Here is a 57,671-nt window from a genome sequence, read left to right as displayed (position 1 = left end):
GCTACTGTAGATTATGTTGCTGATAGATCTGTTAATCTCTACGATAAACCTTTTGGTAAGATATCCGGCACACTTAAACATGGCACCAAGATTAAGATTGAATATTTAGAAACGTCTGACAAAGTTACTTGGTACAGGTTGACCAATAGCCTCTGGCTTCCTAGTCAATATATCTTATTCAGATAGGAAACTTCAAACTAGTTAAATTTTGCACATAACTGCTTGAATAAAGAAGAGAAAATATGACATAGGTCGGCAAAACTTGAATACTAACACGAAATAACAACATAGCTAACACCTTGCTATGAGTAATTTGAGACTAGAAAAAGAGCTTTATCTTATGGAGCACACTTATTCGGAATAAATAGAGGGATCAGGCCAAAAGTTGAATTTTGGTCTGATCCCTCTATTTATTATATCAATTCGAACTAATTCTTTAACTTTTATAGTTTTGCCGATAACTTCACATTGGGATACTTATCAGCAAACCAACGCTCTGAAAATTCATTTTCAAACAGGAACAAAGGTAATCCTTGTCGGTCCTTCACTAAAATATTTCGTGAAGACGACATCTTTTCATCTAATTGTTCCGGATCTATCCACCGGGCAATCTTCTTACCCATTGGTGTCATCACAACTTCGGAATGGTACTCATTAAGCATTCTGAATTGAAATACTTCAAACTGAAGTTGACCAACTGCGCCCAGAATATAATCATTTGTACTATAACTTGTATATAGCTGGATGGCACCTTCTTGAACAAGTTGTGTGATTCCTTTATGGAATGATTTTTGCTTCATCACATTTTTAGCAGTTACCCTCACAAAGATTTCAGGGGTAAACTGTGGCAATTTTTCATACTGTACCTTATGCTTACCAGCGAAAATAGTATCTCCAATTTGAAAATTACCAGTATCATAGAGCCCAATGATATCACCAGCAACTGCTGTCTCCAACGTTTCTCTGGAATCCGCCATAAACTGTGTCGAATTCGATAATCTTAATTTCTTCGAGTCACGTGCTAGTGTGACATCCATTCCTCTTTCAAATTCACCTGCACAAATGCGTACAAAAGCAATTCGATCACGATGATTAGGATTCATATTGGCTTGTATTTTAAAGACAAAACCTGAAAATTCTGGAGAAACTGGACTGACTATTTCTCCCGCTTCATCCTTATGTGCAGCAGGAGCTGGAGCAAATTTCAAATATGCATCCAAAAATGTTTTTACTCCAAAATTAGTTAACGCGGAACCAAAGAAAACTGGGGTAAGATTTCCTGCAGCAATCTTTTCTTCATCCATTTGGTTTCCAGCATCTTCTAGTAATTCAACCTCTTCAAGCACCTGACGGTAAATACTTTCTTCTTTTAACGGATTGTCTTCAGCTAATTTACCATTATCATCTAACTTCAGGTAACTTTCTCCTTGGTCTTCTTTGCGATATAATTCAATTCGATGATTGAAAATATCATATAATCCCTTCAGGCCTTTTCCCATTCCTATTGGCCAGTTCATTGGGAAAGCACCTATTCCTAAAACTTCCTCTAATTCTGCAATCAGTTCCAAGGGTTCCTTCCCATCTCTATCCATTTTATTGATGAATGTAAAAATTGGAATTCCACGCATTTTACATACCTTGAACAACTTCTTTGTCTGGGGCTCAATCCCTTTTGCAGAATCAATTACCATCACGGCTGAATCAACTGCCATCAAGGTACGATATGTGTCTTCAGAAAAATCTTCATGTCCTGGTGTATCTAAAATATTAATACGTTTACCTGCGTAGTCAAATTGCATTACCGAACTTGTAACAGAAATTCCACGCTTTTTTTCAATTTCCATCCAGTCAGATTTCGCAAAACTCCCTGATTTTTTTGCTTTTACAGTTCCTGCCTTACGCAAGACACCTCCAAATAATAACAGTTGTTCAGTTATAGTAGTCTTCCCCGCATCAGGGTGAGAAATAATTGCAAAGGTGCGCCTATTATTAACTGACTCTGTTAAGTCTTGAATATTCATAATTTCCCTCTTTCTTTTACTAATTAAATCTAAACCTTTTTTTCACGTTGAACATGTGCTATCGCTAAAGCAGGGGTAAGCTCGACCTTAATCTCCATAATGCGCGAATCATCGACTTTTTCAGTTATTAATTTGATTCCATCGACATATACGCTCTCATGACTGTCATCTTCTGGTATATACCCTAATTTTGCAATCATAAATCCAGCTATGGTATCCACATCATTCATTTCAAAGTTCGTCATAAACTCGTCATTAAAATCATCTAATGACAATTTACCTTGGACAATGAACTCACTATCGGAAATCTTATGATAGTCTTGTTCTGGTTGATCTGATTCATCATCTATTTCACCTACGATTTCCTCTAAAAGGTCCTCTAGAGTAACTAATCCGACAACCCCACCATATTCATCAAAAAGAATTGCTAATTGATTTTGCGTCTTCTTCATTTCAAACATTACTTCATCAATTGCCATGGTCTCAGGTATAAATAAAGCCGGTTGCATAACTTTTCTAATAGTTATATGGTCAAACCCTTCTTCACGAGCAGTTTTCAATATATTTTTTATGTGTACAATCCCGACAATATCATCTTTTACTTCGTTATAAACTGGAATTCTCGAATATTGCATCTGCAAAATTGCATCGATATTACGATTATTGTCATTTTGGATATCAATCATAAAAGCATCAGTTCGTGGTACCATGACCTCTTTTGCTAATTTTTCATGCATCGAAAGTACACCTTTGATCATATCAAAAGCTTCTGGTTTTAATTCATTTTCCTTATCTTCAGGGGAAATTAACGCACCTAATGCCTCGACTGGAGTAATGTTATCCTGCGAATCAATATCGGTAATATCTTTTTTATTTGAAATCACTGCATTGTGCAATTTCTGAAATGGTATAAAAATATATCCTATCATCGCTGCATACCTTAGAAAGTGCAGAAAAAACCGCAAACCATTCTTCTTATATAATTTTTCCAACACGTCTGCTACAAAAACAGGGAAAGCTGTTAATAATACACTGGCAGCTACGAAAACTATGACATTATTTTCTTCAGACATTTTTAACTTGTTGAATGCAAGTACACTTGACAATACTCCAATAACCAACAAAAAAACAAAGGCAAAAACCGCACCCGTCTTGATTTTCTTAAAGAATGCTATTTTCTCGTTGTTTTGTTCCATTCTATAAAAGAGGTGGTAGTTCCTAATAACGCTTAAAATTATCCCAGCGCTAAAAAGTAAAACTACGGCAATACCCATAAATAACGAACTGACAAGTCCAGGATCTGAATTCATTTTATATTTTCTCTCCAATTGTTAAAAAGTTGATATTAATTCCCGATTATATAACATATCCCTTTTATCTGCAATTAAGGTCATTTTGGAACTCGAACAACGTCTCCTGCTTTTAAATCATTATTTGAAGTAAAATTATTAATTTTCATTATATTATCGACAGTTGTACTGTACTTGCTTGCTAAACCTTCTAAGGTGTCCCCACTTTGAACATTAATAGTTTGTGTATTATCTTTTAACTTTTGCACGCTTTCACTTGAAGCCTTAGCGCTGGATTCACTAGCCGCTTTCGCGCTTGCCGCACTCGATGAACTAGCCAGACTGGCAGCTTTGGCACTCGATGAACTAGCCTTTTCCGCTTTAGTTGATTCTTCTTTCTTAGTTTTAGACTTTTTTGAAGAGTTGTGGCTACCAGATACAGTCGCAGAGTCAGTTCCGGACTTGCTTTTTTGCTGGTTTTTATTCTTCGAACTAGCCGTAGATTTACTGTTCTTTTGTGTAAAGCTGTCTTGTATATAATCCCAAACACTTTCCTTTGCAAAAGCCACATTATATATACCACCGCAAAGTAGCAAGAGAACTATAAAGAATCCGGCAGCCTTCAGGCCTTTACCTCTTTTGTCTTTTTTCTCGATAGCAGCCTTTTCCTGATTCTTTTTATCTGAAAGTAATTTAACAGGATCAGCACCACGTTCATTGTAAAAAGCATTGCGCATCTTGGGTTCATCTTTTCTTGTAAAACCATTTTTAAATTGTTCAACTTTAAATTCTTCATATATGGTACTTACATCAAAAGATTGACGCTCACTTTGCTTCTTTGCTAAATAATCTGTCTTCTCTGAAGCAGTCAATGACTGTAACCAACCGAAGGAATACTCATATTGGACCATGATTTCACGAGTTGATCCGAAATCCTGCACCTCACCGAATTCTAGCCAGAGTGTACGCTCACAAAAACGCTCGATATTAACAACATTAATATCCGAAATAACAAAAGATACCCCAATGTCTTTTAAGTTTTGAATCTTATCGCTTACCTTTTTAAAGAAGGCGAGGTCAAGACTACCAAAAATATTATCTATCAAGATAAGTTCTGGTTTAATAAAAAGCGCGATAGCTATCGATAATCTAGCATAAAGTCCAGTAGAAAAAGTTTTTACGGGACAATATAGCCATTCTCCCAAATCACTAAAATTAATAATTGCATTTATTACATGATTTGCCTTAAATTCATCTAGATTTGCAGAAGAAACAGCATGCTTTATATTTTCTAATCCAGTAATATTCTTATCTAACCCGTATCTCGTTGTTGCTACACTGGTATGTGCATCCATCGTGATAAAACCAGTTGTCTGTTTTTCTTTTCCAGCTAAAATGTCTATTAAGATTGTCTTGCCTGCACCATTATTTCCCAGTAATCCAACTGCTTCACCCGGACTGATGCTCAGATTAACACCTCTTAACTCCCAAAATCTTTTATTTTCGCTCGAAGATAACTTTGACTTAACGATATCTTTTTTTTCAGTAAGTATCGGAGTACTCTTCGTAATGTATTTTAATTCTATTTTTTTCATAATTTCACCTAAGATTTTTCTGTTCTATCTACTGCTATGTTACAAGATACTAAATTCTACGTCAATTTCAATAAGATCATCTTAAACTATTTCTGAGAATCGTTCTCTTTCTTATTATTTAACAAGTAAATATCTCTAAAATACTTGATTACAACTTTTAGAACTGCATAAAAAGGAATTCCCAAAATCATCCCCATAAGTCCGGCAAGATTACCTGCAACCAATAATAATACAATGATTGTTAGTGGATGAATATCAAGTGTTTTTCCAATCACATTTGGATAAATCAGATTCCCATCAACTTGTTGTACAATCACGCATACAATAATAACTAACATAACCATTTTGGACGAAATTGAAACTGCAAGCAACAGCGCCGGCAAGACTCCAATATATGGCCCTAAATAAGGGATAAGATTGGTAACCGCGGCCATTACCCCTAACAAAAGAGCATATGGCATTCCTATCATGAAATAACCTAAAGTGGTAAAAGTTGCTACAAAAGTACATTCAATAAACTGTCCTGCAATATACTTTGAAATTGTTTCACCCATTTTTCCCAATAAAACTTCAACTTGTTTTCCATGCTTATTTGGTATAATCCTTTGAATATTTGGAATTAGTCTATGTCCATCTTTTAACATGTAAAATAACATGAAAGGAACAGTTATAACTGTTACAGTGATACTCGTTACCATCCCAATTATCGAGCCAAGACTCTGGGTAACTGTATTCAAAAAACCCGCAACATTCTTCAATAGATTTTTTTCTACAGTGTTGATATAACTGCTGATGTTTAATTGTTTCACCCACTCTTGTCGTGAAAAGTCGTCATAATAACTATTCGTCATTTTTTGTAACGCTCTAATATAATCGGGTGATTTTGAAATAAGCTGTCCTATCTGTGACACCAATATTGGGATTAAAAAAGCTAGGGAAACCGCAACTATGGCTATTAATAATAAAAATACAATTGTTACAGAAAAGGTCCTGTTCAAATAAAACCTACCTATTTTGATTTTCATCAAGAACTTAACTAATGGTTTGAGCAAATAATATAAAAATCCAGAAATTATAACTGGAGCAAACAAAGTTGAGATGAACGTCCCGACGGGCTCAAATATAAAACTTATTTTAGTACAAATCCATATTAAGGTTGCAATCAAGAGAGCTTCGGTTGTAACATACATTAATTTTGAATTTTTCAATTTTTCAAACATTATCGCTCATCCTCATATATTATCGTTAGTTTTGTTTTCCCTATTGAAGCAGAATGCAATGCTCATTGTGTAATTTTTGAGCACTAATAAATTGTTGCTGTAGCCATTCTTGCCCATGCATCATTTTACTTGTTGGAACATCCATGATCTTTAATCAGCAAAGGAGCTGCTACAAAACAATGTTTTGTCACAGCTCCCTCAGTTATAACTCAACGTCTACATACGCCGTGACAATTCTAAATATCGATTATACCAAATCCTGATGTATTCCTCAGAAAAGGGACCCTTTTGGTTATCAATCCAATCAACAAGTGTAAGTACATTGTGCTTCAGAATTTTATCTGTGTCTCTTGAATAATTCCATTTAGTCCCATGTTCTGCATACTCGTCTACATCAAGCAGTTTCTTTTCCCCATTTGGAAAAACCTTGACATCTAGATCATAATCGATATATTTTAGTGCCTCACGGTCTAAAATTGCTGGTGAAGCAAGATTACAATAATACGAAACCCCATTGTCCCTAATCATCGCAATTATATTAAACCAGTAGTGTTTATGAAAATAAACTAGTGCTGGTTCACGTGTAACCCATCGGCGACCGTCGGATTCAGTTACAAGTGTGTGATCATTACAACCAATTAGGGCATTTTCACTGGTTTTAAGTACCATTGTATCCCGCCACGTTCGATGCAAACTACCGTCGTGTTTATAACTTTTGATGGTGATAAAATCACCTTCCTTTGGTTCTCTTGCCTGATGCATGGTTAAAACCTGCCTTCTATAAACACAAGGTGTAACTTACACCGTTATCACTAATCATTATATCAAACTTCTTCAATAAAGCCCAAAAAATAATTAATTATTATTTTTAATTTGCCATCATTTATCTTAAAAATTATCAAACCTAACTTCTATCACAGTCAAATGCAATTTTTTATTTTCGGGACAACTTTGCGACCACTTCACACCTTGCCGTTTGTGGAAACATATCAATTGATTGGATGTAATCAACATAATAATCTTGAGTAAGTTCCCTTAAATCGCGTGCAAGTGTTGATGGATTGCAAGATACGTACACAAACTTTCGTGGTTTAGCTTTTAGAATCGTTTTAATCAGCTTCGCGTCCAACCCAGTTCTAGGTGGATCAACTACCAGTGCATCAAAAACAAAACCATTTTGTTGCCACTCCGGTATCAAATCTTCTGCTTTTCCAACTGCAAAAGAAAATTTTTTTTGCTTATTCAATTCAGCATTGAGTTTTGCATCTTCAATTGCTTCAGGAGTTATATCCATTCCACGAACTTCATTAGTATCATCCGCAACAAACAGTCCAATAGTTCCGACACCGCAATATGCATCAACCAACTTCTCATTTTTACCCAAAGCAAGAGCTTTTTTTACCTCTTCATACATTTTTTGTGTCTGATAAGGATTCAACTGGAAAAAGGCGCGTGCTGATAGTTTAAATTCAACATCGCCCAATTTTTCTGTTATATATTCGTTGCCGCTGAGTAACTTAGTCGATTTTCCCCATATCAGTGAGGTCTTACCCTTGTTTATATTTTGTAAAATTGAGGTAACTTCGGGTAAATTGTTATTAATCTTTTCGAGCAAAAGTCTTTTTTTAGGCAACTTCTCTGAATTAGTAATAAAAACAACTTGCACCTCTCCTGTTGAAAATGATTCTCGAACAACAATTGTCTTTATAATTCCAGAATTGTTCCTTTCGTCATAAATCGGTGTCTCCAAGTCCTCAAAAAACTTGCAGATTTTCCTAATCACTTTCATTGTTAAGGGCCTTTGCGTAGTGAAAGTTGGTAAATCAACCAGTTCGTGTGTCCCACGTTTATACAACCCTGCAACTACTTTCCCATCGGATGTTTTCCTCACTTGAAACTGCGCCTTATTTCGATATTCAAATGGATGCTCCATCCCAATAGTTGATAAGAGTTTAAATTTCTGATAGCCTTGTGGTTTGAATTTCTCTAATGCTTGCGAAACAACATCTCTCTTAAACTTCAGCTGCTCTTCATATTCCAAGTGTTCAAGTTCTATTCCACCAACATCATAGTCATCCTTCTTTTCAATTCTGTGGGGACTTCTCGTTCTAATCTGGTGAATTTTAGCAGTCGCATATCTGCCGTTATCTTCCAAAACTTCAGCTACAACTACTTCACCAGGCAATGCTCCCTCAACAAAAACAACTTTGTGTTTAAAATACCCGATTCCTTCACCATTAATACCTAGTCGCTTAATTGTCAGTGGAAATCTTTTCCCAAGATTTAACGAATTTTGTTCATTAGCTTGATTTCTTTTTTTATATTGCATTACTAAGCTCCCTTGACTTACATTCTTAATCGTCTAATTATATCATTTAATCTTTTTTACTTACATGTTATAAAATATATAAGGAATAAAAAACAGTGGAAGGAATTTATTATGCCAAAAATCTTAACAAAAATTCAAGCTCAAAAAAGACCGGGCAGATTCAATCTTTTTATAGACGGTAAATACAGTTTTTCAGTTTCAGAAAATGTGCTGGTTGAAAACCATCTTTATAAAGGGCAGGAACTCTCAGATGAATTAATTGAGCACCTGATTAATTCTGAAGAATTTTCCAAAATATATCAAAAAGCCCTGAATTACCTGAGTTATCAACTGAGAAGCGAAAAAGAAATAGATGACCACATGAAAAAGATTTCTGACAATACGCTCCTAATCGAGAAAGTTAAAGATAGACTCCGTGATTACAATCTCTTGAACGATGCCAAGTATGCTTCCAGTTATGTCAGAACAATGGTGAATACCTCAGACAAAGGATTCAATATCATTAGGAACAATTTACGAGCAAAAGGTATTTCAGAAAACGATATCGAGCAGGCAAAAGCTGATTACGACCACTCCAAAGTATCCGAAAAATTAGAAACTTTAATTCCAAAACTCATACATCAATACCGTAACCAGCCTTCAAAGATACGCATTCAGAAAGTCAAACAACGTCTCATCGCAAAAGGTTACACTACTGCCGAATTTGAAGATATACTCTCCGTCGACTATTCTAGTGACCCAGAGCATGAAGATGACCTCTTACTGAGTCAGCTGGAAAAACTTTGGAATAAATACAGCAACAGTAATCTTACAGATTCTCAAAGAAAACTAAAAATAAAGCAAACCCTTTATCGTAAAGGATTTGCTTTAGACAAGATCAATAATAAACTTGATGAGCTGTGAAAAATTGCTGCTAATTTTATAAAAAAAACGATTAAAAGTTGAAATTAGCTTTCGACTTTTTTCTTAATGTATTCCTTTAATTTTGCTTTTTTGACCCTAATCTCTTTATAAAAGTATTTTTCAAGGGATGCGTTCAAAACCGCACCTATCATTATGATCCACCCAGAATAATTAAGCCAAAATAATAGCACAATGAATGTCCCAATTGTCCCGTAACTAAGTACTGACTTAGCAAAGTAGCGCACATAGATAGAAAAGCCTTGTGCCAATGCAATCCAACCCAACGTTGCAATTACAGCTCCCGGTATAATCAAGTGTAGATGTAGCTTAGCATTCGGGAGGAAGTAGTAAATTAGACTTATTATAAAAAACAGTCCCAGCAGGGTAACTGGCCACCTCAAGGTACTGAAAATATTACCTAACTCTCTTGGTAACTGAAAAATTGGAGTCAGATAATCAAGAATAGTTTGCCCAAAACTGAATAACAAAATAATTGCAATCATCAAGAAAATGAAAATTAGCGTTAAAAAAAATGAAATAATCCTAGCAGTGATTGCATTTTGTGACTCCTCAACCCCGTATGCCTCATTAAAAGCAAGTTTAAGGGCATTAACACCTCGACTTGTGGCCCACAATGCTACAAGGGCACTCACAGAGATTAATCCTCCGCTACTTCGCTCTAAAAAAGAAATTATAATTGGATTCAGTGTTTTGTATATCGTTGCTGGCACCGCTGACTCTAAGTACATTAAAACCGTAGCTGCCTTAATATTCAGCAAAGGTAACGTGTTTCCAATCAAGATTATTGACGGAAAAATTGCTAATAAAGAATAGTAAGCAATAACAATTGAAGTATTGTTGATATTGATACTGGAAGATCTTTTTACTGAGTCTTTTACAACCTCTTTAATTGCAGTAGTGTTAAATTCTCTTTTCCTAATTTTTTACTCCCCCTATTCGTGTGCTAATTATAGCACGGTAGGAATTAAAAATTAATTACTATGGACTGAAGGAACTGACGATTATCTTTGTAAAGCCGGGTTCGTGATTATTAATCACTATCGGATGTACTTGAAGATGCAGTGCTTGAAGATGCAGTGCTTGCTGGTATCCGAAGCGTCGTTCCAGCAGAAATGGTTCCTGTACTCAAATCATTAATAGACATCAGCCTTGTAACCGTCGTTCCGTACCTACTAGCAATGCTTGACAATGTATCACCTGACTCAACCACATACCTTTTGTAAGTTGAAGAAGCGGTACTAGCAGTCGAGTCCGTTTCTTCACTACTTGCTGTTACACTACTTTTCTTACTTGATTCTGAACTATTTGACTTATTACTTGCTGAGTCACCCGCTGTTGAACTTTGTTGTTTGCTCTCACTGGTAGTTTCACTAGTCTTTCCATACTTCTCTTGAGCAATACTTTGCTGCTTTTTATATTCAACTTTTTGTGATTTCACATTATCACTGAAGACACTTGTAAGTTTGTTTCGCACAAATTCACTAGTACTGCCTAAGACGCAAATAACAACCACGATGATTATAGTTACAAGACTCCACAATACTTTTTTGTTCGTTTTAGTATGGCTTCTTCTTCTAGCCATTTTTCATACCCCCAAATAAACAATTTCTAAAAAATATCCTAAAATCAATTATCAGATATATCTTAAATAAATTCAATAAAAAAATAAAAAAGATCCGTCTAAAACAAATCTTTTTTATTTCGGGCTTTATTTCAAATTCTTTGATAATTCCTTAATATAAGCAATCAAATCATCCTTGACCTCAGGATGTTCGAGACCAAACTGAATTGAAGTTTTTAGATAACCAAACTTGTATCCAACATCAAAACGCTCACCCTTAAACTCATGTGCAAATACGCGCTGAATCTTGTTCAGTCGATCAATAGCATCTGTCAATTGAATCTCATTACCTGCACCTGGTTTTTGTGTCTCTAACATTCCGAATATCTCAGGCGTCAAAAGATAACGACCAATGATTGCAAGATCACTAGGAGCCTTGTCAACATCAGGTTTTTCGACAAACTGCTTTACATCATATAATCCTTTGCTTGTCTCGGAACCTGGATCGATTACACCATACTTATTAACTTCTTCGTGAGGAACACGCATTACAGCAAGTGTTGAAGCATGTGTTTGAGCATAGCGGTCAATTAACTGTTTAGTCAATGGAACCTTATCTCTCATCAAATCATCGCCAAGCATGACAACAAAGGGCTCATTTCCTACAAAGTCTTTGGCCATTAATACGGCATCCCCAAGTCCTCTAGGGTGTGATTGGCGAATAAAGTATAAGTTGATATCCGTTGTTTGTTCAACCAGTTTCAGTAATTCGGTCTTTCCTTTTTCTTTAAGGTTTTGTTCCAACTCAGGAACCGAATCAAAGTGATCTTCGATTGGTCGTTTACCTTTTCCAGTTACAACTAAGATATCTTCAATCCCAGATTTTTTTGCCTCTTCCACGATATATTGAATCGTTGGTTTATCAATTATTGGCAACATTTCTTTAGCAAGTGCCTTAGTTGCTGGTAAAAAACGAGTGCCTAAACCAGCAGCAGGAATAACAGCTTTTCTAACTTTCATAAGTAATAGCTCCTTTTATACACTTTTTACGATTATAGTATTTATCCTATTTATTAACAGTTATTATCGATTCATATTACAAGCCAAATACCAGAACCTATTTTATATAGAAAATCAATATTAATCAAGCAAATACTTTTTATCAAGTTCTGGGTCTTGTGAAGTTAAAATTTTGGGACCATCTTCAGTGATTACAATTGTATGCTCAAACTGACATGACAGACTTCCATCTGCTGTTCGTGCAGTCCAACCATTTGGATCGTCCATCTCAGCTCTCCACGTACCCATGTTAATCATTGGTTCAATAGTAATAGTCATTCCTGCACGCAGTCTCAAACCTTTACCAGCCTCACCATAATGAGGAACATTTGGGCTTTCATGCATTGTTGGCCCGATTCCATGACCGATAAAATCGCGGACATCACCATAACCATTGACATCCTCAGTATAGTGTTGAATTGCAGCACCAATGTCACCAATTCTTTTTCCAACTTGAGCCTGTTCTATTCCTAGGTAAAGTGCCTCTTTTGTGACCTTCATTAAGTGGTCAATCTCTGGCGTTGATTTTCCTACAACATAGCTCCAGCAAGAATCACTCATTGCACCATGATAATTAACAACCGTGTCAACCTTGATCAGATCCCCATCTTTCAAGATCAATCCCTTTCTTGGAAAGCCGTGGCAAATCTCATCATTCACGCTGACACATGTTGCATATTTATAACCTTCAAAACCAATTTGTTCAGGAATTGCACCGTTATCTTTAAAATACTTACGTGCAAATTTTTCAATCTCCCAACTAGAAATTCCTGGCCTAATGATATTGCGCAATCCTATATGCATCCCTGCTAAAATTGCGCCTGACTTTGCCATTTCTTTAATTTCTCGTGGTGACTTCAATGTAATCATAATTCTTTGCCTCCAATTTAATATACACGACCATTATATCCTAAATTTAGCATAATGTTTCAATTACTTTAAATGAGAATATAAAATTCTGTTATAATAGCTAGTGATAGATTATTGAAAGAAGGCCCATATGAATGACTAAAGCTAAAGTAGTATTTGCTTCAATTACTGGAAACAATGAAGATATTGCTGATATCGTTACAGAAAAATTGGAAGAAAAAGGTGTCACTGTTGACATTGAAGAAATCTCACAGTGCGATCCTTCTGATTTCGAAGATGTTGATTTATGCATTGTTGTACCTTATACATATGATGAAGGTGCACTCCCTGATGAAGGAATTGACTTTTTTGAAGATTTAAATGATCTCGATCTAACTGGAAAGGTCTATGGTGTTGCAGGTTCTGGGGATACTTTCTATGGTGAATATTATTGCGTTGCTGTAGACAAATTTGAAGAAGCTTTTGAAAATACAGGTGCTACCAAGGGCACCAACAGTGTAAAAATAAATCTGGCTCCAGATACAGATGAAGCGTTGCAGCAATTAGATGTTTTTGTAAATGAGCTAGTAGCAAAAATAAGTAAGTGATCTTTTTTAGTGCTTATTAACTAGTTCTTTTAGGAGGAATTTCTTTGATATTCTCATTTACAAAAAAAAATAATTTAAATTTATATTTGCAATATACCGCAATTTTTGCTCTTATTGCTTTTTTTGTGTATGGTACTTATTTTGTTACCGGTCACTCTCTAATTTGGCATATAGATGGGGCTCAACAACATCTTCCTCTATTAGAAGAGTTTCGTAAAACACTGCTTGGTATAATGAAACATCCCTTTTCATCATGGCCCCAATGGTCGTTCAAACTTGGACTTGGCGGAGATATTTTCCAAATTAATGCTTATTATGTAACAGGAGATATTTTTAATTATCTAACTCTATTATTTCCTGTTTCAAAAATTATTTTTGCATATCAATTTTTAATTATGCTGCGCTTGTATTGTGTCGGCCTTATTTTTTGCTATTTTGCATCCCACTTTTCCTTTAAAAATTCCATAATCCTTTCTGGAACTGTCGTCTACTTGTTCAATGCATTCTTGCTTTATGCGAATATTGCGCAGCCTTTCTTCTCCATTCCCTTTATGATTTTCCCCTTGTTAATACTTGGAATTGAGCGTGTGCTGCAGCAAAAATCTATTTGGCCATTAACATTTGCTTTTTGCTGGATGCTCTTTAGCAACTTTTATTTTGCATATATTCTAGGATTCGGTGCCCTACTATACTTAATTCTGCGCTACCTAATAACTTATCGTAAAAAAATAGCATTTATCAAAACATTTTTCAAACTAGGACTAAGTACAGTTATCTCACTTTCCGTAACTGCTATTTTATGGGTACCAGAGATGTTGGCAGTCTTTTCATCCACACGCAGCAACGCTCCCTTTGCAAATGGGTTGCGACTTTATCCGCTCTACTACTATCTTGCGCTGCCTTCGCAATTAATTAATGGCGGTAATCGCAATTTCTATTTTTGGAGTGCTTTGGGATTTGCCAGCATTAGCTTTTTTGCGATTGTCTTTGTCCTTATCAAAATAAAAAAATACCCTCTTCTTGGTACCAGCTTTATTTTGGGATTAATAATGCTCTTATTTCCGCAATTTGGAGCATTATTCAATGGTTTGACTTCTCCATCAAATCGTTGGACACTGATGTTATCACTTCCCATTGCTATTTCAGTCTGCATATTGATTAAACAACTTCACAAATTAACACATAAGACAAAATTAACTTTTACTTATTGCCTTGCAATATATAGTTTCTGGATTTTTTTGACTTACTTCTTTCAAAATGATGAAAAGCTTTTTATTCCAATGGCCTTTTTATTTATTAGTTACGGCTTCTTAGTCTATTATTCTGCTGGAAAAAAGAGCCATGCTAATTATGCTTTTCTAGCATTAGTCGTAGTCAATGTTATCTTTAATGCTATTTATTTTGAGGCTCCCTATAACGGGGGATATTCAAACGAGATGCTGCCTCTTAAGGGCTACGAAAAACTTGTTAAAACAAGATATGCTGGCCTAGATAAAGATTTAAAATCAACTAATTTATACCGTGTTTCAACCATTAGCCAAAATTATAATTTGGGTAGCGGTTTTCATATGTACAACGCGCAGCCTAATAAATTAAACTCGATTACTTCTTACTATTCGCTACAAAACATTAATGTCGGTAACTTTGCCCGAAAAATGCAAAATTCGCAGTATGAGGCAAACATTCCAATTAGTCAATTCAGTGACCGAACAGTCTTAAATAACTTTTTGGGTGTACGTTACATCTTTGCTCAAATAAACCAAAAAAATTCAGCCAAGATCCCAGCTAATTATCTTCCAGAAAAAGCGTCTACCCGATTAGCAAGCAGCAGTGACAATCAATCGGATAGTACAGATAAGCAAACCGTTCGCTATAAAACGGAGCAGGCTTTCCCACTCATCTACTGGCAGAATACTGTTATCGATTCTAAGCAGTTTAAGTCTATGACAACGACTGCTAAAGAACGTGCTCTCGCAACTGGAGTTCATGTAAGCAACTCAATAGCAAAACACTATGCCAAAGCCAAAACTGCAGATGATACGCAAGAACTCGAATACTATATCGTTTCTAGTCGCGGAAATGTTGTCAGCACAGCAAATCTTGAACATCTAGATAGTACGGAAACCTACAAAATCATCTTAAAGAATCCAGCCAATTATAAAAATAGCGAACTGCATGTTGAACTCAGCGATATTAAATATCATCAGTTATCACTGACAAAGCAGATTCAGATTGAACAAAATAAACAGGCCACTCTCACCTCAAGTGGGATTATTTCTAATAGTGACAACTATAATTACTATCGTTATCTTCGCTATCACATTCTAAACGGCTCGCCTGACAACAGCTTTAGTATAAGTGTTTCTTCAAGTTTAGGAACCGAAAGTATTACACAGCCTAAACAGTCAGATCTGTCATTTTACAAGACCGTAAAATCTGGATTGCTAAACTTAGGTTATTTCACTTCGACTCCCAAGTATTTTACTTTAACACCATCCAAGTTGGGAATATATGATTTCAAGCTTAAGATTGTTGCTGAAAAACTTGGTAAGAAGTATAACCAAGAAGTTGCAAAAATTCAAAAAAATCGTTTAAAGTCACTGAAGTTCTCTAAGAACAAGATTACTGGTACAATTAAAACTACTCAAAAAGGAATATTAACCTCATCGATTCCATTTTCTGAGGGTTGGAGCGTCTACGATAATGGTAGGAAATTAAAAGCTATCAAGACCAACACAGGATTTTTAGGAACACAACTTAAATCTGGGTCTCATCATATTAAATTAATTTACTCGACCCCTGGATTGAAGACTGGTAAATTAATAACAATAGGCGGCATCTTTTTGCTAATATTATCAGCATTTTCGCTTATTCTAATAAAAAAACTATTTTTACACAAAACGAAAAAATAGTTCAACAAAGGAGTCTTATCATGAATAAAATACTTTTATTAGGAGACTTAGTTCCACAAGCCAAGCAAAAAATTTCAGATTTGGGTTATGAATTCGATATACTACCAAATGCTCAATCATTCGAACAACTTGACCCACAAGAATTTTCTGCGTACGAAGGAATAATTGCTCGCAATATAGAACCTGTTGATCCTAGATTTATTACCAAGCTACCCAATTTAAAAATTATTGCCCGCAATGGAGCCGGTACTGATAATGTTCCAATTGAGTTAGCAACCGAGAGAAATGTTTGGGTTTCTAATACGCCTGGTGCTAATGCTCAGGCTGTGGCCGAACATGCCTTGTCACTAGCATTCTATTTACTGAAAGACTTTGGTAGTAACCGGATGAGTAAAAAAAATGATCTAGCGACAGCAGTAGGTGCTGAACTACGCGGGAAAACTGTAGGAATTGTCGGTTGGGGATTCATTGGCAAAAGATTTGCGGAACTAATGTCAGTACTAGGTGCTAATGTTATTTTTTATAATCGCTCAAAAAGAGAATCGTCTTTTGCAAAGCAAGTCAACCTCAATGAATTATTTTCAGTAAGTGATATTATCTCACTCCATATTCCAGTAACACCGGATACAAAGTATATGATTACTGATGATTTAATTAAGAACACCAAAAAACAACCTATTTTGATTAATACAAGCCGTGGCGAACTGGTCAAAAATGCAGTTTTACTGAAGGGACTTCAACAAGGATTGTTAAGTTCTGTAGGCTTGGATATCTATGATAACGATGAAGCTTCACTTGAGAAGTTGCTATCTCTTCCAAATGTAATTGTCACAAATCATTCTGCTGCATTGACCGCTGAAAGTCTTGCAGCAATGGCGTTAGGCGCTATCAATAATGTTGATGCAGTAATTAAAAATGGAAAACCTTTAAATCCAATTAATACACTCAATATAAATTAATCTATGAGAGTAACAGCGTAGGCTGAAAATTTTAGTACCACCATTAAATTATGGACTTAGGTTGTTATAATTCAACGTTTGATAAATAGCTTATGGACCATATTTAGAGGAAATAAAAAGAGGAGCCAGATCAAAAAATACCTTTTGACCTGGTCCTCTTTTTACTTTAAAATTCAACTATACTCATTGCAGTCTGATAAATAGGAATTAACCTCTCAAAAACATCGTATATTTCAGTAAGAAATTCTTCACTGCTGTGTTTACTAAAGTATTCTTTTGGAAAGATTTTTCCAATCTGAAACTCACCTTTTTTTACATTCTTCCATCTTTTCAAAGCTTCAATCATATCTGTGTTTTCAATCTTTTCACTCTTAGTTTTGGTGTGATCGAGTGACACATCAAAATCAGTTGGTATAGCAACTATTTTTTCTGGATTTTCAATAAATGCGGCAGCCATTTTTTCTTCTCCTTTGGGATTATCAATGAATGAGAGCCACAATGCAAGGTAGTCTTTGTTAACCGCTACTTGAAAATGCGGTTCCATTTTGTATCCTCTTTGTTGCTGACTAAATGCGCACCACGTTATTTCCGGTGCATATTTTGTTCTCCTTCTGTGTTGTGCCACATGCTCGTAAAACACCTTACAACACTTTGATTCAAAGAAAGGAACTAATTTATCTCCTAATAATTTGAATTCTGGCTGAACAGTTTCTCTGATGGCTTGCATCCTTTCATCAAGACCCTGTACCAAAAATACATCAAATACATCTTCCGATATCATGTATATCCACCTCAAATTTTGCAATTTGCTACTCAAATACCATCTGATTAACATACAGATTATAATAGAAGCCCTTATCTTTCAACAATTTTTGGTGGTTTCCACGTTCTATTACTACTCCATCTTTTAAGACAATAATTTCATCTGCTTCCACAATTGTCTTAAGTCGATGGGCAATAACAAAACTTGTTCTTCCAGCAATAACATTGTCCATTGCTTTTTTTATTTTTTCTTCTGTAACCATATCAACATTTGAAGTTGCTTCATCTAAAATTAAAAAGCTAGGATCAGTCAACAACGTTCTAGCAATACTGAGCAATTGTTTTTGACCAACAGATAGTATCGAATTTTCATCATCGACTTTAGTTTCGTATTTATCTGGCAAGCTTTCAATATAATCATGAATATGTGCCTGCTTTGCAGCAGCAATCATCTGGGCCTCTGTTGCTTCTGGTAATCCAAATTTTATATTATCAGCAATTGTCCCTGAAAATAAAACTGAATCCTGTAGTACAATTCCAACGTTTTTACGTAACGAATGCAGTTCAAAATCTCTTACATCCGTTCCATCAAATAAAACTTCACCATTTGTTACATCATAAAAACGATTTAGCAAATTCATTACTGTTGTTTTACCTGAACCAGTCGGTCCAACTAGTGCAATCATTTTACCTTTCTTCACGCTAATATCAATTCCATGCAGAATCTCTTTTTCGCTATTATATCCAAAGTGAACATTCTTCAACTCAACTCCTTCATTAACCTCCAGAAGTTTTCGTCCATCCTTATTTACTTGTTCTTCAGGCTGTTTCAGCACAGTACTCAATCTTTTAGCACCAGTCAATGCTAATTGCAGCATAGAATACATGGATGTGATCTGCGTAATAGGCTGAAAATATTGTTGTGAATATTGAACAAAGGTAACTACTAACCCTAATCCAACTGCCTTACCTACATCTCCATTGATTACCATCCAAGAACCATATGCTATAACAATCGCCAAATTAAGCAATGACAATCCCTGCATCAGGGGGAAAAGCATGCCTGAATACAACTGTCCTTTGAACGTCGACTTACGAACACGTTCATTTAATACCTTGAAATTTTCTACTGATTTTTTCTGCAGACCATTAGTAATAATGATTTTCTCACCATTGATTTGCTCATTAACATATCCATTTAACTTACTAATTTCATCTTGCTGATTGTCAATATAATACCTTGCCTTTCGGATAATAAAAAAGGCGATTAAAATCACGAAAGGTGTTGAAGCGACTGTAGCTAACGCAAGTTTGACATTCAATGAAAACATCATCCAGATGACTCCTATGTAGAGTACTACCTGTGAAATCAATTCGAAAATTGCTTGGTTCATCGCATTGAAAATGTTATCCAAATCAGATGTAAATAATGATAGTATTTTACCATCTTGGTGTCTATCAAAATAACTGATTGTCATTTTTTGCAACTTGCCAAACAGTCCGCGCTGCATCTTATTAGTTGATAGAGCATTTATTCGCGAAATCAACAAACTTGAGATCAGCATAGTAAATACTGACAAGAGATAAAACCCTAGTATCATCCAAAGTGCATTATGAAAATTAGCTAAAGATGCGCTTTGATGGGTTGCTGGATTCATATAAGCAACTAAATATTTACTAAGACTTGTCATGGCTTTTCCCAAATAAACTGGTGCTTTTATCTGTGCCCACGTAGAAATGATCGTTAAACCTACAACAAAGATCAATCCTTTCCAGTACGGCTTTAAATAATGCTTAAAATATGCAATTGATAATTTAAAATCCTTCACTATGCTTGCCCTCCTATTCGTGAAAGCTGTGCAGCATATATCTCTCGGTAAATTGGCGAGTTCTCTAATAGCTCTTTATGTGTTCCCATTCCAACTAACTCACCGTCATCAAGTACCAAAATCGTGTCCGCCTTTATTACTGAGGATATTTTTTCTGCAATCATAAAGACCGTCGTTGTTTTCATTTCACTTTCAAGCGCCTGCTGAACCAATTTCTCGGATTTTGCATCCAATGCAGAAGTTGAATCATCAAGAATTAATATTTTAGGTTTGCCTATGATTCCTCTAGCAATTGATAATCTTTGTTTTTGACCACCGGAAAAATTAGCAGATCTCTCTTCTACACGATGCTTTACACCATCATCATATTTATCAACAAATTCTTTCGCCTGGGCTACATCTAGTGCCCATTCCATTTCTTCATTCGTTGCATCAGATTTTCCTTGTTTCAAATTGTCCTCAATCGTACCAGAAAAAAGAATTGCCTTTTGCAAAACAAAACTAACTGTTTTGCGCAATGTTGATGCAGCAATTGTCTGTAATTTTTTGCCGCCGATCTTAATGTCCCCTTTTGTTGGGTCATACAACCGCGCAATTAATTGTGCCAACGTTGTTTTCCCAGATCCTGTAGAGCCAACAATTCCGACAAAATTTCCTGCCTCAATCTCAAATGAAATATTCTTCAGAGAGTCTTCACTGGCGTTAGGATATGCAAAGCTAACATTTTCGAACTCAATGTTTGAAGCTAACGTGTCCTCAACTGAACTATCACTAAATTCAATATCAGGCTTAGTTTCTAACACCTCTTTAACACGATTCATTGAGATCATTCCTCTAGAGGCCATCGTCATCGTCATAGCACCTATTATAATAGCGAACATTAATTGCATCAGATAAGAAATAAATGATGCGATTGCTGCCAAATCATTTGGATGGCTTGTAATTTTAGCTCCAATAAGATAAACCGCCAATAGAATCATCAAATTTGAAATTAACATAAAAGCAGGGATTAATAATGAAAATAAATATCCAATCGTTAAATTCAAGTTTTTCAGTTCGCCTGCAGTTGTAGCAAATTTTTTGGCCTCGTTTTCTTCTTGATTAAATGATTTAACGACCCGAATACCTTGCATTGATTCCTTTGCAACTGTATTCATCTTATCCAACCATTTTTGAAATTTCGCAAATAAATTACCCATGTGCGAAAAAACCGCACCTGTTAATAATAATATCAATCCAATCATCAAAATTTCAATCCACCATAATCTAGGAACTGTAATGATTCCCAAGACAAATGCTCCCACAAAAAGTAACGGAATCCGTAGTATTTGCGTTAACATCGTCATTACTAGATTTAAAATCTGATTCATATCATTAATTAACCGTACGACTAAACTACCAGTTGAAAATTTCTCGATATTTCCAAAAGAAAATTCTTGAATTTTATCATATAGTTCCGCCCTTAAATCAGTCGTAACCGCTTGTGCTACCTTTGCAGAGAAAAAGGTACTGGTAATTCCTGCAACGATACCAATTAACGCCAAGACAATCAGCTGAACCCCATAATCATAAACCTCAGTACGATTATTCGCGATTATTGCTTTCATGATTGTTTGTAAGAGCTTAGGCTGCCACAAAGTACTTCCGGCTAACACAATTACCGAAATAACAGCTCCAATTATTGATAGATAATTATTTTTTAAATAGGGTTTTAAAATTCCCATATAGACTTTCACTCCCAAAATAGTTATTAAATATACTTAATTTTTAATTCTGATAAATTCAAATTTCCTTTGATATATACTTTTTTTTCAAAAATATTCCCCTCTTCCTGCGCAGTATCAATCTCGCTCAAAATGCTATTTATATTGACAAAAACTTTCCATTCCTTGGGGAAGAACAACATTATTTCACTTAATGAACCATTAATAAATACATTTGCTTCATCATCTTGAAATTCGACATTGTCAAAATAAATTTTCAAGGATGCAAGCCTTGAGCTGATTGCAACCTGTTCAAGATTATTTGCTTTGACATATCTGACGCTACTAGACATGCTTTCACTAATCTTTACTTTTTTTTCAGAGGTATCAGTCTCAAGTGAACTAACCTTATGCTTCCAATTCCAATCCCATTTTCTACTTCCGCCAAATGATTTAAAGATCATTGATAATCCCACACTCACCAAACATGCGGCTAAAAAAATCGTCCACATGCCTAATCTCTCAATACCCAATTTCTCAGCATAAAGCATTACTAAAAAAGCTATCGAAAAAACACTCTGTGAAATTCTCCTGTATAAAATTCCCTGTATCAATAAAAATATAAACAAGACAGTAAATGCGATTGTCCAAAACTTAAAATGGAAGCTAATAATTTCTAATTTTGTCGAAACAAGCAATGTTGCGAGTAACAGAATTATAATTCCTAAAAAAAAACGTTTTGCTCTCATATTTTATTTTTCCCTGCTTTCTAATCTTTTTTTTACATCTTTAAAATATCTCCGCGAAACGTATACCTGTTTATACGACTCATGAAAAGCAATCAGATTGCCAGTTAAACTGCGTGTTAATGTGTATACTTCATCTAAATTAATAATTGCCGATTTCGAGATTCTCATGAAGTTTTGCGGTAGTAGATTTTCAAGCTCGTATAATCTTAAATGTGTTTCAAATAAATCACTCCTTGTATGTGCATTAACAATTCTTTCATCAGTTTCAAAAAAAAGTATGTTAGAACTGTTTATGTAAAATTCCGTCGCTCCTTGAAACAATTTAATTCTTTTGTTGATGATTTTTCTTAAAATCTCTTCATACAATTTTTTAACGTCATCAGTTTGCTCGGACGCTCGAATAACCACTTCAGTTTCTTTGACCTCTTTATCAATTTCTACTCTAATCTTCATAAGATCTTTCCCTTCCAATTAAGTACACCATATGTTTTTAAAAAGGTAAACAGATTTTACACAAGTGGTCGTTTTTTTGTTTAAAGTGATTAACTTTTTAAACCACTAATTTATTTCTCTCTATTCGTAAGAATTCCATAGAAATAATTGTGATTAAATTAACTTTTAAAAAGTAAGAAACAACGAATTAATTCAGTAAATACATATTATATAGAATACTGATTTAACAGTATATAAAAGAGCTTGTAATTATTATCACATATAGGTACAATATATTTTGTGTCTTATTTTGATATTTTTTTCACAATTAGGAGGTTTTTTTAATGAGTTCCTCACTTACAATTTCTTGGTGGGCAGCATTAATTGGCTTAGCTATTGCCATTATTTTAATTCTAAAAAAGGTTAATCCTGTCTATTCGTTAATTTTAGGTGCTATAGTTGGTGCTTTACTTGGTGGAGCAAACCTAGTCCAAACAATTAATATTTTAATACAAGGTTCACAAAGTGTTATGGGGACAGTTTTACGCGTCCTCGCAGCAGGAATGTTAGCCGGTGTTATGATGGAATCAGGTGCGGCCGATACAATCGCCCGTGCAATCGTCACTAAACTTGGTGATCATTTTGCACTCTTTGCATTATCTTTAGCTACAATGGTCATCACAGCCGTTGGTGTCTTCATTCCTGTCGCTGTTCTAATAGTCGCTCAAATTGCTCTCGAAGTCGGACAACGCATGCATATTTCAAAGTTATCCTTGTTAGTCGCACTTTCTGGTGGTGGAAAAGCTGGTAATATCATTTCACCTAATCCCAATACAATTGCTGCCGCAAAAGGATTTAATCTACAATTAAGTCAGGTTATGCTAGCCGATTTAATTCCCGCACTTTTGGCTCTTGCAATGACCATTTTTTTAGCAAACCTGCTTAAAAGAAATGGTTCTATGATAACAGAACGCGACTTTGAATTACCTAGTAGTTCAAAATCTCCCAAACAATTACCGACTTTAAAAACTGCACTTGTAACACCCTTAGTGGCAGTTGTCTTGCTTTTATTGAATCCAATCGGCTCACTTCTTCACATTACTTTTTTGACCAATTTAAACTTGGATGCACTTTATATTCTGCCATTTGCTGCCATTGTTGGCACGATTGCTATGAAACAAGGTCACAAAATTCGTGAATATGCCGCCTCTGGTATAAATCGTATGACAGATGTTGTTCTAATTTTAATCGGCGCTGGTACTATTGGAGCAACCATTACCTCTTCAAACTTACCAGAACAAATTATTAATTTGATTAAAATCAGTCATATTTCAGGCGTTTTGCTGGCACCATTGTCTGGTATCTTGATGGCAGCGGCTTCTGCCTCGACCTCAACTGGTGTTATCCTAGCAACTGGGTCATTTTCAAAAGCAATCCTAGGATTTGGAGTTACTCCACTTGCTGCGGCTGCTATGGTTCATACAGGAGCGATCGTAATTGATCAATTGCCACATGGAAACTATTTCCATGTCACTGCAAATGCAATGCACATGGACATCAAAGAACGTTCACGTTGTATACTTTATGAATCCCTCATAGGTCTTACAGCTATGATAACTGCAACAATTATTTTTGGTTTTCTAAAATTTTAAGTGAGGTCTTTTATCATGAAATTTGTCATTGCTCCAGATTCATTCAAAGGAAGTCTAACAGCCAAAGAAGTTGCTTTAGCTATAAAAAAAGGAATTTCGAAAATTTTTCCCACAGCAATTTTCGAACTTGTTCCAATGGCTGACGGTGGCGAAGGAACTGTTCAGTCACTCGTTGATGCTACAGATGGTACCATCATTTCAAAGGAAGTAACTGGTCCTCTTGGAAACAAGGTGACCGCAAAATATGGTCTTCTTGGAAATTCCAAAACTGCTGTAATCGAGATGGCGGAAGCAAGTGGAATTGGCTATATTGATAAGCTCACTGCAAATCCTCTGATTACAACTACTTTTGGAACAGGACAGCTAATCATCGATGCTCTTGATCACAACATCGAAGAAATTATTCTTGGCATCGGCGGCAGTGCCACAAATGATGGAGGTGCTGGAATGGCCCAGGCCATCGGAATACATTTGCTGGATGCAAAAGGAAAAGAATTACCGTTTGGTGGTGCAGCCTTAGCGCATCTTGCTAAAATTGATACTTCGAACATTGATGATCGCCTAACCAAAGTCAAGATAGTAATTGCATCAGATGTTACTAACCCATTAACAGGGAAAAATGGAGCATCGGCAGTTTTCGGTCCACAAAAAGGTGCAACTCCTAAAATGGTCCAACAACTTGATAAAAGCCTGATCCATTACTCAGAAATATTGCAAAAGTCTCTGAATAAAGATGTGGCTGCATTACCTGGTGCAGGTGCAGCAGGTGGCTTGGGTGCAGGGCTGCTAGCCTTTACCACAGCACAAATGAAACATGGAATCGACATTGTAGTAAATTACACAAATTTAAAAAATAAAGTATATGGTGCAGATTTCGTCATTACAGGCGAGGGTGGAATTGACTTCCAGACTCAATATGGAAAAACACCATTTGGAGTTGCACAGGCTTCTAAAAGCATTTCTCCTAACATTCCCGTTATTGCTCTTGCTGGATATGTAGGTAAAGACGTTGATGTTTTGTACCAAGATAACGTAATAGAGGCAATCTTCTCTACTGTTTCTGGTGCTAAAAGCCTAGAACGCGCTTTTGAAGATAGTCAAGATGACATTGCTCAAACTTCTGAAAATATTGCACGTCTAATCAAAGTCCTGAGATCTTAGTTGCTTGGATACTGACCTTCTGTGCAAGAATTCTCGCGTCACTATTGGAATTTTGGTAAAATATTACTAATAAGTGATATGAAAGGAGCCATCCATGCCAAAAAATCTCAGAAAAAAACCAATAATTAATTTTTTGATACTCATCGTAGCACTTGAAATAATAGTTATTTCCATTAATTTTTTCTATTCACCAATTGAGGTTGCTGCTGGTGGATCAACCGGTATCGCAATTTTGTTAAACGCTTCTTTTGGTATTAACACTGCAACTTCAGTACTAGTAATAAATGTCATTATGATTATTTTGGCTTTTTTCTTTTTAGAAAGAAAAGTCGTTCAAAAAATTACATTGGGTAGTTTCCTGTTACCTCTATTCATGTATCTAACACCTAGTTTTAAGCTTGTCGATGATTCCTTTCTTGCCGTTACTATTGGCGGAATAATTTTTGCATTTGGTATCGCTATGCTTTATCGTATTGATGCTTCTAGCGGTGGAACGACCGTGCCTCCACTAATCATACGCAAATATTTTCACATTAACACTGCGATCTCACTTCTGGTCATTGATTTTATCGTAACTTTCTTTAATATTTTTACAATGGGCCTGAATGCCTTCTTTTTAGCCGTTTTCTCGTTAATTATTACCTCTGTCGTTATGCGTTACATTGAAACAGGGCTAGATCACAAATTTCAAATTCAAGTCATGAGTCTCCATAAGACAAAGGAAATTCAAGAAATGGCACTTAACGTTGATCATAGCTTGACCGTGTACGATGTTCGTGGTGGCTACAGTGACAATCAAAAAGAAATCCTAATGCTTGTTGTTGACAATCAAAGTTACGGCCCTTTACTGCGTGCAATTCATGCTATTGATCCAGAGGCATTTATTATCACTTCTAATGTTGTTAAAGTCCATGGTGGTCGCTTAGGACTTTAACATATCCATTTTCAGCAAAAAAGGGAGTGTCCGTGACATAAGTTGGTAAAATTGATTATTAACACAAAATCACAAAAAAGAGCCATTTACCATGGTTTTTCAAGGTTAAACTGAAAATTTTGACTTATGAAACACGTTTATCGGGAATAAATAGAGAAGGCTTGGCCAAAAGTTATATTTTGACCAAGCCTCTTTTTAATTTCAAATAACTTCGTCTAACTTACTGAGTAAGAAATCATTTTCTTCTTTCTTCCCTACAGTTATTCTCACATACTCAGGATAGTCCCAAGCATCACACTCACGAATGATGACCCCTTTTGCCATAAGCTGTTCACATATTTCTGCAGAATAAAAGCCATCAGGTAGTTTTGCAAAAATGAAATTTGAACTAGACGGTATAACTGTAAATCCTCTTTCATTTAAGGCTCTACTCATCCGCTCACGTTCATTCAAAATAAACTCTTTTACCCTGTAAGCTTGTGCCTGATCCTCTAACAAAGCAGCCTTTGCAGCAAAAAGCCCAGTCCGATTTACACAAAATGGCTCGGTAATTGTATCAAAGGCACTAATTACAGGAGCTTGTGCCATAATATAACCAACTCGTGCCCCAGCCATACCATAGAACTTAGAGAAAGTTCTAATAACAATTAGTTTCTTATTCTTCAAGAACTCCACTATTTCAGGGCGTTGACCCTCATTAATAAAGTCGGCATACGCTTCATCCAAGACAATCCATACATCATCACCGACACTTTCAATGAATCTTTCAATCTCTCTTCTATCGTTGATTACCCCAGTTGGATTATTAGGATTACACAGCCAAATCAACTTCGTCTTATCTGAAATATTTTCTTTCATTGCCTCAAAGTCATAGGTAAAATCTGATTTCACTGGAACATTCTTGATAACTGCCCCCATTAGAATCGAAACTTCGCGATATAAACGATATGTAGGCTTGGCAACTAGGACCTCATCACCTTCGTCTATTAACAATCTAGCTACTGTCTCAATTACATTACCTGCCCCACTCCCTAATGCAACATTTGTGACGTCTAAGTTATTAACTTTGGCAAGTACCTCAGTCAGTTCTACATAATCATCCTCAGGATAACGATTAATTACTTTTAAACTTTCTTTCATAGCTCTTTTGGCATTTTCATAAGGTCCAAATGGATTTTCATTTGAGCCTAACTTAACGACTTTATCTAACCCATATTTTTTTAACACCGAAGCCTCTGTTTCACCAGCTATATATGGCCTACAGTCATCAACTTGCTTTCTTAAATTCAGACTAATTGTACTTTCTTTCATGACTACCTCCAAACCTTTTTTAGAAAACTACAAACTTAACTCACAACATTTTTCTTCTACGAGTACAGCAGCACTACTAGAAATTAGGGTCTCAATTAAAAGGGGCTGTACCAAAGTAATAATTGGCACCTCCCCGTTGCTGTATCTAATTCAAATTAGTGAAATGAATCAATTAAATACGATTATCTTTTCATTAGCAAATTCATAGAGTCCTAGGTCACTCATTTCTCGACCATATCCTGAATGTTTTACCCCGCCAAATGGTAACTCTGGATGCGCCCCAGAAGGTCGATTAATGAAAACTTGCCCTGTTTCAATCTCAGATGCAACAGCATGCGCTCTTTCTACATTCTGAGAATATACAGCTCCGGCTAATCCAAAGAAAGAATCATTGGCCAACTCAATTACAGCTTCATCGTCCGGGACAACATGAATTTGCGCTACTGGCCCAAAAAACTCTTGGTAATAAGCAGGATTCTCTGGTTTTATATTAGTTAAAACAACTGGCTTGAAGAAATAGCCATCCCCTTCAACAGGCCCACCTTGAACTAGAACATCTGCTCCATTTGCAATAGCCTCTTCAACTTGTTTTTGGAGACCTTCAACTGCCTCTTTTGAGGATAATGGGGCTAACTCAGTATTCTCAATAAGGGGATCTCCTAATTTAATATCTGTAAATTTCTGTTTTATACCTGAAATAAACTTTTCAGCAACCCTTTCTTCTACAACATACCTCTTGGCCGAAGTACATACCTGACCAGCATTCCGCAGACGCGCACCAATTGCATCATTTACTGCCAATTCAAGGTCAGCATCATCAAGTATTACAAACACATCACTGCCACCAAGTTCCATTGTTGACTTAATTAAACTTTTTCCGGCTTGTCCAGCAATTATCCGACCAGCATCTTCAGAACCCGTTAAGGCAACACCCTGAACTCTTTCATCCGCAATAATTTCAGCAATTTGTTTATGTGACACGAAAAGATTTGCGAATGCACCATCACCCAGATCAGCCTCTATTGCCAGATCCTCAAGTAATTTTGCGCACCCTGCAACAATTCCCGCGTGCTTAAGTACAACTGGGTTTCCTAATAAATAGTTGGGCGCCAAAACTCTAATAACCTGTGAATATGGGAAATTCCAAGGTTCAATACTTGCAACTATCCCAATTGAATGATGTTCCAATAGTGCTTTTTTACCATCCGCATATTTATAAGGCTTGGGTTCAAGCAAGCTTGGTCCCTTATTGGCATAATAACGAACAAGGTTCACACATAGTAAAACTTCGCCTCTACCCTCGGCAACTCTCTTTCCCATATTAATTGCGGCTTCTTTTGCCAATTTATCTTGATTTTGTTCAAGTACCTCAGCAAAATTTAACAATTTCTTTGCTCTCTGTGAAACTGGAACTTTTTTTTGAGCTTTATAAAACTGCTCGGCTTGGTCAAGCTTTTCTGCAATTTCATCGTCAGACATCAATTCATATTCCTTAACTAATTTACCAGAATATGGATTAATAACCTTATATGCCATATTACGACCCCTTCCATTATTCAGTGATACTTCTAGCGATACTTCGATCAATAATCTCTAATGCTTCATCAATAATATCAGATGAAACTACCAATGGTGGAATAAAACGAATCACATTATGAAAGACCCCGCAATTCAACAAAATTAGATGTTCATTCAAAGCTTCTTCTCTAATCTTCGCAACTAGTTCCGTATCAGGCTTATTAGTCTGAGGATCTCTAAATTCCATACCAATCATTAACCCTAATCCACGTACACTGCTAATCACATCATATTTATCTGCCAATAATTCTAGTTTTTCTCTGAAATATGCACCTTTCTTACGTACATTTCCTAGGAAATTATCATCCATAATATCTAAAACGGCGTTTCCCGCAGCACAAGCAAGCGGATTTCCACCAAATGTACCGCCATGTGCTCCAGGTTCCCATTGATCCATATATTCTGCTTTTCCAATTACTGCACTTAAAGGAATCCCATTTGCGATTCCTTTTGCAGAAGTCAAGACATCGGGTTGAACCCCATAGTAATCTTTTGCAAACAAGTGGCCAGTCCGTCCATAGCCGCTCTGAATTTCATCAAAAATCAATAGTATTCCATGTTCATCACAAATTGCTCGCAGTTTTTCCAAGAAAATCTTTGGAGCGGGAAGATACCCCCCTTCACCTTGTACAGGCTCAACAACGATACATGCAACTTGAGATGGCGCCAAAACACTATGGAAGAGACTCTCTAGCTGAGCAATACATCTTTCAACTTCAGCATCAACACTCAGCTTAGAATTGTAAACATCTGGAAAATCAACATGATAAACAGGTGGTAATACACCCTCATAGTTTTTACGATATTGTGCGTTCGAAGCTGTCATAGCAGCTGTTAGAAGTGTCCGTCCATGGAAAGAACTTGTAAAAGCAATGATTCCATTTCTCTTTGTAACACTCAGTGCGAGTTTTACAGCCCCTTCATTAGCTTCAGCACCACTGTTAGAAAAATAAACTTTATAATCTTTCCCAACTCTCTTTACTAGTTTTTCAGCCAGTTCAACGTATGACGGATAATAAACAACATTGTGACCGCCATGCACAAGTTCATGTAATTGTTTTTCAACTGCTGCAACAACCTTAGGATTATTATGTCCGCAATTAACAACACCAACACCGGCCGCAAAGTCGAGATACTGTTCGCCATCTTCAGAAGTAAGATAGACTCCTTCACCTTTTGTTACTCCAAGTTTGGTTGCTCTTTTTGCAACAGGAGGCAGTACTTCTAACGAACGCTCATACAAAGACTTAACCACATTATCCACTCCATTCACAGACTACATCACTTTAGATAAAAATGATTGTGTCCGCGTATTTTTAGTTTCTTCAAAAATGTACTTTGGATTGCCACTATCAGCAATCCTTCCTTTATCCATAAACAAGACCTTATCTGCAACATTTTGAGCAAAAGACATCTCATGTGTAACGATAATCATTGTCATTCCATCAGCTGCCAACTTTTCCATTACACCTAGCACCTCTCCAACCACTTCCGGATCAAGTGCTGAAGTTGGCTCATCAAACAACATGACTTCAGGATTCATAGCAAGCGCACGTGCAATCGCCACACGTTGTTGTTGTCCTCCAGATAATGATTGCGGGTAAGCATCTGCTTTTTCAGATAAACCGACTTGCTCCAGTAATGAATGTGCATGCTCAATTGCTTTTTGGGGAGTATCTACTTTCAACTTAACGGGAGCAAATGTAATATTTTCAAGTACCGTCTTATTTGGAAAAAGATTAAATTGCTGAAATACCATGCCCATTCTCTGTCTAAGTATCCGTAATTTATCCTTACTAGCGCTATTTAACTCCTCACCTTCAAAAACAACTTTGCCTGAATAATCACCTTCAAGTCTATTTAAGCATCTTAGCAACGTACTTTTACCGCCACCAGATGGTCCTATCAGAACAACCTTCTCAGATTTTTTTACTGTAAACGAAATATCTTCAAGAACAACATTATCCGCATAAGCTTTTTTCAAGTTCTTTACTTCAATAATATTTTCTTCTGTCATCGGCTGTCCTCCCTAATTACTCTGTGCATATTTGCGTCCCATTTTTTTCTCCATCAGCTGCATCAACTGTGAAAGAACAAATGTGAGTACGAAATAAATAGCTGCTGCAACAATCAAAGGAGGAACAAAATTATACAAGGTTCCACCTACTCCAAGAGCTTGTGCCGTAACCTCTTGAACACCGATGTAGAATAATACTGAAGACTCTTTAACCAATGAGATAAATTCATTACCTAATGCAGGTAAAATATTTCTAACTGCTTGCGGCAATATAATTGAAAACATCGTCGTTTTCTCACTCAGTCCCAATGATATTCCAGCTTCGGTTTGACCCTTTGGAATTGAAATGATACCTGAACGGAAAATTTCGGCAGTATACGCACCAGAATTTATTCCAAGCGCAATTGAACCAGGGATAACTCTATCCAACCCTGAACCTAAAAACTGAATTTGTGGAACAGCTAATACATTTGAAAGTGTGTAATAAATCAGCATAACTTGAATCATTGCAGGAGTTCCACGAACAATCGCAATATAAACGCGTGCGATGTAAGAAAGAGCTTTGTGCTTTGATAGTCGGAACATTACAAAAACCAGACCCAAAAGGATGCCGATAAATATACCGATTATTGAGATTAAAATTGTTTGTGCAGTTCCTTCAAGAAACACCGGATAGTACTGCTTTAAAAAATCGAACATTGTCTTCACCCTTTATTATTGTTTATCTATTTACCATACTTTGACTGCAATTCTTGTGCTTGTTTAAACATCTTTGTCATTTCGCCACTCTTTTGTAACTTTGTAATTACCTTGTTGACACGTTTAACGAGTGCTTTGTCACCCTTTCTTGCTGCAACGTTAACTGATCTTTGTTCCTTTGGAGTATTTAACTTAACCTTTGCAATTGCATACTTGCCAGGGAACTGTTTCAAATAGTTATCGGCAATTTCATTTTCAACAACAACACCATCTAATTTTCCTTGTAAAAGTTCAGTTGTTAAGCTTGTCAAAACACCTTCTGTGATAACATTACTACCCTTTAATTGATTTTTAGCAATTGTTTCTTGAGTTGTTGTCTGCTGAGCCCCTATTTGCTTTCCTTTAACCGAAGCTACTGTATTAAAACTATCTGCATCTTTCTTTTGTACCAATAGAACATTTTTAACTGTGTAGTACGATTTAGAAAATGCAACAACTTTCCTTCGTTCGTTTGTTGAAACCATCCCTGCAAGAACCAAATCTATCTTATTACCCTTCAATTCGGAAATAAGAGATGGGAACTCCGTATTTTCAATCTTCAGTTTTACTCCCAAATTATCTGCAATTTTTTGTGCAATCATCATATCGTACCCAACAATTTGCTTTTTACCATCTTTGACTATGGGAAATTCAAATGGCGCATAATCAGCAGATGTTCCGACAACCAAAGTTCCCTTGTCTTGAATTTTCTTAACACTATTATCAGAACTTGAACTACTACTGCAGCCAGCTAATACCAATCCAAGAGCAATCGTTGCTCCAATAACTCCCAATCCCTTTTTGAATACTTTTTTCATAAAGACCCCTCCAATTTTTATACGCGATCTAACGGAAATGTCATACAATGCGGTCCGCCACCTGCTTTTAAAGTTTCAGTAATATCTAATTCAATTACCTCCATTCCATGTTCACGCAAAGCGTTGTTCACATCTTTGTTTTGTTTTAACGACAAAACTCGATGTCCACCCAAGCTTTCCAAGTTACACCCATGCTGGAATATTGCTTCTTCAGGAACCCTAATGATTTCAATTTCTAATTTATTCAACAACTCCTTGAATTCGGTTGGCAGCCCCTCTTCATACGCTACTGCTAAATTATCATCAACTAGATTGAAACACATATCTAAATGTAAGTATCGTGAATCCGCGGGTACAGGATATAATTGATATCCTAGAGGCTCCAATCCATCTTTCAATTCATTGAAACCTTCCATATTGGTTCTCTCGATTATTCCGACTGCAATTATGTTTTCTCGTAAAAAGGCAAAATCCCCGCCTTCAAAAAGTCCTTTTTTGACTTCTAAGATCTTAGGAATTCCTAACTCAGCCATTTTTGCTTCGTACGCTGCATGCTCCGCATAACGTAATGGTTCCTTAAAACTGCCTAGTATATATCCTTCTTTTACACATCCGCCAAAGTCTCTGGCAAAAACTGAATTAGTCATGCTCTCTTGTGGTGTCAATTGTTCAACTTGGACACCTGCTTTAACGTAAGCGTCCAATAACTGCTGATACTCATCTAACAGTTTTACCTTATCTAAAGGCTGATCTTGATACTTTTTTGAAATTTCATTAATTGGTGCAGCTTCATCCAAAAAAGTAGGAGGACAAGTTAAAACTTTTTTTAGTGTTGATGTTCCATTTCTCACAAACATATCTTTTATCTCCTTAATCTTCCCAAATTTTTTGGGTGTAATTTCTGATTAGTTTGGGCAATACCCCAAATGAATAAGGTTTATAGACTCTCTCCTTCCAAGTATGTGCGCCTTTACCATAAACTCCGATATCAACTGCAGGAATGTTTAATTCCCGCATCTTATCATAAGGTAGAGGATACAGCTGTTCTACAAGTGGAAAATTACTCTTCATTTTTTCTATTTCTTGTGGAGTTTCATCGATCATTAAATAACTGCTATCCGACAAATAAGGGAAAAATTGTTTCATTGTAAAATTAATTTTTCCATTGCTTTTTCTTAATACATCATCTAAGTCCTGATATACCTTTGAGTCTTGTGAAATGCTGTTATGCGGACAAAATGGCGGTGCTAAGAATAGAACAACTTTGGCCTCGTTATCGTTAACTTGCTGATCAAGAAAGTCTATCAACTTAAATCCAGCAGAACGCTTATCTAATTCAGAATTATTATTGATAAAGCTTTCAATAAGTGACCGGTAATCAATCCCTAAATCACCCAAGTGATTAAGATATTCTTCAAAGCTGTATACATTAAGCTTACGTGTATTATCAACTTTAGGAAAATTCAACTTACTGAGAAATTCGTTTTCCCGCCGCTCTGCTTCATCCACTAATTTCTTGCAATCTACCTTAACAGCAATCTTTAACTGCTCAATTATTTCAAAAACCGGTTTTTTATAGGTGAAAGTATTAAAATACATCTCAGTTACTTTTGCAGTTTGAACATTATAAAAGTCTTTTTGATCACGCAGCATCAGACAAGAAGATGGTAAGATTTCTTCACCTGGAATATCTTCAACGAAGTCAGGATTGTTATTAATCAATAAATTAATGCGACTAGCAATTAATGTTGAATCTATTCCAGCGTAGGTATTCCCCACATGGGTCTCAATACCTTTAATATAAAAACAAGTCAACGTTTTACCAGCCGCTCCATAATATATATATTTCTGCGTGTCACCAGCATACTTAGGACTAATAAAATCAGTATTTATAGCCACACTATATTGTAAATTCCATTTCTCTTGTAATCTCTTCAATTCATCCAGAGCGGCGATTACTCCGCTATGATCATTTTCCTCGACACAATTGCCCATAAACAACAAATTACCCTTTTGAAGCTCCGGATGTTCACTGAAATATAATAAATTGGAAATATTGACGGCGTCACCGCTCTTCATATCCAATGCACCTCTACCGAAAAGCCAATCTCCCGTATTTGCATCATTTTGAATTTCACGGTCGCTATCATAACTCGAAAAATATTGTTCAAGATAATCTGGATCCAATGCCTTTTCCTTGATTGATCCAAAATCTTCCAACCCAACAGTATCAAAGTGAGAATGATATAAGACTGTTTTCTGTGTGCCCTCTTTACCCAAAAAAGCAAAAATATTTTTTCTTCCTAGTGCATCACCCTCTATCTTCTGCGTCCAAACCCACTCAGGATGCTTCTTGAAAACTGTAAAAGTTCTCAAAATCCTCTCAAGCTTTTCTACTAAGTCGACTTCGCCATTCGTGCCATTGACACTTTTTGTGGCTACCAGTTCCCGTGTCAACAACTCTATTCTTTGTTTCTCATCTATAACTGTCTCCAAATCAAATGCTGAATCCATCTTATCACTTCATTCTCTTAATTTAATCGAATTATAATTTATATATTTCTTTACGTCAATAAACATCACATCAGATTTATTAATACTTTTCATTCCAAAAAAGTACTTTTTTATGCGTTTTCGCCCTTTGTATCCACTATAAAATACCTTTAAATAGGGATTATTAAAAATGGAACCGCTTACTTATTTATTTATAATAAAAAGTATTATTGGATTTTTATTTTCTTTCAAAATAAATTTTCATTATATACTTATCTTTATCAACCACTTTTTTCTATTATTCATTAGAAAATGAATAGAAAAAATGACACTTGGTGTTTCCTCTACTTCTAACATCTTCATCTCTCAAAATTATTTTTTAACTAATCTCAAGCCAATTATCATTGATGTTCTTGAATTGTTGAGACATCATATATCCAAAAATTTCTTAATTCATTTTCTTATATCAAACCTTGCAAAAAAAGGCCATGACATAAATCCGTCACGGCCTTTTAGATATTCTTGAGCTATTCACATGCATTCAAACTGTAAAAGAATCATAATATAGAAAAAATTAATGAATGGTTTTTTTAAAAATATACCACTTGCTAAAGAAATAATTAGCAACGACAACAATAACATTATCAATTATCTTGACCAAAAGTGAGTTCCATCCTAATAATGAAATCCCCACCCAAGTAATCACAATATCCATTAATAATGTTATTGATCTATAGAAAAAAAACGAACTTGATTCACGTGATACTTCCTTAAAACTTCCAAATGGTGTCTTAAATACCCATAATTTATTGGAAATATATGCAACAAGAACTGAGACAAACCATGCGATCACATTCCCAATTTGATAATTTAAGCCTTGTAAATGCCAGAGCTCAAATATTCCAATGTTGACTACAGTTGTTGTTCCGCCCCAAAAAAGATAAGCAATAACTTGTTTATATTTTTCAAAAAGCTCAATTAACTTATTCATAGTAGACCTCAACTAAAAATTAATAGTGGTACCTGTGTAATTGTACTACAGAAACTTGTACTACCCCAGATTTATTTATAATTTAGAAGGCTCCTCCACCGGATCCTCCGCCAAAGCCACCGGATGAACCTCCACTGAACCCACCAGAGCCACCGCTAGCAGAGCTATTATAATTGGTAATTGCAGAACCTAAACTTGTTGTTAATGCATCGTTAAAGTTCCAATTTCCACCAATCAAAAGCGGATAATAAACTCCCATCGTAGAAAGTTCGGTTGCATCAAAATTAATTCTTAGTGCAGCTATTACTTTACTTGCTAACCCTAATGAGACTGCATATGGTAATATTTGTTCCCACAATACTAAATCTCCAACTTTTTTCATATCAAAATTTCCGATATCATCAAGCATTTTTCTAAAGCACATAATTTGGTATTTTAATTCTTGTCCTTTTTCAGAATATAAAGAATGCGAGCGATAATAGTGAATACAGGAAAATAAAAACACAATATACAGTATCACCAATAATCCACACATAAGGAAGTTGTTTGCAAATAGAAATAATGTACCACCGGCCACTACTGTCACTGCCATCAACCATGCCAAAGCTTTCTTTCTTAAACTTATATTCTGATTATCCTTATATCTCGTTTTATTTGCGGCTTTTACAACCTTTTTCTGCCATAGCGAGTATGCAGTAAAAAGTGCCTTTCCCTCAATTCCTTTTTTCCCAAATTTCTTTAATTCGGACAATGTGAATTGAGTTCCATCTCCCACGGTATTAAACATTTCCTTGAAGATACTATAGTCACGAATGAGCGTAGAATCTTTCAAAATAATATTAAAATCCTTCTTCTTTTCACCTAATTCTTTTACTTCGATTTGATGATTAGCTGCCAGTTCCAATATAAATGCGCTAAAAGCATTAGTATCAGGCTTCTTATTCTTATATATGACTTGAGTAACTTCAGACGAAGGCTCTGGAATTTCATACGAATGAACAATTGGACGCTTCTTTTCACTCTTATTTCCTGGATTCATATAACTCCACAAAAACCATAAAGCAATTACGCTAATCATAAGAATGAACATAATCCCTTTAAAAAATACTTTATTATGTTCTTCACGTTTCCTTTTTTCATTTGCTTCTAAAGCTAATGCACGTTCTTTTCTTTGGATAGACTTTAAAGCATTTTGCTCACTAGTATTTTGATTTAATGCCGTCACATTCACTGGAAAAACAATATGACTCTCAACAAAAGTATTAGCGGGATTCCTTTTCAAGGATATTTCTACAGTTCCTTGCTTTTTGCTTACCGTCGTCTTGCCGCTTAAATCACCGTGTGTCCACGCCTGCAGTCTTGTAATATTTTTTTGAGGCAGTTCAATATTGATTTTGACATTATTGAGTGCAACATCCCACTGGTTTCCGATTATTTTCCAGTTCAATTCAGCTGTATCCTTATAATTTTTAATTACACCATGTAACAAATAACGATAAACAAAGGTCACTTCCTTGTCCTCGACACTGTGATAGACCTTCAATTTTAATTGGTTGGTCGACTTCATCTGAGAAAAAGTATTATTGGTTTTCTCATCAGATAATGGAATTTTTTCTACATTACCATCCTCAATTGTCTCAACACTAACATCAGAAACACCACCAATTCCCTTAATATCCTGATTATAGTAGACACCATGAAAAGAGCCGTCAAAATCATACTTTATCTTTTGTGTTAACCAAACACTGCCATCCTTTTGAACAGCCGCATTCACATCATAGTTTTCAATATCATAACTATCAGCATTAGCATTAATGAACCCCATTATAACTGCTATAGCAAAAACCAAAACCGTTATCAGTACTTTCCCATATATTCTCCCTGTATCTTTTCGTGTATTCAGTAGAATCTCCCCCAAATGTATTTTTTATTGCTGAATTTTATTTATTATTTCGTCACAGATTTTATGACTTAGATAAACATTTCTTTGTCTCAAATCACTTGACGTTGTTATTTTGACCGATGTTATGAAGTTAGATACCATTTGTTCAAAACCTCTAACATAGAGTGGATTATCCCAGTCATCAAAAGAAAGTGTTTTGGTACTATTTTCTTGATATATCTTTAATTTTGCAAGATTTTCCAATACATAAGTTCCAGTTCTACTTGTCACTTCATATAATTCTTGATTGGAGCCACTATTCAAATCCATTGTCAGATTAACAAGTGTTTTCGCGGTCTCCATTGTTACTGTAATCATCTCTAGTTTCCCATCAGTTTGAATCAGCTTACTATCACTCTTGATGATCTTATCATCAAGCATATAAACAGCTGTATCAACAAGATGAATAAAAAGATCGTAAATCACAAACTTTGTATCATTAATTGCATTAACACGATTCTTTTGCAGTGAAATAATTCTTTTATTTTTGATTTTTTTTAGCCTATTGACCATTGGAGCAAAGCGCCTATTAAAACCAATCATTAATATTTTTGATTTGTTCAACGCCAGCAGCTGCAACTCTTTAACTTGTTTCAAGTTTTCGCTGGCTGGTTTATCTATAAACACATGAATTCCATTTTCCAAGCACTTTTTAGCAAGCTCGTAATGAGCAGCCGTTGCACTGTGAATAAAGCAGGCATCAATATTTTGTGCAATAAGCTCATCAATAGATTTAACAGTTTTTTCCAGATTATACTGCTTTATTAGTTTATTTCGAACTTCTTCGTTTCGTGTTGCAAAAATAAAATCGGCTTGATCTCTTATTTTTGAATATGTTGGCAAATAAGCTTTTTGTGCAATATTGCCTAATCCTATTACCCCTATCTTCATTAAGTACACCCTCCTCTTAAATTCCATTCTCTTTTTATACTTAAAGCCTATCATATTTAGCAGTTATATAATATTTTAGTTTTTAAAAAAAGTTTTTGCTGAATCAGACAAGATAAATAAGTTCTCTCAAATTTACTTCCATACAAAAAAAGTGAAGTAAATTGTTCATCTCAAAGATGTATCAACTTGCTTCACTTATACTAACATATTTAAAATGTTAGACTTTCTTCTTCGGTATAAAAATACCTATTAGCAGCCAAATAAAGACAATATAGGGGAATGTATTCATCGGCCATGCTGGGATTGGCCACAAGTTACTATAAATTGGGAAAACCATCACTAGAATTGCGATGATAGGTACAATCAGAAATAAGATATTATTTTTACTTTTCTTCCGAAAAAATGCAATTGTACCAACACTTACCAAAACATACACCAATAACAAGGCAATCACACCGATCGTTCCCAAATAATTATAGTAATCTCCTGCACTAACTCCCATGCCAATTCCAATTACGGCATAAAAAATCAAGGAAAGTACCGTTATCAAATCAAGTGCATGAACCGGTGTTTTCTTCGCTCCTTTTAGCTCACTCATCCAAGGCATCAGATAACCCTCTTTTGATAGTGCTTGAATCATGAAGGCCCCAGCATTCAAAGCACCAAAATAACAGGCAAAATAACTCGTAACAGAAGCAAAATCAATAAAAATAGCCATCCATGTACCTACATATCTTACCGATAAGTAATTCAATGGGGCTGATGAATTCTGCATTTTTGCAATATTAGCAGTTCCAAAACCAATAATCTCTGTGTAACTGACAATAAAATAGAAAATCATTGCGAAAGCAACAGATCCAAAGATTGCAACGGTAATTGCCTTAGCTGGTTTCTTTGCTCTTGGTGCAATTGTTGCTGCACCTTCGAAACCCGCAAATGACATTAGGGCAAAAATCATCCCTGCTCCAATTCCAGAAAATGTCCCATTTGCCGGATTTAGAGGTCTTGCTGTAATTCCAGCATCACCGCCTTGGATTAATATTGCCACCGTCAAAACAATCAGTGCACCCACAGCAAATAATTCCAAAATAATTGCAAATTTTGTAGAGAATTCAATTCCTAGATGACTTAAGGCACCGCCAATTAGCAAAACAGCAATAACATATAGGTAAACCGGAAGATTAATATTAAAATGCTTGAAAAAAACATCCAAAAAATTACCAACTACCGCTGAACTGCTAAATGCAAATGTCACGTATGTTAAGACAAGCAGCCAGCCAGAAATAAATCCAGTTTTTTCTCCTAAGGCTTTAGCATTATATGCATACGCTGATCCCTCACCATTGATGTTTCTTCCTAATGTGACAAAAGAAATACCAACAAATAATATTCCCAAGCCTGCCAGCAGAAATCCAAGTGGTGCAACAACTCCTGAATTTGCTACTGCTCCGGCCGTATTGAATGCCATTGCCCCAGTTGGTGCTAACATAGCTACTGATAATCCCAATACTTCCAGTAGTGATAGTTTTTTATTTTTCATTTTTCCTGTCGTTTCTCGCTTTCAAATATAAATTAGTACTTGTTTGATAGCAGATCATTCTGATCCATTGTTCTTTTTGTTCAACCGGAATATTTCTCAACTTAGCAAAATGTTGACTTAACGCTTCTTTGAATCTTCTAGCTGCAACACCATACATCTCAGGGTAGGTACTTGCATCTGATGCAAATAAGTAACGCGAATAGGGTGCTAACTCAAGTGCCTCATCCAAAACACTTTCGACTGAGGCAGTGCCCAACGGATTAATCAAAGAAGTATCAAAATATAAGTTTGGAAATACACTGGCAAGATAGCCTGCCTCACGATGATATGGATAACAGTGTAACAAAACAACTATTAGTCCTTTCACACTCCATTCATTCAAAAAAGGACGCATCAATAATGGATTTCCTTCAAACATATCTGTATCAGCATCACCGTACCCCACATGAAATTGTAAAGGCATTTTTTGCTCGACTAAAATGGGTGCAAGGTTCCATAAAATAAAACAGATAAGCACTGCATCGGTCAAGCGTGTGCTTCCAGATTCTTTCCAGTTAGTAAAAGCCTCCCTTGCATTTTCTATGGTTACTTTTTTAAGCCTGAGTCCAAAACGATATGCTGCAATCGATTTAAAGCCTACGAAGCCATTTTCCTTAGCACTTGCCACATCGTTTTCCAGTGCTTTCCACCATGTTTCAAAGTCAGCCTCTTTTTGCATCCATGTCTCTGCATGCGTTTCTATTCGATAAATCGTCCGAACTGTGACACCTGTTATTTCCTGTGTTTCCGTGATACTCGTTATGGGATTAGCTGGAACAAAACCTGTATCAATTAAAAGCATTTGATAATTATAACGTTTAAAAATAGAGTGATTATATTCTATATATTCCTGCCGTGTAAAGGGCTGTAAGAAATTCTGATCGTCTTTTTTGTAAAAATTCTTTGCTTCTTCCTTAAATGACCACCAAGCTAACCTATTTTTAGTATCTTCAATGGGATAGTTATTATCAGCTTCAGTCGAAACTTGAGCTAACCTTTCTTCTCTGTCTTTAACATCCGCACTTATTAAATAGTGGCAATGATGGTCTAGAAGCGGCATTGATTGAATAAACTCTGCTAAATCCATTTTTCCTCCTAATATACATCACGATGTGCTGCTGCTATTTCTGCAGCAGTCTTTCCTTCAAAATAAGCAATATCAGTCTCTTTGACTTTGGCATATGTTTCAATCCCAACATTTGAGAAAGTTTTGAGCAATACGGAATCTTCTTTTAGCGCAGCAAGTGCCTCACTTAAAGACTGCGGCAAACGACTGATTTTCTTTTCTTTTCTTTCATCTTCTGTCAATGTTTCTGGAACCACATCAATCGGTGTCAAAGGTGTGTTTTTATTCTTAATTCCATCTAAGCCTGCGCTCAGAATCCCAGCAAGTGCCATATAAGGATTAGCAGTTGCATCACTTGCTTTTAGTTCAATATTCATTGAATTGGACCTGTCGCCCCTAAAAGTTGACGGAATTCTAATTGCTGCTTCTCTATTGTCTTTACCAAATGTTGCATAAGCAGAACTCCAGTGACCCGGCTGCAATCTTTGATAAGAATTAACTGTTGGACAAGTGAGCGCAAGCAGCGCATTAATGTGTCGTAATAGCCCGGCAACAAAATAATAACCAACTTGACTTAATTCCAATTGATCATCCTTATCATAAAGGACATTCGTCCCATCCTTCCATAGTGACATATGAATATGAGCACCATTAGAAGCTGAATTCAAATTCGGCTTGGGAGCAAATGTTGCATACAATTCAGTGGCTGCAAAAAATTCTTTTATAACTCTTTTTAATCTGATCTCATTATCGCCAGCAGTGAGCGGATCGGTTGGAGCAATCGGCAACTCATGCTGCCCTGCCCCCGCCTCTGGATAATACTCAACCGGATTTATTCCAATTTCGCGCAGGTTTTTAATAAGTTTTGGCAGAAAATGATACGCATTGTCCATTGCTTCAGCTGCAAAACAAATCTTAGGGTTGTAAGGCTCCAACGAATTATCTGGCTTTCTTTGATACAAGGTAAATTCACTTTCGTATGTCATTTTTATCTCAAAACCAAGCTCTTTATATTCGGCAACAACTGCTTGTAAGGAAACACGTGGATCAAATTCCATTTTTTGATTGTCTTGATCCCTGTAATCGCACATCATTGTCGCAACAGTTGGCGCATATGGCAATGTCCGAAGTGACTTCAAATCTGGAACTAGTCGATATTCTCCAACTGCATTCATGCCAGCAACAGAAACAATTTCATCACGCATTGTCGAAGCTGGCATTGCCTTTGTAATTCCCATGCCAGCACTCAAATGATTCCCCACTTCAGAAAAAAACATCGTCTTTCCACGAGGAATGCCGGTATAATCTACATAAATAAATTCTAGAAGCTCAATTCCCTGTTCATCTAAACGATCGATTATATTTTTAATATTTTCTTCTAGCATATTCTTGCCTCTATTTTTTGATGACTGACCGCTCTACAAAGTCTGTGAACAACTTGAATTGTTCTTTATCATTTTGCCACAAGTTCTCTGGATGCCACTGGACGGCAAGAATCTGATTACTATTTTCTGATTCAACTGCCTCAACTATCCCATCAGGAGATATTGCAGCTACCGTCAAGCCTTCTGCAACTTGTTTGATTGCTTGATGATGTCTTGAATTAACCAAAGAATTATCCCCTAATAAGCTACTTAGTCGCGAATTTTCCTCAATTTTAACATGATGTGTTTTGAAATGACCTAAGGTTGCTTGAGCATGTTGGATTTTCACATTGGGATTTTGTGCTTCTAAATCCTGATAAAGCGTTCCTCCCAGAGCAACGTTTAAAACCTGAATTCCACGGCAAATTCCCAATATTGGTTTCCCAACTCTTATTGCCTCTTTTATTAATGCAATTTCAAATTTGTCCTCTATTCCAATAGTCATTCCAATTTCTGGAATAGGTTCTTCACCATAAAACAATGGATCAACATCTGGTCCACCCGGAAGCATTAGCCCATCAATCATTGCAACTATATCTTGAATTGAGTCTTCAACATCGTCAAACTTTTCAGGAAATGGCAAGATGATTGGGATACCACCTGCCGCATAAATTGCTTCCTTTACATCATGTGGAGCATATGCCAAATAATCTCCAGGCATTCGTGGGTTTGTTTCAATTAATTGATCGCTGGGCATTCCAATAATTGGTTTCATAAGTGGTATCATCCTTTCTATAAGTGAGCGTTACTTATCATATCATAGTAATAAATTAACTTAATTACAACTATCAATTATTAGCATGACTGCATAAACAGGCTGTTTTTGCCTAAAAGAGCGAAACAAAAAAATTTTGACTTATGCAACAAGTTTTTGGGAGATCAAAATAATGGAGCTGAATCAAAATTTAACTTTTGATCCAACTCCATTTAGTAATTCCAGATAAATATGTTCTGCTGGGCTGATTAATGTCCAGATTTCAAAAAAACTTGTACGCTTTTATTTTAACCCGCAATAAATCAGCCAAGTATATTATAGTGATTAAATAAATCAATAATCGTTGTGCCCTTAAAATCGGTTACAGGCTTTCCATTAAGAGTTACCTTAGCAATTCGATAATAATCTTGTAAATCAGGAACCTCAAGTTGTTGACGGGCAACAAACTGATTCTCTGAGCTATACTTAATTTCTTCTTTAATTCCTTGATTAAAATATTGAATAATTAACAACACAATCGCCTCTTTTTAATGATCTATTTTAGATTTGATTCAAAATAGTTGATAGAGCTGGCTGCAATCCTTCACTAATATTATATTGTTTTCTGTATCCTTCGACTGTATCCTTACCAAAAATATTTTCATCAACTGTTACAAAGCTTGTATCAATTGGATCTACATTCTTAATTTTGGTATCAACTACAATAGGCTTAGTATTGCCACTTGCTTGTAACTCACTAATTTTCTTCATAGCGCTGTTCAACTCGCCAAGATTCTTTACTGTAAAGCCAATTGCCCCCATATCCTCAGCCATGTGTGCCCAATCTGCTCCTAACAAATCAATCCCATAAAGTGCTTGCTTTGCCATCAATTTTTCGTGCTGAATAAATCCAAATGCTTTATTTTCAAGTATTACATTGATAACTGGCAAGTTATATTTAACTTCTGTTAGTAAATCAGGCATTACCATTGCGTATCCACCATCTCCCGAAATTGTCCAAACTTCACGATTCGGGTAGCTGAGTTTACCTGCTAGACCAGCCGGCAAACCAAAACCCATTGTGCCGTACCATGCCGACATTGAGAATCTTTGCTGCTTGTCAAATGGTAACTGGCGAATTGCCCATTCGGTATTATTACCAACATCGAGTCCAAAGACTGCATTATTACGCGAGTTTTCTTTAATCGCACGCATTACACCTTCTGCACTCAAACCTGCTTTGTCATCAGAAGCAAGCTCGTCTAACCAGTTATCCCAATTTTGCTTATTAATTTGTGAGGCCTTGAGAAACGTTCGTTCTTTAACTGAAAAATCTGCTTTCAGTAATTCTGCTAAAAATAATTTAGAATCTGCCAAAACTGTGATATCTGCATCTCTTTGTTTTCCCAAATCAGCTAAATTGTTGTTTACTTGAATAAACTTTATCGTTTCTGGCAAATATCTTACAAATGGGAAGTTAGTCCCAACAAAAAGTACTAGGTCACTCATTAATCCTGCTTCAAAGGCCGGTTTTGTGCCTAAACGCCCCCATGATCCCATGAAATTTTTGTGGCTTGTAGGCATTACTCCTGTCGCTGGGGCAGTGGATAAGACTGGCAAACCGAATTTTTCTGAAACTGCGACTACTTCTTTGCGTGCTCCATAAGCTCCTTTGCCGATCCACAAAATTGGATTTTTTGCTTCTTTTAGAGCATCCAATACAGTTGTAACATCTGCTTGCTTTGGAACTACTTGGGTTGTAGTTACCTTCAATGGTTTCGTCTTGAATCCATTAAATTCAATTTTTTGTCCTGATAAATCATCAGGAATAATCACGACAGAAACAGATTTTGTCGCGTATGCTGAGCGAATGGCTTCATCAACAACATATGGAATCTGTTCCGCGCTAACAACCTGCTTATGAAATTCTGCAACATCCACAAACATTGGATCTTGATTCATTTCCTGGAAAAAGTTTGTATTCATAACTCCTGTTGCGGATTGACCGACAATTGCCAATGTAGGAACACGATCCATCTTTGCATCATACAAGCCATTCAATAAATGAACTGCACCGGGCCCAGCAGACCCAAAGCTAACACCTATTTTTCCAGTTAGCTTAGCATCAGCCGCAGCTGCTAGTGCCCCTACTTCTTCATGTCTGACTTGAATATAATTTATTTTGGCTTTTTCTTTATAAAAACCATCAACTGTATTATTGATCGAATCTGCGGTAATACCATAAATGTGATCGATATCCCAATCAATCAATACTTTTGCTAGTGCCTGTCCGGCTGTTATTTTTGCCATAATAATTTCCCCCAAATACATATTTGCGTTTTTATTGTTACTTTTTTTATTACAGGTTTCACTTTAACACCTTTATGAGTGCTTTGCAATAGTAAGTCTATTTTTTGTGTAATTATAAAAAGAACTATATCAAAAATTTAATTTTAATATAGTCCTTCATCGCTCTTTATGACTGTACTTTCCAACTCAAAGCAACTCAAAATTTCCGTTCAGTTTTAAATTGTTATGACAAAGAAAACGTTATGCTCGTAATTCTATACTAGTAATCAAACACTAATAACTTTCATTACACTCTACATAAAATAGTTTCTTTTAAAAAATGTTACTTTTTTTGTTCTCTCTCATCACAAATTAGTCATTTAATAACTTTTGTGTTGTCTGCAGCTGATACATCTCATAGTATTTACCATGTTTTGCCAAAAGTTCATCATGCGTTCCTCTTTCAGTAATTCTTCCATCATCCAGAACTAAAATCTGATCCGCATCACGAATTGTTGATAGCCTGTGGGCAATCACAATTGTTGTTCTGCCAGCTCTCATCTGTTTAAGCCCTTCTTGAATTAATAATTCTGTTTGCGTATCAATATTAGCGGTTGCTTCGTCTAATATCAAAATCTTGGGATTTCTCACAATTGTCCTCGCAAAGGACAATAATTGCTTTTCACCCGCTGAATATGTTGCGCCGCGTTCTATTACTTTTGCATGATACTTTTTCGGTAATTTTTCTATGAACTGGTCAGCATGGACAAATTCTGCTGCTTTTTTAATCTGTGCATCCGAAACGTTTTGGTCAAACATCCTGATATTTGATGCAATATCCCCATAAAATAGAAATGAATCTTGTAATACCAAACCAATCTTTCGCCGTAACTCTTTTGTACTGAATTCTCTGATGTCTGTTCCATCAATCTCAACTTTGCCCTTAGCGAATTCATAGAATCTCATTAAAATATTAATTGTGGAACTTTTACCGCTGCCAGTATGTCCAACCAACGCAATTGTTTGTCCAGATTCGACTGTAAAGCTGATATCTTTCAGGACATCTTTGCCTCGTTCATAAGCAAATGTAACATTTTTAAACTCAATTCTTCCTTTTGTAATTTGACTGTCTGAGTTCTCATCCTGAACTGGTGCTAAAGTTTGATCGTCCATAATTCGCAAAATGCGGCTTCCTGCTACCATCCCATCTTGAAAAACAGTCAACGAGTTCATTACATCAGACATTGGGTTAAAAAAGCTTTGAAGATAGGACAAGAATGCATATATTACACCCGCCTGTACGAAACTCGTCGTTCCACTTATTCCAAAGACCCCTAATGCAATCACTTCAGATAAGATGAATAAGAGTGTTATAACCGGATTGAGTAATAATGAGTTCACTTTGATCATTGCCAACCTCATCTTGAGATAATCTCCATTTGTTTCTTCGAACTCTCTTAAAATTCTGTTTTCTTGCCTAAATTGCTGAATAATGCTCATTCCTAACAGATTTTCACTCAACTTTGCATTGATTTCACTCAGATACTCTCTCATCTGACGATAAATTTTTGAGCTATATAATTGATAATATATAATTACTACAATAACGATTGGTAAAAATAACAAAATTATTAGTGCTAACTTCATATTTGTAAAATACATAGCTATAAAAGCAGAAACACTTGAAAAGAAAGTCACAATCAAAGTTAAAAAGAGCATCCAAAAATCAAATAGTGTTTTGGTATCATTGGTGACTCTAGACACTATTGAACCGGCAGGTACCTGATCAAAATAATGCATACCTAAGCGATGCAGTTTTGCAAATAGCTTGGTCCTAATCAATTCAAGTGTACGTTCTGAACCCATAGAATAGCAGAAGTTTTGGACAAACTGTGTAAATGCCTTGATAATGGTGCCTAAAAAATAAAGCCCAGCAAAAAAGAGCATGATATTTAAGGTCGCATTCTTATTGGTAAGAAAATGATCCATGTAGTATTGCAATAACTTTGGCAACAGTATATTAACTACACTCAAAATTGCGGCAAAGGCTATGGCGGTAATAAATTGCCATTTGAATTCAATAGCAAACGGCAACAACCTTTTCAAAACTGTGAATTGTTCCTTCAAACTCATGGTCTTTGCCCATGCAGATTTTTTCTCCACTACTTATCTCCTCCTTCCATTTGCTGTTCTAACTGCTGCATCTCATAAGTCTGCTCATACCAACCCTTCTCATTAATCAAACTTTTATGCGTTCCGCGCTGCGCAATTCTACCATCCTTAATTACTATTATCTCTTGCGCACTCATTACACTGCTCAAGCGGCTGGCGACTATTATGGTCGTCTTGTCCGCGCGAAGTCTCTTCACTCTTCTAAGAATATGATTCTCGGTCTTGGCATCGACTGCAGATAATGAATCATCCAGAATTAATATTTCTGGATTTAGTATCAAGGCTCTTGCGATTGCTAGTCGCTGCTTTTGACCTCCTGAAAGAGAAATCCCCTGTTCTCCAACTTGTGTTTGATATCCATCTGGCAATTTCAGGATGTCATCATGCAGATCAGCAATGAAAGCTGCATTTTCAACTTCCGCAGTACTTGCATTCGGTTTTGCAAATCTAATATTCTCAAAAATAGTTGTAGAAAAAAGAATACTATTTTGCGGTACATATCCAATTGAAGGTAAATAAACATCTAACTTGTAGTCTCTAATATCTACGTTATCTACCTTGATACTTCCATCATAACTGTCAAATTGGCGTAAAAGAAGTTTCAAAATTGTTGATTTTCCGGCCCCAGTTTTCCCGACAATTCCAAGAGTCTGCCCATTTTTTATTTTAAATTTAATTTGTTGGAGTGCTATCTCGTCCGAATCAGGATATTTAAATTTGCCAATCTCATAATTCACATTTCCCTGGGGTGCTTTTGTCACAGGATTAAAAGCTTCCGTAATCTTACTTCTTTCAGAGAGTAATAATTGAATTCTGTCATAACTTGCACTACCCAACTCAATAATATTAAATAAACGGCCAATTGCGAACATTGGCCATATTAGGATCCCAATATAGGAAATAAATGAAATTAACTGTCCAATCGAGATAGTATTATTAATTACAAAATATCCACCAAGTACTATTGTTGCAACATATGCCAACCCAATTATTAAACTTGTCACAGGATCAAATAATGAATCCAAAAAATTTGCTCGGCGATTGGCCCTGATCACTTCATCCACATGAGCACCAAAATCATTAATATCTTCTTGTTCTTGTCCAAGTGCTTTTATTACTTTTATTCCTAGAATACTTTCCTGTGTTTTATTGTTAATAGTTGAAAACTCTGACTGCGCTTTATCATAAGCACTGTGAATTATGTTACCTAGAATTCGCGATAGTACCGCTAGTAAGGGCAATGGAATAATTGCTATTAGAGTTAAGCGCCAATTAACGAAAAACATCATTGCAATAATTGTTGAGATACCGGTAATTATTGAATCTGCAAATGTCAAAATTCCCACACCTGCGACTTGCTGAACAGCTGTGATATCATTTGTAGCGTGAGCCATTAGATCACCGATTCTATATTTTTGATAGAATGTCTCATCCATTGCTGCAAAATGAGTTACTAATCTCGTTCGAATCGTTTTTTCTAGCAACGCCGCACTCCCCCAAATGTAGCTCCTCCAAAAATACCTGAACAAGTACTGCCCAATTCCAACCAGCGTTAGAGCTGTCAAGAAAAAAATCAATTTTTGAATTGTTAGTTGATGTTGCTGAATACTGTCCACCACGCTACCAATTATTCTTGGTGGAATAATATTGAGTACGGCAACTAGTAATAAATATAAAACTCCTAGTAAATAAGATTTCTTTTGCTCCTTAAAAAACCATGATAATTTCAGAAAAATCCCCATTTTCTTAATCCATCCCCTTTAAAAAATTACACTAAAATCAAGAATAAAGACTGTTTTCAAATGAATTAATTATATAATTAATTTGGCAAAATTAACTGTCTCTTTTTGCAATAACATCAATAATACCCCTCAATCATTATATTCAACAAGTTTTTTCATCCAAATTACTCTTAAATTTTAGGGGTATTATGGTTCAATATTACACATCTCTTTTCCCTAATTACTTCATAATTCAAATAATCACAAAAAAGGACTACCCTACAAGAAAACGGTAGTCCTCACATGTACCTTCATTACTTGGTTCTTTTACATCTTAAAAATCGTTCACATCCAAAACTGTATAACTTCTTTTGTCATAACGATTACGACTTGTCGCATACTCAATATTTTTACCATTGTTCAACCAGACGATTTCTTCGAATTCTAGCATTGGATCTGTTTCTTTTGCATTCAAATATTTTTTATCATATTCTTCCGGGAAATATACTTTGATAGAACATTAATTCCTGTGTGTTATTAAAGCATATAAATGTCAATACTTTTTTTACAAAAGTATAGTCTTTTATAAAATAAATGAAATAACTTAACATGCTACACCACATACACCACGTTATTTAGTATTTTAAACAAAATGCTTGCAAAATCGTCTAATAATCTCCATAATTAGTGAGCAATTATCACACGCTTGTTAGTGCAATTTTTTAGTCAAATTAGAAATAGAGGAGTGTATTTTTAGTGCCAACAGAAAACACCGATTTTTGGAAAGACATCGTGGCTAATACTACTGATAATGAGGGAAATAAGCGACCATTCATAAGTCTTGCACCTATGGAGGCCGTAACAGATACTGTTTTTCGGCGAGTTGTAGCTCAGGCCTGCCCACCAGACGTATTCTATACAGAGTTTACTCATGCTAGATCAGTAACTCATCCACAAGCAAAATTTTCTGTACAGGGACGTTTATATATTGACCCATCAGAAAAACAAATTCCTGTTGCTCAATTATGGGGAGATAAAGGGGAGGATTTTGCAAAAGCTGTTCAAGAAGTAACAAAACTTGGGTATCGTGCAATTGATTTGAATATGGGCTGCCCAGATGGAACGGTTGTTAAAAACAATGGTGGCAGTGACTTGATTCGCCATTTTGATAAAGCAAAAGAAATTATTTCATCCGCAAAGACTTGCGGTTTGCCAATCAGCGTAAAAACTAGATTAGGTTTTAGTGATACTAAAGAATTTGAAAAATGGATTCCATTTTTATTGAAACAAGATATCCGTGTCTTAACGGTTCATCTTAGAACTCGGCAAGAGATGAGTAAAGTACCAGCACATTATGAATTTATTGATAAAATTATTGCAATGCGCGATGAGATAGCACCTCAAACGTTGATTCAGATTAATGGTGATATCAGTAATGCAGTTGAGGGGCTCGAACTTGCGAAACAGCACCCAGGTATTGATGGAATCATGATTGGTCGCGGAGTGTTCGCAAATCCATTTTGTTTTGAAATTACACCGCAACAACATACCCTTGCGGAAACATTCAACTTGTTGCGTACTCAACTTGATCTCTTTGATGACTTCTATGCACGTTTCGAGTCACGTAAATTTGTTGCTTTACGCCGCTTCTTTAAAATTTATGTTCGCGGTTTACGAAATGCGCATCAACTTCGTGAACAATTAATGAGTGCCAAAAGTACGGATGAAGTTCGTGCACTTCTTGATGACTTAGAGGTTCGTCAAGGAACAGATGTGTTAGACCCACGTTTTCAAACATTAAATAATTAGTTACATCTTAAATAAACATCAAAAGAGACTGGATCTTTTTAACTTTTGTGGGTGTGCCGCAAAAGTTATATTTGACCCAATCTCTTTATTTAATTACATACAAAAGTATTCTATTTCGCAAGTTAGCACATATTCATCTAACTTAAAATTACTTAAAATTCAATAATCATTGATGCATTACTTGTCAATTCATTATTTCCCGCAAATTTATTGCCTTGTTGATAATTTTGAAGATCACTGCACCAATAACCTGCGCCACTAGTTGACCACAAATCAAATAAACATAGGTGATTAATAATGGTGCTTTACTAATATAAAAGAGTTCAAGTGCCACAAAAATCATTCCTAAAGATACACACAACCCCACAACCAGCAAACGAATATTGATATTTTTAATTCTCTTATTTATAAAAATTGCAATTGCTAGTCCCAAACCTGTTACTCCTAATCCGACTGGAATATCAATCAAACCGAACGGGCTCATAAGTAAATTGGCGACAACCACACCTAAAACCATTCCCCAATAATATTTTTTATTAAATGCTACTAGTTGATATAATGCCGTAGCAATTCTTACTTGAATAGCTCCAAATGAAAAGCTTGAAAACATCATAGTAATAACCACATAAATTGCTGCCAACGCAGCATTTATAACCATAAATCTTATTTTATTTCCACTCATTTATTTAACCCATCCATTTATTTTTTGTCTGTAACTAGTTAACTTTATTCCCAGTCAATCTGAGTAGCATATTCAATTGGATCTTTCAAACCATTTTCTTTAAATGCTCTGATGCGATCTCGGCATGTCCCGCATTTGCCACATGATACACTATCAGTCTCATAACAAGACCGAGTCAACTCAAATGGAACATTTAGATCCGTCCCAAGTTTAACCACACCCGCCTTATTATTTTCGATTAACGGTGCGATTAAAGTAATTTTGCCAGCCGTACCAGCAGAGATAGCCGAGGCCATCGCTCCAAAAAAAAGAGGTGAACAATCTGGATATGCACTTCCGGCAGCATCATCTGAGTGGGCGCCATATGAAACTTCCGCTAACTCTTGACTGTATGCAAGCGCAGCAGCCTGTGACAACATTAATCCATTTCTAAATGGAACATATGTATCAACTGTTCCCCCTCCACTTTCTTTAAGAATTTCACCATAACTTTTATGCTCAATCGGTCCATTACCTTGCAAAAGTGTCGAATCAGAGCCTTGGAAGATTTGCGTATCAACACTCGCGATCACTATTTTCACGCCAAAATAGTTTGCAACGTTGCGTGCATTTTGAATTTCACTAGCATGTTTTTGCCCATAACCAAATGCTAATGCGATAACATTTTCTTTATTATACTTTTTAACAGCCAGTGCAAGACAAACAGCGGAGTCCATCCCACCTGACAGTAATACAACTTGTCCCATAGACTGACTCCTATCTGATTGAACGACCGTAATTTTGAATGTTACCTAAAAATTGTAACTTTCTTTGAAAAGCCAATTGTTCGATCTCATTATTTGAAAAATCCGGATTTACACGATTTACAAAGGGATATATTGAAATTCCTCCACGAGGAGTAAATAGTCCAAAAACTTCAATATACTTAGGGTTCATTAGTTTGTATAAATCATCCAAAATAATATTCATGCAGTCTTCATGGAAATCTCCATGATTCCTAAAACTAAATAAGTATAATTTAAGGCTCTTGCTTTCGACCATTTTTTCAGTGGGAATATATGATATAAAAACATTGGCAAAATCAGGCTGTCCAGTCTTAGGGCAAAGACTTGTGAACTCATAGCCATCAAATGTAACAAGATAATCATTTTCAGGATGTTTATTTATAAAAGTCTCAAGGACTTGAGGGGTGTAATCTTGGGGATATGATGTGTGCTGCTTTCCTAGTTGTGTTATGTCCTCCATTTCACTAGGCATTCTTGAAGGACTTGTAGTTTTATTCATTTATATTATCTCCTTTTGTTTTTTTCCGGAGGTTTTAAGGATGTACCATACTCCGCTATAGTGTGAATAAAAATTCCAACTATTATAATATACAACAAAAAATAGCATATTTATATAAGAATCTTAATATGCTAATACAAAGAAATTATTTTATTTAATCATATACTTTCCATGTGCTCGTTCATTTTGAAGCCGCCCTTAATATCCAAGTCCTTAATTCGATAGAAGTCTGTTTTTGAAATAGGATAGAAGTGAAGATAGTCGCCCGCTTCATACCTCGTTCGAGGATTGCGTGGATTATATAATTCAATCGGTGTCCTGCCTATTATTCGCCAACCACCAGGTGATTCAACCGGATATATACCTGCTTGTTTCCCAGCTAGAGCGATACTTCCTGCAGGAACCTTGGCTCGAGGGCTTTCCAGCCTTGGCATCCCGATTCTGTCAGGTGTCGTTCCAAGGTACGGATAATAGGGCATAAAGCCTAACATATAAATAAAATAATTAACTTTTGAATGTAATTCAATTAGATTTGCAATACTCATATGTGCAAAAGATGCAATTTTTTCAATATCGACTGCAAATTCACGATCATAACAGACGGGAACCTCAATAATTTTTGCTCTTACATCTTCCTGAGAAAAGTGGAAATTATTAATCACAGTTTTAAGTTGTTCAACAATTTCTCTAAAAGTAATCTTAAAAACATCAAAATTTACCATTATACTACTGTAAGCAGGTGTTACTGCAGTAATATAAGGAATCTTATTACTAATAATTTTTGTCAGCTTATGAATTATTAAATTTTCGGTAATATCAATTCTCTCTTCAAAGTGGATAAGAACTGTTTGCTCACCAACCGGAACACAATCGTATTCAATCATATAAATTTTTCTCCTTATAAAATTATATAATAATTAGAATTGCCATAATTAATGATAAACACACACTTTCAAGATTGTCTACTTTATAATCGTTTAAATATAAGCATTTATTCTAAGTTTTCCAAAATATAATATAATCTTGACAAAAATTATATAGTCATATAAATAACAATGTTATAATTTGTTTTAATTTAATTATAATTTAATTTCAAAGGAGTCTTTTCAAATGGTCAAAGCTTTAAATAATAATGTCACAAAGAATCTTCAAAGAACTGGCATTCGCCGCTTCAATGAACTTGTTGCCAAAGTACCCGGTGCAATCAAACTAACAGTTGGTGAAATTGACCTGCCTACACCAGCAAATACAAAACTTCGTGGAATTAATGCGATTACTGAAAATGTCACAAAATACACTCCTAATGCGGGTGATCTTGAATTACGAACCACCATTTCTGAGTATCTTGCAGCCCATTACCATCTAAACTATTCTGCGAAAGACGAAATCATCGTAACAGTCGGTGGTTCCGAAGCAATCGACACAAGTTTTAGAACAATTCTGGAACCCGAAGATGAAATCATCATACCTGCACCTTGCTTCCCTGGTTATCTTGGGTCTGGTATCTTATCCCAAAGCAAGATCATCCTAGTTGATACAAGTTCTTCTGATTTTAAATTAACGCCAGAGCAACTAGAGAACTCCATTACGGATGCAACTAAACTCGTTGTCTTAAACTATCCTAATAATCCAACTGGTTCCATTCTGACGACTGAAGAACTTGAAGCACTGGCAAAAATTATTATTAAACATGATTTGTACGTCTTAACTGATGAAATGTATGCAACGCTAGTCTATGACGGAATTGACATCGCTCCTTCAATTGCTGCGATTGATGGCATGAAGGAACGTACAATTATTGTTAATGGCGTTTCAAAATCCAGTTCAATGACCGGCTGGCGTGTAGGCTACATTGCAACTTCGGCTGCAATCGTTGAACAAGCATTAAAAGTCCATCAATACGCAGTTGCAAGCCCTGCTTCAATGGCGCAAAAAGCTGCAATTACGGCATTAACAACCGACTTTCCTGAAACACAGAAAATGGCCGCTTTATTCGAGCATCGTCGTGATGTACTAGTATCATATTTAAGCAAGCTCGACTTAAAATTCAATCGTCCTGTTGGAGCATTTTACTGTTTCCTAGACATCTCAGAATTTGGGATGGATTCTTGGAGCTTTGCTGAGAAGATGCTGTATGATTACAAATTAGCGGTAGTTCCAGGAAATTCCTTCTCAGAATATGGAGATAATTATGTACGACTTTCCTTTGCTGTTGATGAAAAGATTATTGTTGAAGCAATGAAACGTTTGACAGCGGGAGTCACTGAATTAAGAAAGAGGAATGTTTGACATGCAATTAGTTTATGTTGTTGACCCAATCGCCGATGATGGTATTATTTTACTTAAAGAAAAAGGCTTTGATGTATTTTGCTTACCTAAATCAAAGTCAGTTGCAGAAAGTTTAGAATCAATTGTGCCTGCTAAAGTAACAGCAATAATAATTCGTGCAACCAAAATTACTCCTTCCGAGTTAGAGTCATTTCCAAATCTGAAAATAATTGCTCGCCACGGGGTGGGAATTGATAATTTACCACTTGATTATATTAAAAAAAATAAAATAAGGTTAACCTATACACCGGGACTTAATGCAATGTCAGTTGCAGAATTAGCATTAACGCTTATGCTTGATTTATTAAAAAAAATTCCGGTTAATCGCAAGGACAACTTTTATGACGGTGAACTACTAGCAGGTAAAACAATTGGTTTGATTGGTTATGGTAAGATTGCACAAAAATTAAGCCTTGTTTTGCGGCCTTTTGGAGTCGATCTTTTGGTATACAATCACCGTCCAAAACAACTCACATATGGGACTCAAGTTGGTTTAGATGAAATTGCTAAAAATTCTGATATCATCAGTCTGCATATTCCCGCAACGCCTGGGACCAATCGAATAATCGATAAGAGTTTTTTCAATAAGATGAAACCAAACGCTTTTTTGATTAATACAGCGCGCGGAGCATTAGTCGATAGTGACTCTCTATACTCTGCTTTAACTGAACACAAAATTGCAGGCGCCGCATTAGATGTTTTAGATTCTGGAGAATTTCATTCCTCTGAAGAATTTCAAACACTTAAGAATCTTATTCTTACTCCGCATATTGGTGCAAGTTCACTTGAAGTCTTGCAACAATCATCATTAAGATGCGCTAAAGAGATTCTTCTTTTCAAAAATGGAGAGCCGCCTATCCAAAGTTATTTTTAGATAGTGCTGCTAAAAAAATCAATAATTTTGTGTACTAAACGCAAATTGCATTCTTTTTCATCACGGTAATCTGAAACGGATAATTTCTAATTTTTGGGCCACGTTTATCCGAAATAAATAAAGGAACCAGTTCAAAAGTTATAATTTGAACCAGTTCCTTTATTTATTTTTGTAAAAAAACCATTTTATTTTGCGGGAATCAATTTATTCATTATAATTGCGACAATCGCACTAATCGCAATTGGTGAATCTAATAAATATTGCAATAATTGTGGTGCATCTTTTGATAAAGAAGATGGCATGAACAATAAGCCAATCGCAAAAATCAACGGGACACCAATAATATATAATTCACGTTCAGAAAACTCTTCGTTTTTAATAACTCTGAAACCACTCAGCATAATTACCATACAAACAACTGC

At 35.8% G+C, this 57,671-nt stretch carries 51 protein-coding genes (2 of these 51 cut by a window edge); 11 read left to right on the top strand and 40 right to left on the bottom strand.

Annotated features, from left to right (window positions below; translation table 11 throughout):
• Window positions 1-186, top strand: partial view of a MucBP domain-containing protein gene (locus tag GSM_RS10185; RefSeq protein ID WP_003691439.1) — the 3' end only. Its footprint begins 876 nt before the window's first position; 186 of the gene's 1,062 nt are visible here — the last part of the coding sequence; its start codon lies off the left edge, out of view; the stop codon is at window positions 184-186.
• Between the two features lie 257 nt (window positions 187-443).
• On the opposite strand, the gene GSM_RS10180 is transcribed toward GSM_RS10185, so the two are convergent.
• The 6 genes from GSM_RS10180 to rlmD all read right to left on the bottom strand — a co-directional run bounded on the left by GSM_RS10180 (window position 444) and on the right by rlmD (window position 8,454).
• Complete coding sequence (locus tag GSM_RS10180) at window positions 444-2,021, bottom strand: peptide chain release factor 3 (RefSeq protein WP_003691440.1); 1,578 nt, start codon at window positions 2,019-2,021, stop codon at window positions 444-446.
• Window positions 2,022-2,050: 29 nt separating this feature from the next.
• A complete protein-coding gene (locus GSM_RS10175) occupies window positions 2,051-3,331 on the bottom strand; it encodes a hemolysin family protein (protein ID WP_003691443.1) in 1,281 nt (426 codons plus the stop codon).
• 80 nt (window positions 3,332-3,411) lie between these two features.
• Window positions 3,412-4,905 carry an ATP-binding cassette domain-containing protein gene (locus GSM_RS10170; protein ID WP_003691444.1) on the bottom strand — a complete coding sequence of 498 codons (1,494 nt, stop codon included), beginning with the start codon at window positions 4,903-4,905 and terminating at the stop codon, window positions 3,412-3,414.
• A gap of 86 nt (window positions 4,906-4,991) precedes the next feature.
• A complete protein-coding gene (locus GSM_RS10165) occupies window positions 4,992-6,125 on the bottom strand; it encodes an AI-2E family transporter (RefSeq protein WP_003691448.1) in 1,134 nt (377 codons plus the stop codon).
• A 216-nt stretch (window positions 6,126-6,341) separates the two neighbouring features.
• Window positions 6,342-6,887, bottom strand: coding sequence for a nucleoside tri-diphosphate phosphatase (gene ntdP, locus GSM_RS10160; RefSeq protein ID WP_003691449.1), 546 nt, complete (start codon window positions 6,885-6,887; stop codon window positions 6,342-6,344).
• A gap of 172 nt (window positions 6,888-7,059) precedes the next feature.
• On the bottom strand, window positions 7,060-8,454 hold the full coding sequence (gene rlmD / locus GSM_RS10155) for a 23S rRNA (uracil(1939)-C(5))-methyltransferase RlmD (RefSeq protein WP_003691451.1): 1,395 nt from the start codon (window positions 8,452-8,454) through the stop codon (window positions 7,060-7,062).
• A 111-nt stretch (window positions 8,455-8,565) separates the two neighbouring features.
• Between rlmD and recX the strand changes: the two genes are divergently transcribed.
• Entirely contained in the window at window positions 8,566-9,357 is a 792-nt protein-coding gene (recX, locus tag GSM_RS10150; RefSeq protein WP_003691453.1) for a recombination regulator RecX, read from the top strand.
• Between the two features lie 44 nt (window positions 9,358-9,401).
• Here the strand turns inward: recX and GSM_RS10145 are convergent, their stop codons facing one another.
• From GSM_RS10145 to map, 4 genes are all read right to left on the bottom strand, one after another.
• Window positions 9,402-10,268 carry a YihY/virulence factor BrkB family protein gene (locus tag GSM_RS10145; RefSeq protein WP_076621442.1) on the bottom strand — a complete coding sequence of 289 codons (867 nt, stop codon included), beginning with the start codon at window positions 10,266-10,268 and terminating at the stop codon, window positions 9,402-9,404.
• A gap of 140 nt (window positions 10,269-10,408) precedes the next feature.
• Window positions 10,409-10,960: a LysM peptidoglycan-binding domain-containing protein gene (locus tag GSM_RS10140; RefSeq protein ID WP_003691456.1), complete on the bottom strand. Its 552-nt coding sequence runs from the start codon at window positions 10,958-10,960 to the stop codon at window positions 10,409-10,411.
• 126 nt (window positions 10,961-11,086) lie between these two features.
• Complete coding sequence (gene galU / locus GSM_RS10135) at window positions 11,087-11,959, bottom strand: UTP--glucose-1-phosphate uridylyltransferase GalU (RefSeq protein WP_003691457.1); 873 nt, start codon at window positions 11,957-11,959, stop codon at window positions 11,087-11,089.
• Between the two features lie 120 nt (window positions 11,960-12,079).
• Window positions 12,080-12,868 (bottom strand): type I methionyl aminopeptidase, encoded by a 789-nt coding sequence (map, locus tag GSM_RS10130; RefSeq protein ID WP_003691458.1) that lies wholly within the window; start codon window positions 12,866-12,868, stop codon window positions 12,080-12,082.
• A gap of 134 nt (window positions 12,869-13,002) precedes the next feature.
• Between map and GSM_RS10125 the strand changes: the two genes are divergently transcribed.
• The 3 genes from GSM_RS10125 to GSM_RS10115 are packed head-to-tail and all read left to right on the top strand — an operon-like array spanning window position 13,003 to window position 17,326.
• Entirely contained in the window at window positions 13,003-13,455 is a 453-nt protein-coding gene (locus GSM_RS10125; RefSeq protein ID WP_003691459.1) for a flavodoxin, read from the top strand.
• A gap of 44 nt (window positions 13,456-13,499) precedes the next feature.
• Complete coding sequence (locus GSM_RS10120; protein WP_010078192.1) at window positions 13,500-16,367, top strand: YfhO family protein; 2,868 nt, start codon at window positions 13,500-13,502, stop codon at window positions 16,365-16,367.
• Between the two features lie 20 nt (window positions 16,368-16,387).
• The gene (locus GSM_RS10115; protein WP_003691461.1) at window positions 16,388-17,326 is read left to right on the top strand and encodes an NAD(P)-dependent oxidoreductase; all 939 of its coding nucleotides are present in this window, start codon (window positions 16,388-16,390) and stop codon (window positions 17,324-17,326) included.
• Between the two features lie 166 nt (window positions 17,327-17,492).
• Here GSM_RS10115 and GSM_RS10110 read toward each other — a convergent pair whose 3' ends face one another.
• Genes GSM_RS10110 through GSM_RS10090 form a run of 5 tightly spaced genes read right to left on the bottom strand, consistent with a single transcriptional unit; the run spans window position 17,493 to window position 22,822 of the window.
• The gene (locus GSM_RS10110) at window positions 17,493-18,107 is read right to left on the bottom strand and encodes a DUF1054 family protein (protein WP_003691462.1); all 615 of its coding nucleotides are present in this window, start codon (window positions 18,105-18,107) and stop codon (window positions 17,493-17,495) included.
• A gap of 28 nt (window positions 18,108-18,135) precedes the next feature.
• Complete coding sequence (locus GSM_RS10105) at window positions 18,136-19,917, bottom strand: ABC transporter ATP-binding protein (RefSeq protein WP_003691463.1); 1,782 nt, start codon at window positions 19,915-19,917, stop codon at window positions 18,136-18,138.
• Window positions 19,917-21,641, bottom strand: coding sequence for an ABC transporter ATP-binding protein (locus GSM_RS10100; protein WP_010078191.1), 1,725 nt, complete (start codon window positions 21,639-21,641; stop codon window positions 19,917-19,919). The genes GSM_RS10105 and GSM_RS10100 overlap by 1 nt, the downstream gene beginning before the upstream one ends.
• 26 nt (window positions 21,642-21,667) lie before the next feature.
• Window positions 21,668-22,369: a LiaF transmembrane domain-containing protein gene (locus GSM_RS10095; protein WP_010078190.1), complete on the bottom strand. Its 702-nt coding sequence runs from the start codon at window positions 22,367-22,369 to the stop codon at window positions 21,668-21,670.
• A 3-nt stretch (window positions 22,370-22,372) separates the two neighbouring features.
• Complete coding sequence (locus GSM_RS10090; RefSeq protein WP_010078189.1) at window positions 22,373-22,822, bottom strand: LytTR family DNA-binding domain-containing protein; 450 nt, start codon at window positions 22,820-22,822, stop codon at window positions 22,373-22,375.
• Window positions 22,823-23,145: 323 nt separating this feature from the next.
• On the opposite strand from GSM_RS10090, the gene GSM_RS10085 reads away from it, so the two are divergent.
• The 3 genes from GSM_RS10085 (at window position 23,146) to GSM_RS10075 (ending at window position 26,548) form a co-directional block, all read left to right on the top strand.
• Window positions 23,146-24,453: a GntP family permease gene (locus GSM_RS10085; RefSeq protein ID WP_010078188.1), complete on the top strand. Its 1,308-nt coding sequence runs from the start codon at window positions 23,146-23,148 to the stop codon at window positions 24,451-24,453.
• 15 nt (window positions 24,454-24,468) lie between these two features.
• A complete protein-coding gene (locus tag GSM_RS10080; protein ID WP_003691469.1) occupies window positions 24,469-25,614 on the top strand; it encodes a glycerate kinase family protein in 1,146 nt (381 codons plus the stop codon).
• Window positions 25,615-25,708: 94 nt separating this feature from the next.
• A complete protein-coding gene (locus GSM_RS10075) occupies window positions 25,709-26,548 on the top strand; it encodes a YitT family protein (protein ID WP_003691470.1) in 840 nt (279 codons plus the stop codon).
• A gap of 201 nt (window positions 26,549-26,749) precedes the next feature.
• Here GSM_RS10075 and hisC read toward each other — a convergent pair whose 3' ends face one another.
• The 20 genes from hisC to GSM_RS09975 all read right to left on the bottom strand — a co-directional run bounded on the left by hisC (window position 26,750) and on the right by GSM_RS09975 (window position 50,786).
• A complete protein-coding gene (gene hisC / locus GSM_RS10070) occupies window positions 26,750-27,859 on the bottom strand; it encodes a histidinol-phosphate transaminase (RefSeq protein WP_003691471.1) in 1,110 nt (369 codons plus the stop codon).
• Window positions 27,860-28,027: 168 nt separating this feature from the next.
• Window positions 28,028-29,395, bottom strand: a complete 1,368-nt coding sequence (locus GSM_RS10065; protein ID WP_003691472.1) for an NAD-dependent succinate-semialdehyde dehydrogenase — start codon at window positions 29,393-29,395, stop codon at window positions 28,028-28,030.
• 16 nt (window positions 29,396-29,411) lie between these two features.
• Window positions 29,412-30,692, bottom strand: coding sequence for an aspartate aminotransferase family protein (locus GSM_RS10060; RefSeq protein WP_003691473.1), 1,281 nt, complete (start codon window positions 30,690-30,692; stop codon window positions 29,412-29,414).
• A 21-nt stretch (window positions 30,693-30,713) separates the two neighbouring features.
• On the bottom strand, window positions 30,714-31,454 hold the full coding sequence (locus GSM_RS10055; RefSeq protein ID WP_003691474.1) for an amino acid ABC transporter ATP-binding protein: 741 nt from the start codon (window positions 31,452-31,454) through the stop codon (window positions 30,714-30,716).
• A gap of 12 nt (window positions 31,455-31,466) precedes the next feature.
• On the bottom strand, window positions 31,467-32,153 hold the full coding sequence (locus GSM_RS10050; RefSeq protein ID WP_003691475.1) for an amino acid ABC transporter permease: 687 nt from the start codon (window positions 32,151-32,153) through the stop codon (window positions 31,467-31,469).
• A 26-nt stretch (window positions 32,154-32,179) separates the two neighbouring features.
• The gene (locus tag GSM_RS10045) at window positions 32,180-33,010 is read right to left on the bottom strand and encodes a transporter substrate-binding domain-containing protein (RefSeq protein ID WP_003691476.1); all 831 of its coding nucleotides are present in this window, start codon (window positions 33,008-33,010) and stop codon (window positions 32,180-32,182) included.
• A gap of 17 nt (window positions 33,011-33,027) precedes the next feature.
• On the bottom strand, window positions 33,028-33,867 hold the full coding sequence (locus tag GSM_RS10040; protein WP_003691477.1) for a dimethylarginine dimethylaminohydrolase family protein: 840 nt from the start codon (window positions 33,865-33,867) through the stop codon (window positions 33,028-33,030).
• Between the two features lie 13 nt (window positions 33,868-33,880).
• Window positions 33,881-35,524, bottom strand: coding sequence for a peptidase M20 (locus GSM_RS10035; protein ID WP_010078187.1), 1,644 nt, complete (start codon window positions 35,522-35,524; stop codon window positions 33,881-33,883).
• 553 nt (window positions 35,525-36,077) lie between these two features.
• Window positions 36,078-36,494 (bottom strand): GtrA family protein, encoded by a 417-nt coding sequence (locus GSM_RS10030; protein ID WP_003691479.1) that lies wholly within the window; start codon window positions 36,492-36,494, stop codon window positions 36,078-36,080.
• Between the two features lie 82 nt (window positions 36,495-36,576).
• Window positions 36,577-38,319, bottom strand: a complete 1,743-nt coding sequence (locus GSM_RS10025; protein WP_152134772.1) for a DUF2207 domain-containing protein — start codon at window positions 38,317-38,319, stop codon at window positions 36,577-36,579.
• A gap of 102 nt (window positions 38,320-38,421) precedes the next feature.
• Window positions 38,422-39,327: a Gfo/Idh/MocA family protein gene (locus GSM_RS10020; protein ID WP_003691481.1), complete on the bottom strand. Its 906-nt coding sequence runs from the start codon at window positions 39,325-39,327 to the stop codon at window positions 38,422-38,424.
• 217 nt (window positions 39,328-39,544) lie between these two features.
• Window positions 39,545-40,867, bottom strand: coding sequence for an APC family permease (locus GSM_RS10015; protein ID WP_003691482.1), 1,323 nt, complete (start codon window positions 40,865-40,867; stop codon window positions 39,545-39,547).
• A complete protein-coding gene (locus tag GSM_RS10010) occupies window positions 40,857-41,993 on the bottom strand; it encodes an amidohydrolase family protein (RefSeq protein ID WP_003691483.1) in 1,137 nt (378 codons plus the stop codon). The genes GSM_RS10015 and GSM_RS10010 overlap by 11 nt, the downstream gene beginning before the upstream one ends.
• Window positions 41,994-42,001: 8 nt before the next feature.
• On the bottom strand, window positions 42,002-43,357 hold the full coding sequence (locus GSM_RS10005) for a glutamine synthetase family protein (RefSeq protein ID WP_003691484.1): 1,356 nt from the start codon (window positions 43,355-43,357) through the stop codon (window positions 42,002-42,004).
• A gap of 10 nt (window positions 43,358-43,367) precedes the next feature.
• Complete coding sequence (locus tag GSM_RS10000) at window positions 43,368-44,111, bottom strand: gamma-glutamyl-gamma-aminobutyrate hydrolase family protein (RefSeq protein ID WP_003691485.1); 744 nt, start codon at window positions 44,109-44,111, stop codon at window positions 43,368-43,370.
• Window positions 44,112-44,413: 302 nt separating this feature from the next.
• The gene (locus GSM_RS09995; protein WP_235720372.1) at window positions 44,414-44,626 is read right to left on the bottom strand and encodes a DUF4649 family protein; all 213 of its coding nucleotides are present in this window, start codon (window positions 44,624-44,626) and stop codon (window positions 44,414-44,416) included.
• Window positions 44,627-44,651: 25 nt separating this feature from the next.
• Window positions 44,652-46,400, bottom strand: coding sequence for a thiamine pyrophosphate-dependent enzyme (locus tag GSM_RS09990; protein WP_003691487.1), 1,749 nt, complete (start codon window positions 46,398-46,400; stop codon window positions 44,652-44,654).
• A 351-nt stretch (window positions 46,401-46,751) separates the two neighbouring features.
• The gene (locus GSM_RS09985) at window positions 46,752-48,542 is read right to left on the bottom strand and encodes an ABC transporter ATP-binding protein (protein ID WP_003691488.1); all 1,791 of its coding nucleotides are present in this window, start codon (window positions 48,540-48,542) and stop codon (window positions 46,752-46,754) included.
• Complete coding sequence (locus GSM_RS09980) at window positions 48,542-50,293, bottom strand: ABC transporter ATP-binding protein (RefSeq protein ID WP_010078185.1); 1,752 nt, start codon at window positions 50,291-50,293, stop codon at window positions 48,542-48,544. Before GSM_RS09980 ends, GSM_RS09985 begins: the two co-directional genes overlap by 1 nt.
• A 313-nt stretch (window positions 50,294-50,606) precedes the next feature.
• Complete coding sequence (locus tag GSM_RS09975; RefSeq protein ID WP_076621441.1) at window positions 50,607-50,786, bottom strand: UTRA domain-containing protein; 180 nt, start codon at window positions 50,784-50,786, stop codon at window positions 50,607-50,609.
• Window positions 50,787-51,028: 242 nt separating this feature from the next.
• On the opposite strand from GSM_RS09975, the gene GSM_RS09970 reads away from it, so the two are divergent.
• Window positions 51,029-52,081 (top strand): tRNA dihydrouridine synthase, encoded by a 1,053-nt coding sequence (locus tag GSM_RS09970; RefSeq protein ID WP_003691494.1) that lies wholly within the window; start codon window positions 51,029-51,031, stop codon window positions 52,079-52,081.
• 184 nt (window positions 52,082-52,265) lie between these two features.
• Here the strand turns inward: GSM_RS09970 and GSM_RS09965 are convergent, their stop codons facing one another.
• From GSM_RS09965 to pxpB, 4 genes are all read right to left on the bottom strand, one after another.
• Window positions 52,266-52,763 (bottom strand): QueT transporter family protein, encoded by a 498-nt coding sequence (locus GSM_RS09965; RefSeq protein WP_003691495.1) that lies wholly within the window; start codon window positions 52,761-52,763, stop codon window positions 52,266-52,268.
• Window positions 52,764-52,807: 44 nt separating this feature from the next.
• Window positions 52,808-53,509 carry a 7-cyano-7-deazaguanine synthase QueC gene (queC, locus tag GSM_RS09960; RefSeq protein ID WP_003691496.1) on the bottom strand — a complete coding sequence of 234 codons (702 nt, stop codon included), beginning with the start codon at window positions 53,507-53,509 and terminating at the stop codon, window positions 52,808-52,810.
• Window positions 53,510-53,519: 10 nt separating this feature from the next.
• Window positions 53,520-54,047 carry a preQ(1) synthase gene (gene queF / locus GSM_RS09955; RefSeq protein WP_003691497.1) on the bottom strand — a complete coding sequence of 176 codons (528 nt, stop codon included), beginning with the start codon at window positions 54,045-54,047 and terminating at the stop codon, window positions 53,520-53,522.
• 158 nt (window positions 54,048-54,205) lie between these two features.
• Window positions 54,206-54,931 (bottom strand): 5-oxoprolinase subunit PxpB, encoded by a 726-nt coding sequence (gene pxpB, locus GSM_RS09950; protein ID WP_003691498.1) that lies wholly within the window; start codon window positions 54,929-54,931, stop codon window positions 54,206-54,208.
• A gap of 226 nt (window positions 54,932-55,157) precedes the next feature.
• Here pxpB and GSM_RS09945 point away from each other — a divergent pair, with 226 nt between their 5' ends.
• Entirely contained in the window at window positions 55,158-56,336 is a 1,179-nt protein-coding gene (locus GSM_RS09945) for a pyridoxal phosphate-dependent aminotransferase (protein ID WP_003691499.1), read from the top strand.
• A gap of 1 nt (window position 56,337) precedes the next feature.
• Window positions 56,338-57,249, top strand: a complete 912-nt coding sequence (locus tag GSM_RS09940) for an NAD(P)-dependent oxidoreductase (protein WP_010078184.1) — start codon at window positions 56,338-56,340, stop codon at window positions 57,247-57,249.
• A gap of 185 nt (window positions 57,250-57,434) precedes the next feature.
• Here GSM_RS09940 and GSM_RS09935 read toward each other — a convergent pair whose 3' ends face one another.
• Window positions 57,435-57,671 carry the 3' portion of a uracil-xanthine permease family protein gene (locus GSM_RS09935; protein ID WP_003691501.1) on the bottom strand. Its footprint extends 1,089 nt past the window's final position, so 237 of the gene's 1,326 nt are visible here — the last part of the coding sequence; its start codon lies off the right edge, out of view; it ends in the stop codon at window positions 57,435-57,437.

Origin of the sequence: Liquorilactobacillus mali KCTC 3596 = DSM 20444 (assembly GCF_000260415.1) — a bacterium.
Lineage (GTDB): Bacteria > Bacillota > Bacilli > Lactobacillales > Lactobacillaceae > Liquorilactobacillus > Liquorilactobacillus mali.
This window is presented reverse-complemented; position numbering and strand designations above follow the sequence as displayed.

Bases quoted from the DNA above. Each gene is read 5' to 3' on its own strand.
- GSM_RS09980 (WP_010078185.1), bottom strand. From the start codon at position 50,293: ATGGGGATTTTTCTGAAATTATCATGGTTTTTTAAGGAGCAAAAGAAA.
- GSM_RS10170 (WP_003691444.1), bottom strand. From the start codon at position 4,905: ATGAAAAAAATAGAATTAAAATACATTACGAAGAGTACTCCGATACTT.
- GSM_RS10020 (WP_003691481.1), bottom strand. From the start codon at position 39,327: ATGAAGATAGGGGTAATAGGATTAGGCAATATTGCACAAAAAGCTTAT.
- GSM_RS10085 (WP_010078188.1), top strand. From the start codon at position 23,146: ATGAGTTCCTCACTTACAATTTCTTGGTGGGCAGCATTAATTGGCTTA.
- GSM_RS10125 (WP_003691459.1), top strand. From the start codon at position 13,003: ATGACTAAAGCTAAAGTAGTATTTGCTTCAATTACTGGAAACAATGAA.
- GSM_RS10040 (WP_003691477.1), bottom strand. From the start codon at position 33,867: ATGTTTGTGAGAAATGGAACATCAACACTAAAAAAAGTTTTAACTTGT.
- GSM_RS10015 (WP_003691482.1), bottom strand. From the start codon at position 40,867: ATGAAAAATAAAAAACTATCACTACTGGAAGTATTGGGATTATCAGTA.
- GSM_RS09965 (WP_003691495.1), bottom strand. From the start codon at position 52,763: ATGAGTGGAAATAAAATAAGATTTATGGTTATAAATGCTGCGTTGGCA.
- recX (WP_003691453.1), top strand. From the start codon at position 8,566: ATGCCAAAAATCTTAACAAAAATTCAAGCTCAAAAAAGACCGGGCAGA.
- GSM_RS10065 (WP_003691472.1), bottom strand. From the start codon at position 29,395: ATGGCATATAAGGTTATTAATCCATATTCTGGTAAATTAGTTAAGGAA.
- GSM_RS10030 (WP_003691479.1), bottom strand. From the start codon at position 36,494: ATGAATAAGTTAATTGAGCTTTTTGAAAAATATAAACAAGTTATTGCT.
- map (WP_003691458.1), bottom strand. From the start codon at position 12,868: ATGATTACATTGAAGTCACCACGAGAAATTAAAGAAATGGCAAAGTCA.
- GSM_RS09945 (WP_003691499.1), top strand. From the start codon at position 55,158: ATGGTCAAAGCTTTAAATAATAATGTCACAAAGAATCTTCAAAGAACT.
- GSM_RS10050 (WP_003691475.1), bottom strand. From the start codon at position 32,153: ATGTTCGATTTTTTAAAGCAGTACTATCCGGTGTTTCTTGAAGGAACT.
- GSM_RS10035 (WP_010078187.1), bottom strand. From the start codon at position 35,524: ATGGATTCAGCATTTGATTTGGAGACAGTTATAGATGAGAAACAAAGA.
- GSM_RS10075 (WP_003691470.1), top strand. From the start codon at position 25,709: ATGCCAAAAAATCTCAGAAAAAAACCAATAATTAATTTTTTGATACTC.
- GSM_RS10100 (WP_010078191.1), bottom strand. From the start codon at position 21,641: ATGGGAATTTTAAAACCCTATTTAAAAAATAATTATCTATCAATAATT.
- GSM_RS10055 (WP_003691474.1), bottom strand. From the start codon at position 31,454: ATGACAGAAGAAAATATTATTGAAGTAAAGAACTTGAAAAAAGCTTAT.
- GSM_RS10080 (WP_003691469.1), top strand. From the start codon at position 24,469: ATGAAATTTGTCATTGCTCCAGATTCATTCAAAGGAAGTCTAACAGCC.
- GSM_RS10115 (WP_003691461.1), top strand. From the start codon at position 16,388: ATGAATAAAATACTTTTATTAGGAGACTTAGTTCCACAAGCCAAGCAA.
- ntdP (WP_003691449.1), bottom strand. From the start codon at position 6,887: ATGCATCAGGCAAGAGAACCAAAGGAAGGTGATTTTATCACCATCAAA.
- GSM_RS10090 (WP_010078189.1), bottom strand. From the start codon at position 22,822: ATGAAGATTAGAGTAGAAATTGATAAAGAGGTCAAAGAAACTGAAGTG.
- GSM_RS10045 (WP_003691476.1), bottom strand. From the start codon at position 33,010: ATGAAAAAAGTATTCAAAAAGGGATTGGGAGTTATTGGAGCAACGATT.
- pxpB (WP_003691498.1), bottom strand. From the start codon at position 54,931: ATGATTGAATACGATTGTGTTCCGGTTGGTGAGCAAACAGTTCTTATC.
- GSM_RS10095 (WP_010078190.1), bottom strand. From the start codon at position 22,369: ATGAGAGCAAAACGTTTTTTTTTAGGAATTATAATTCTGTTACTCGCA.
- GSM_RS10010 (WP_003691483.1), bottom strand. From the start codon at position 41,993: ATGGATTTAGCAGAGTTTATTCAATCAATGCCGCTTCTAGACCATCAT.
- GSM_RS10005 (WP_003691484.1), bottom strand. From the start codon at position 43,357: ATGCTAGAAGAAAATATTAAAAATATAATCGATCGTTTAGATGAACAG.
- queF (WP_003691497.1), bottom strand. From the start codon at position 54,047: ATGAATAAAACTACAAGTCCTTCAAGAATGCCTAGTGAAATGGAGGAC.
- GSM_RS09990 (WP_003691487.1), bottom strand. From the start codon at position 46,400: ATGGCAAAAATAACAGCCGGACAGGCACTAGCAAAAGTATTGATTGAT.
- GSM_RS10165 (WP_003691448.1), bottom strand. From the start codon at position 6,125: ATGTTTGAAAAATTGAAAAATTCAAAATTAATGTATGTTACAACCGAA.
- rlmD (WP_003691451.1), bottom strand. From the start codon at position 8,454: ATGCAATATAAAAAAAGAAATCAAGCTAATGAACAAAATTCGTTAAAT.
- galU (WP_003691457.1), bottom strand. From the start codon at position 11,959: ATGAAAGTTAGAAAAGCTGTTATTCCTGCTGCTGGTTTAGGCACTCGT.
- GSM_RS10110 (WP_003691462.1), bottom strand. From the start codon at position 18,107: ATGATATCGGAAGATGTATTTGATGTATTTTTGGTACAGGGTCTTGAT.
- GSM_RS10000 (WP_003691485.1), bottom strand. From the start codon at position 44,111: ATGAAACCAATTATTGGAATGCCCAGCGATCAATTAATTGAAACAAAC.
- GSM_RS10180 (WP_003691440.1), bottom strand. From the start codon at position 2,021: ATGAATATTCAAGACTTAACAGAGTCAGTTAATAATAGGCGCACCTTT.
- GSM_RS10140 (WP_003691456.1), bottom strand. From the start codon at position 10,960: ATGGCTAGAAGAAGAAGCCATACTAAAACGAACAAAAAAGTATTGTGG.
- GSM_RS09940 (WP_010078184.1), top strand. From the start codon at position 56,338: ATGCAATTAGTTTATGTTGTTGACCCAATCGCCGATGATGGTATTATT.
- hisC (WP_003691471.1), bottom strand. From the start codon at position 27,859: ATGAAAGAAAGTACAATTAGTCTGAATTTAAGAAAGCAAGTTGATGAC.
- GSM_RS10025 (WP_152134772.1), bottom strand. From the start codon at position 38,319: ATGGGGTTCATTAATGCTAATGCTGATAGTTATGATATTGAAAACTAT.
- GSM_RS10175 (WP_003691443.1), bottom strand. From the start codon at position 3,331: ATGAATTCAGATCCTGGACTTGTCAGTTCGTTATTTATGGGTATTGCC.
- queC (WP_003691496.1), bottom strand. From the start codon at position 53,509: ATGGGACAAGTTGTATTACTGTCAGGTGGGATGGACTCCGCTGTTTGT.